This is a genomic window from Kordiimonas lipolytica (assembly GCF_001550065.1).
This window is the reverse complement of the sequence record NZ_LRUB01000027.1, coordinates 1-56,826: the sequence shown is the minus strand read 5'-3', so window position 1 is coordinate 56,826 and position 56,826 is coordinate 1. Positions and strand designations below refer to the sequence as shown.

Genomic DNA, 56,826 nt, shown 5'->3' with positions numbered 1-56,826 from the left:
CCAATGCGGGCCGCGGCATTGAGGCCGCGTTGGCGGTTGAAGACCATGCCCGCGTCAAGGAATTCGCGTCCCACATGGACAAGGCCTTCATCATGCAGAAGGAGGTCACCACGCTGGACCTTCGGGAGCTGGAAGCGGTCCTGGGTGAGGAGTTCGTCTCTCGCGACAAGGAATTTCACGCCATGGCCCGCGCGCTTGAGGCAGCAGCCAAGGCCGAAGACATCGTAGGCCAGCGCAAGATTTTTGATGACATGCTGCGCGCCTGTGCGGCCTGCCACCAGGATTACGCACCTGAAGCACCAGTGCTTGAGTAGACTTTCATGGATTTCACCGACGACCAGCTGGAGCGCTATTCGCGCCATATCATCCTCAAGGAAGTAGGCGGCGCGGGGCAGGTGGCTCTCCTGAATGCCAAGGTCCTTGTGGTGGGCGCGGGCGGCCTTGGGTCACCGCTCCTTCTCTATCTGGCGGCGGCGGGTGTTGGCACCATCGGCATCGTGGACGATGACGCGGTCGAGCTTTCGAACCTGCAGCGGCAGGTGATCCACACCACGCCCGATGTTGGCCGGTCCAAGGTCGAAAGCGCGGCCGAAAAAATTCGGGTGCTCAACCCCGATGTGACGGTGAATGTGCATCCCGAGCGCCTGACGCAGGCCAACGCGATCAGCATTATGGCCGACTATGACATCGTGGCCGACGGCACGGACAATTTCGGGACTCGGCACCTGATCAGCGACATGTGCGTGGCAATGGAAACCACGCTCGTCTCCGGCGCGCTGTCGTCCTACACGGGGCAGCTTGCCACCTTCAAACCGCATGCGGGGGAAGGCTTGCCGTGCTATCGCTGTTTCCTGCCGCACACGCCGCCGCCGAACAGCACCGGCACCTGTGCCGACCACGGCATTTTGGGTGCGGTCGCGGGTATGGTGGGCACCATGCAGGCGCTGGAGGTTTTGAAGGAGATCACCGGCGTGGGCGAAAGCCTTGCGGGCAAGATGCTGATCATGGATGCGCGCGATATGAGCATGCGCAAGGTTAACCTGCCGCAGGACCCCAATTGCAAGGCCTGCGCGAAGGGGAAAAGCTGATGGCGAAATCATCTGATCTAAAGCGGCCCATGACCCTGATGGTGATCAGCAACGACCCTGAGCGTATCCATATGGCGCTGATGATGGGCGCAACGGCATCCGCCATGGGCAGGCCCGTGACCTTCTTTTTCTCCAAATCCGCGACGCCGTTCCTGACGGCTGGCGGATGGGACAGCCTGAAGACACAGGCCGGTGCGACGGGACCTGAGATGGACGCGGCGCTGGAGGAAAAGGGCGTCGCCGACAGCAGCATCCTGATGGACGGCCTTGCAGCGCTTGATGCCCGCTTTCTGGTGTGCGAAGCCGCGCTCCGCGAACACGACATTGATGTCACGTCCTTGATCGCCCGCCCAGCGGTGGAGATCGCGGGCCTTGCCGAAATTATTGAAAAAGGCCAGGGCGGCGACTGGCTGACCTTCTGATTTAATCCCTGATTTTTGGCGATGCATGCCCAGGATTCTCTCGTATTGTATTTTTTATGTTACCATGGTACACGGGTAACAAAACAACATAAGGCGAAGGAATTGTCGATGAAAGTGGAACGCGTTCAAACTGGCGTACGCATGGAAAAGCGGCTGGTGAAGGTGCTCAAGGGTACGGCGGAATATCTGGATATATCGCTCGGCGACCTTCTCGAGGGCATCGTGCTGCATGCGTTTGATGGCAAGACCCCGCCTTTTTCCGATGAGACGCGCGCCAAGATTGCCGCGCTAAAAAAGGTCTATGACTGTGACCTTGACGCCAGCCACAGCCATAAGCTGACCGAACAATGAGGCAAAAGCCCGAGATCACGACGAAAGGATAGACGATGAATGACGAGGAATTTCTGAAAGCGTTTGAGGATGCAAGCCTTGACCCCAAACTGTTTGACCATAAGGCCCATATCCGCATGGGTTGGATCTATGTGATGCGCTACCCGCTCGCGGAGGCAATCGAGAAGTTCGGGCGTGCCCTTCGTGCCTATACGCGCGCCTTGGAGGCTGAAGCCAAATACCACGAGACCATCACCTGGTTTTATATGCTGCTGATCGCAGAGCGGCAGGCCGCCCATCCTGCGGCAACCTTTGCGGCCTTCCTTGGGAAGAACCGCGATCTGGTGGCGAAGCCGTCGATCCTGACTCGGTACTACCGCGCGGAAACGCTTGCGAGCGATCGGGCGCGGTACCATTATGTTTTGCCTGATGGGGCCATGGTGAAGGATGCCGCATGACCGACGATGAGCTGATTGAGGCCTTTGAAAGCCACCGTCTCACGCGAGAGGAATTCACCCACGAAGCCCACCTGCGGGTGGGCTGGATATATGCGACGCGGCTGCCGCTTGGCGAGGCGTGCGATACCATGGCGCGCGAACTGCTGGCATGGGATATCGCCTACGGCCTTGGGGACCGCTACCATGAAACGGTTACCTGGGCATTCATGTTCATTATCCATGAAAAGCAACTGGCGTGCGGGGCCAAGTCGTTTGATGAGTTTCTTGCCGCGAACCCTGACCTGATGCGGAAATCACCCCCGTTCCTTGCGGACTACTATAAGGACGAGACGCTGGGGAGCGATCTGGCGCGCAAGCATTTCCTGCTGCCGGACGCGGGGCATTAGGCGAGCGCGGCCTTTACTGCCGCCGCGCAGTGGATGGCAGTGGTATCCAGAAGTGGCACGTCTGTGTGGTCGTCCTTTATAAGCAGACCGATTTCGGTGCAGCCGAGGATGATGGCCTCGGCGCCTTGGCCGTGCAGGCTGTCGATGATCCGAAGATATGCCGCACGCGACGTATCCCTGATATCGCCCTGGCAGAGCTCGTCATAGATGATGTCATGCACAATCTGGCGGTCGGCAGCGTCTGGTGTGATCACCTCAATGCTGAACCTGTCGGCGATACGCCCGCGGTAGAAATCCTGCTCCATGGTGAAGCTGGTGCCCAGAAGCGCGAGCTTTTGGAATCCCTTTTCCCTCGCGGCCTCAGCTGTGGCGTCCGCGATATGCAGAAGCGGGATACCAGTGTGCGCCCGGATGGCTCCTTCCACCAGATGCATGGTGTTGGTGCAGATAAGCGTCATGTCCGCGCCCGCCGCCTCAAGCCCGGCGGCTGCCTTTCCAAGAAGGTCGCCAGCGGCGTCCCATGCGCCCTCGCGCTGCATGGTTGCGATCTCGTCAAAGTCGACACTGTGCAGCAGGACCTTTGCGCTATGCAGGCCACCAAGCGCGTCTTTGACGCCCTCATTCAACAGCCGGTAATAGGTGGCCGTGGATTCCCAGCTCATGCCGCCCAGAAGGCCGATGGTTTTCATGCTGATTGTTCCTTTATGGGGTGCTGGAGCGGCCAAATTTATGGATTGGCGGCCGCGCCCGTCGGCAGGGCATATTTGGTTTGCAGGCGTTCGAAGTGGGTGGCATGAACCATGGGGCTTGCTTGCCACAGCTGATCTGCCGCGCTTGGGTTCTTGTCAAAAAACTGGTGGCTGAAGGCAATGAAATAGTGATTGACCTTCAGGGGATCAGAGACCTTGATGATGCCGCCATAGTCGGATGCGTTCTGGCGCAAAAGGGTGTCTGCCGCAGCGCCGGGTGCGGCGACAGCCTGCAGGCGGTCATAGGCAAGCATATGCATAAGCCCTTCGGTAGTGCCTGCCTCAACAATGTTCAGGCCTTGGTCTTTCAACGCAGCGGTGATTGAATAACCAAGCGGTGCGCCGATCACGATATTTGGTTCCAGAATCTGGCGCCCGTCCCAATAGGGTGGTTTCCCGCGTTTCTGATAAAGATAATACCCGTTCAGCACGATCATGCGGCGGTTGTCCGGCTTGCCGTCCAGCATGGGATAAACCATGGATTCCTGCCGTTCCGGGCGGAAAGAGGCGATCACGCTATCGATCCTTCCAAGCTTCATCAGTGCCAGGCATCGCTTCCATGGGTATCGGGCAAAGGTGACATCAAGGCCTGCGTCTGCGGCGACCAGCTGCACCAGTTCCACAAGGATGCCCGGGTCTTTTTCAGGCACCGCTTCGGACGCGCCGGTGTAATTCGGGTACAGCTCAATGTCTTGATAGCAGAAGCTGAGAGGCTTTGCGCTGGCCTGGTCCTGCGCATGCGATATCGGTGATGCAATTCCTATCAGCACCAATAGGGCCACAACGGTCTGTAGAGACTTTATCCGCACGGTTCACCCAACCAATCTCAGCTCACGCCAAGCGTAATGGATAGTCGGTGCCGGGGCAAATGAAACTATGGAAACAGGATCAGGTCAGCCCGCGTCGGCGTTCCTGCTCATAGGTGCCAAGCACATTCACGCGCTTGGTGTGGAACCTGAGCTCCTCCATCGCGCGGTGGACATTTTCCATGCCTTCATGGCCTTCGATGTCTGCATAAAATTCGGTCGCAGTGAAGCTGTCCGATTCGTAATAGCTTTCCAGCTTGGTCATATTGACACTGTTGGTGGCGAAGCCGCCCAGTGCCTTATAAAGTGCCGCCGGGATGTTCCGCACTTCGAAGGTGAAGCTGGTCATCACCGGGCCGGACAGCTCTTCGGCCGAAAGCGGCTCACGCGAGAGCACCACAAACCGGGTGGTGTTGTGGCCTTCGTCCTGGAAGTTTTTCTGAATGATCTCAAGGCCGTAAACCTCGGCCGCCAGTTCGCTGGCGATGGCGCCGACGCTTTCGTCGCCCAGTTCCGCCACATGCTTTGCCGACCCGGCCGTGTCGGCAAAGGGCAGGCGCTCCAGCCCAAGCGCGCGGAGGTTCTTGCGGCATTGCCCAAGCGCCTGGACGTGGCTTTTCACGGTCTTCAGCATGGACGCATCCGTGCCTTTGACACCCAACAGACAGTGCCGGATGGTCTCGAAATGCTCGCCGATGATATAGAGGCCACTGCCAGGCAGCAGGATATGGATATCAGCCACCCGTCCGGCGGTAGAATTCTCAATCGGGATCATGGCAAGGCGCGCGCGCCCCTGCTGCACGGCGGCCAGGGCATCCTCGAAACTTGGTGTCGATAAGGGCTCCATGGTCGGAAATTTCGCCTGGCACGCCATATGGGAATAGGCCCCAAGTTCGCCCTGGAAGGCGATCAGGTTGTCTGTGTCCTGTGCTCTTTGGCTTGCCATAACGGAGATTTCTTTCTTGGCTGAATAAAAGTGTGCGGTTGAGATTAGTGCCAAGCTGGTTTGCGCGAGTCAATGCAGGAACGGCGCAAAGGCCTGATTCCTGCGGCTGATTCAGGTGGTGCGCCGCTTTGTCGCACGAAAAAGGTGCCAAAAAACGCGATTTTTTGGCCTAAGCTGGCAAAATCGTGCAAATGACGACTTGAATAAGATGCCCATCAGCGGCTATTGTCGCGCGCGAATTAGCCGGTCATCTATCTGTCAGGGGTAATGGACTGGCTGGGAGAGAATTTAAGCTTGCTCGCCTGCAAGGAGAAGAGCCTGTGTCATTAGAATCAAACAAAGTCTTTGCAGCTGTCCTTTCTGCGGCACTGCTGATCATGGTGATCACGACTGTTTCCGAAACCGTGTTCCACGAAGAAGAAACCAAACCAGCCTACACCATCGAAGTGGCGTCTGAGGAAGCAACCGACGCTGTTGTTGAAGAAGGTCCATCGCTGGCTGAGCTGCTGGCTGTTGCAGACGCTGGCAAAGGCGAGCGTCAGTTCGCTAAATGTAAAGCCTGCCACACGATTGGCAAAGGCGAAGGCGACCGCACTGGTCCGAACCTTTATGGTGTGATGGGCCGTCAGATCGGTGGTCATGCGGGCTTCGGCTATTCCAGCGCTCTTTCCGGTCAGGAAGGTACCTGGACTTGGGAACAGATGGATGCGTGGCTCATGAGCCCGAAAAACACTTTCGCAGGCACCAGCATGTCCTTCGCCGGTATCCGCAAGGAAGACCAGCGCGCTGACCTGATGGCGTACCTGAACAGCTTCTCTGACAGCCCACTGGAGCTGCCAGCTGTTGAAGCGGCTGAAGAAGCTGCGGGTGAAGCCATGGAAGCAGCAGAAACAGCTGGCGAATAAGCCAGCTTCAGCTGAACAGATTTCTAAGAGCGGCGATCCATCTGGGTCGCCGTTTTTGATTTTAAAGCCTTCTGAAGCCCAGGAAGGCGGGCCCGGTGCGGCCCTTGTCCGCCATTTCCTTTGCGACCCAGCCCTTCACGTCCTCAAGCGGATCGATGGTGACCATCATGTGGGTGGCGTTGGCATGCAGCAGATGCACGCCGTCGATCATGAAGCCCACGTGCCCGGGGAAGAAAGCCAGGTCCCCGCGCGCGGGTGTCTCTCCCACCTCAAGTGCGCGCCCGAGGCTTGCATATTGCGCGCCGCTGTCGCGGTGCACGCGGTATCCGGCGGCGGCAAGTGCTGTCTGCACCAGTCCGCTACAGTCGATACCCAGCTTGGACCGCCCACCCCACAGGTACGGCGAGCCGATGAAGCTTTCAGCGGTATCCACGGGGTCGGCCTTGCCGTGGCCCACAGGGGTGACGTGCTTATTGAAAATCCAGCCGCCCACATGCAGCTCCGAAAAACCGTTTTCCGATACCCCCGGCAGGCTGACGAATGCCCCCATGGGAAGCACAACCTCAGGCGCGGATTTCAGGTCCGGCTCGCGGTACACGTGCGACAGGGGCGCCGATATTCGGTGACTTGGCAGAACATCGAATTCGTCGACGGCACTATCTGGTACCCAGCCCATATAGCCGTCGATCAGGTTAACGATAAACCACCAGCCAGGCACTTCCGCCAGGATCTGCACTGGCTCGCTGTACAGTAGCTCATTTACGGTTTCAGCGCCTTGATCAGGCTCTGCCTTGACGGCCGCAATCGGTCGGGCGCCAAGTCCGTCGATAATGCTGCCCCCAAGGAGGCTCTTGCTGCTTTTCAGGAGGTCGTTGGGGTCATAGAGCGGCGGCAGGCCAAAGCCATGCAGCAGGTCACTCATAGCCGCCTTCTCCGTCGTCCACCTGTTTCTCGGCGGCGACAATGCGGTCGGATAGTTCGCTCAGATACACGGCGCCCTTGACGGTGCGCTGCACCAGCACATTGCGGCGGTCTTTTTCATCGCGCTTGCGTTTCAGGAACCCAAGCTGCCCTAATGTATCAAGCGCCCGGGTGATAACCGGCTTGGTCACATTCATTTTGGCAGCAAGCCCCCGGACGGTATGCGGGTCTTTGGTCATATAGACCGTCAACAGCAGCGTCATCTGCCTGAGCGTCAGGTCAGGGACGTCGGCGCGCACGACATCAAGATTGGCGGTGTGCCAAATTTTCAGCATCCGGGGATTTGTTTTTTCGGTCACAGGCTCGTTCCTCAGCCGGAATGATCAAAGGTGACACAGAACTTCAGCCCCTAAGGTGACCCGATTTTTGCTTATCCGTCAAGCGACAAGAAGTCTTTCATCGCTGTGTGCATGGCTCGGACGGCTTGTGCGTCGCCGCCTTTCGGGCGGCCAGGCTTGGGTTTTGGTACCCAGGCGAAAACATCCAGATGCACCCAGGGCGTGCCTTCTTCAACGAAGCGCTGCAGGTAGAGCGCCGCCGTGATGGAGCCCGCGAATCCGCCGCCGTCGGAGATATTGCTCATGTCGGCCACGTCGCTTCTCAGTGTTTCGTCATAGGGTGCCCAAAGGGGCATACGCCAGACAGGGTCGGTCAGTGTGCTTGCGGCGCGGTCGATGGCGGCCCAGAGGGTTTCATTGTTGGCATAGGTGGCCGGCAGGTCTGGCCCAAGCGCCACACGCGCCGCCCCGGTGAGAGTGGCGAAATCGACCAGAAGGTCGGGCTTGTCCTCGCACGCGAGTGCCAGCGCGTCACACAGCACCAGGCGGCCTTCAGCGTCAGTGTTGCCCACTTCAACCGAAATGCCCTTGCGGGTAGAAAGTACGTCGCCGGGACGGAAGGCATTGCCGTCCACGGCGTTTTCAACCGCCGGAATGAGCACGCGTAGCTGCACTTTTGTGTCCATGGACATGATCAGCCGCGCGAGCGCCAGCACATGGGCAGCCCCGCCCATGTCTTTCTTCATGAGGAGCATGCCGGCCGCGGGCTTCAGGTCGAGCCCGCCGGTGTCGAAGCACACGCCCTTGCCCACAAGGGTGACCTTCGGGCCTTTATCGCCCCACTGGAGGTCAATCAGGCGCGGCTCACGGCCCATGCCCGCTGCACGCCCGACGGCGTGAATGGCTGGGAAGTTCTCATCCAGCAGGTCTTCGCCCACGATGGTAGAGCAGGTGCCGCCAAATTCTTCCGCCAGCGCCTCTGCCACATCCTGCAGGTGGGCAGGCCCCATGTCTTCCGTTGGGGTGTTCACCAGATCGCGCGCCAGGCACACGGCTTCGGCCTCTTTGGCCACAGTCGCTGCATCGGTGCCTTCAGGCAGCACAAGCACGCGCCCACCTTCGGGTTTTTCGGTCAGGTAGCGATCGAACCGATACTGCGCCAGCGTCCAGCCCAGCGCCACTGTTTGGGCGTCTGCCGCGCCCAGGTCTTCAAGCCGGTATGCCCCTTTCGGAAGGGTTATAGCAGCGGTTGCAAGCGACCATACAGTCACGGCGCCGTCTGCCACACCCGCAAGCGCCAAACCGCCGCCTTCACCGGGTAACAACACACAGGTGTTGGCCTCGCCTTCAAACTCAACCTTTTCAGCCCAGGCCAACTGGTCTTTTGAAAGGCCGGATTGCCAGTCATCCGCGCGCACAAGGCGGAGCGGCGTGGCAGGCTTGGACGTGTCGGTCGTCAGGAATGCGGTGGTCATGGCAGTGTGTTTCCTTTGGGGCGCTTAAGCTTCTTTATCTTAAGCTTCTGAAACTTAGGCTTCTGGGGCGATGGTGACTTTCAGGCCGTCCATCGAGCCATCAACTTCAATCTGGCAGGACAGGCGGGACGCGCCTTCTTTATAATGCTCGCTGTCTTCCAGAAGATAATGCTCGTCATCTTCCATGGCAGGCAGTTGGCCGAAGTTCTCGCCGTCCACATAGACGTGGCAGGTGCAGCAGCTGCAGCAGCCGCCGCAGATAGCGGCCAGATCGTCGAAATCATTGTTGCGGATGTTTTCCATCAGCGACAGGCCTTCTTCGGCCTCGATATCGCGGGTTTGGCCGGCCAGGTTGGTCACAGAAACTTTTACCATCAGATCTTCCTATATTGTTCCGGTTTTTCCCGGGGCTGCGCGTGGAGCCTAGGGAAAGCGTTCGCTTTCATATAGCATTTTCCCGCCCGGATAAAAGCCATGATCTCAAGCTGGTGATCTGCACATACGCAGGACACGTAAATTTGATGCGTATCATCCCGGGAAGCCGGTGCTGCGACAATCCTTTCGCTTGACGGCTTGGCGTGCTTGGTGTGGTATCCCACAATTGATGGACGGGGGCGTCTAATAATTCGATTCCGATGCGGCATATTTGTGCCGGGCACGTCAGAGAGGTTTTTATGAAGCGGGTAGTTGAGGCTTTCCATGTTGCCAAGGGCAGCGAAAAGGCGGCTGGCCTTATCCAGGTCGCCCTGGTTGTCGCCGTTGTGGTGGGCACGGTTGCCATCACAAAGATTATCCGCATCACAGGTGATAATGGCCCCGGATATTCGGCAAGCCAGTCTGCCCTGGTGGTGGATGTGTTCCAGCCGCGGCCTACCGCTCATACGCCAAAGCTGGAGATCACGGGTGAAGTCTCAGCGCGTGCAGGTGTGGCGATCAGCCCCCAGGTGAGCGGCCGCGTGGTCAGCGTGAATAAGCAACTGGAACCCGGCGCGCTTGTTGGTGCGGGTGAGGTGCTGTTTGAAATTGAACGGCGCGATTATGAACTGGCGCTTGAGCAAGCCGAGGCCGAAGTCGCAGCCGCTGAGTCTGATCTGTTGCAGGCTCGCGCGAACGCGGAAAACTTCATCCGCGACTGGAAGCGCGTGTTCCCTGACAAGCCGGCGCCAGCACTGGTGGCCAAGGAACCCCAGGTGCGGGCGCTTGAAGCGCGTCTGAAGGCTGCGAAAGCGGCAGCCGCGAGAGCGGAGCTGAACTTGGCGCGCACGCGCTTCAGCGTTGGTTACCCGGCGCGGATTGTGGCCAGCAGCGTCGAGCGTGGCCAACTGGTGAACACTGGTATCAGCTATGGCAGCCTTTATGCCACAGACAGTCTGCGCATCACGGCAGGGATCGCGCCAAAGGACCTTTCGCGACTGGCGCTTGAAGTGGGTGACGTGGCGCATATCCGGGACGAGTTTGGTGCCGGCGCGGTTATCCCTGCGCCCGTTACCCAACTTGGCGGGGTGCTGGACAGCCGCACCCGCCTTCAGGACGTGATCATCGCGCTGCCCGCGAGCAGCAGCCTGGTACCCGGTACCTTCGCAACCGTTGAGCTTTCAGGCCATGAGCAGGCCAATATCTACACCTTGCCGATCAGCGCGCTGGCGACAGCGAACAGCGTTTGGCGCGTGAAGGATGGGAAGCTTGAGGACACGCCGGTCGATATCGTCGATATGGACAATGATCATGTGTATGTCCGTGCCTTCGATGTCGCCGATGGTGTCGTAATTTCTGAAGTGCCCACCAGCTTCGTGTCGCGCGCTGTGACCATCCGCAAGTCTATCCGTGCCGAGGCGACTGCAGGGGATGCGTCATGAGCGAAAAGCGCATCGAGGCTTCAGGTATTCTTGGGCTTGTCGCCCGGTTCCTTGAAAACCCGGTGATGACCAACCTTTTGATGGTGTTCCTTATCATCGGCGGATTGATGACGGCTGTGACCATGCGGTCCGAGGTGTTCCCGACCGTTGATGTTGGCACCATTTCCGTGGCTGTGCAGTATCCCGGTGCGACGCCTCTGGAAGTGGAAGACAGCATCACCCGGCGGATCGAAGAAGCGGTTCTGGGCGTGAACGGCGTGGAACGTGTGCGCTCCTATGCTTACGAGAACCGCGGCGCGCTGACGCTGGAACTTGAAGATTTTGTCGATGCCTACCGGGTGAAGGATGAGGTTGAGGCGGCGATCGACAGCCTTGTGGATTTCCCGCCCGGCAATGCCGAACAACCCATTGTTACCGTGACCCAGTCGCTGTCGAACGTGCTGACGCTGGTGCTGGTGGGCCAGGTTGGTGAAAGAGAGATGCGCGCGACAGCTGAGCTTCTGGAACGGGACCTGCTGGCGCTTGATGCCGTTTCCGCCATCACGATCCGGGGTGCGCGCGCCAAGGAAATCTCTATCGAGCTTTCGGAAGATACGCTCAGGAAATATGACCTCACCTTCAAGGAAGTGGCAGACGCGATCCGCAATTCCTCGATTGAACTCTCTGGCGGAGCCATCAAATCGGGTGATGGGGAAGTCCTCTTGCGCACGGATGCCAAGGCGCGGGTGGGCGACGAATTCGAACGCATCATGATCCGCTCATCCAGTTCCGGTGACATTGTGCGCCTGAGCGACATCGCCACCGTGACCGACGGCTTCGCCGATGAGCCGCTGATCAATGAATATAACGGTTCACCCGCGATCTTTCTTGATGTCCTGAGAAACGAAAGCGCTGATATCCTGGATGTGAAGGAAAAGGTGGTCTCCTATGTGGATACCGTTCCGCTTGAGGAAGGCCTTGAGGTGCTGGTGTTCCGGGATCAGACGGAAATCCTCGCGGACCGGATCAGCTTGCTGACGAGCAACGCGCTTCTTGGCTTTGCGCTTGTTTTCCTGCTTCTTGTGGCCACCCTTGATTTCAAGCTGGCTTTCTGGGTGGCGATGGGCATCCCCATCAGCTTCCTTGGCGGCTTCCTGATTTTCGGCAGTATCGGTATCACGCTCAATATGGTGACGCTGTTCGCGCTTATCGTCGTGATCGGTATCGTGGTGGATGACGCCATCGTGGTGGGCGAAAATATCTATGCCGAACAACAGCACGGTTTCCATGAAAGCCGCGCCGCCTTTGAGGGTGTGAAAAATATCTATGCGCCGGTACTTGTGGGCGTGCTCACCACCATGGCGGCCTTCGCGCCGCTTTTGTTCCAGACAGGGACCTTCGCCAAGATTACGCGGCCCATACCCGTGGCGGTGATCGCGATCCTGGCAGTGTCTTTGATTGAAGCCTTCTTCATTCTGCCGATGCACCTCCGGCACGAGAACCGCTGGTCTAAGGGCCTTCTTCGCACCATCCAGCAGAAGGTGGCGCGGGGGCTTGATGCCTTCGCCATCGGCCCCTTGCAGCGCTTGATCGTGCGCGCAAGCCAGTACCGCTACGTAACCGTTGCGGCGACCATCTCGCTGATGATGGTCGGATTTTCACTGGTGGGCGCGGGCATTGTGCGGGTTGTCTTCTTCCCCAACATCGAGGGTACGGAAATCTCTGCCAGACTGGCGCTGCCGAACGGCGCACCGTTTGAAGCCACCGTGGGCGCGATGGATCAGCTGCAGGCGGCACTTGATAAAGTGGCGGCAGAGATCAAAGCCGAATCGGGCGAGACGGTGATCAACGCCACGTCCGTGACCATAGGCGCGCGCTATAACCAGGCCACGGGGCCTGGCAGCTTTTCAAGCGCGCTGACAGCCAGCCATTTGGGGCAGATGTCTGTTGAACTGGTGCCGACCGATGCCCGTAGCTATAGCGCTCGCGAAATTGGGCGACGCTGGGAACAGGCGGTGGGCCAAATTCCCGGTGCCGAAACGCTTTCTTTTGCTTCCACCATCGGGCCGCAAAGCGTCGATGTGGGCTATGAGCTCGCGCACGACGACCAACACGAACTTGAAGCCGCGGCTGGTGACCTTGCAGACCAGCTGGCGCTCATTGGCGGTGTCAGCCAGATTGACGCCGGGCTTGATCTTGGCAAGCGCCAGTTCGAATTTACCCTGACGGACCTTGGGCTCGCGTCCGGTGTCAAACCGACAGACCTCGCGCGCCAGCTCAGGCAGGCCTATTTCGGTGAGGAAGTACAGCGCATCCAGCGCGGGCGCGAGGAAGTGAAGGTTTATGTGCGGTACCCGGCAGAAATGCGCCACAGCCTTGAGAATTTGCAGGATGTCCGTATCCGGTTGCCGGACGGAAGCGGTGTGCCGCTGGCGCTTGTGGCGGATATTGGTGAAGGCCGCAGCCCCACCTCGATTGAGCGGGTGAACGGCCGCCGGGTGCTCACGGTAACAGCCGATGTGGATGAAGCCATCACAACGCCCAATGTGGTCAATGATATGATTCAGGCTGAAATCCTGCCTGGGCTGATGGAAAAGCACCCGGGCCTTCGCTGGCAGCTTGAAGGCGGCTCGCGCGAACAGAGCGAAGACTTCGCGTCGCTCTTCCGGGGCTTCATGCTGGCAGTGATCATCATCTATGCGCTGGTGGCTACCCAGCTCAAAAGCTATATCCAGCCGGCGATCATTCTGGTGTCTATCCCGCTTGGGATTGCCGGAGCCATTTATGGCCACATGACACTGGGGTTTGACCTTTCGTTCGTGTCGCTTTTTGGTGTCGTGGCGCTTGCGGGCGTGGTGGTGAACGCTTCTGTCGTGCTGATTGACCGCTATAATCTTGAACTGCAGGAGCCGGGTGCGACCGCGCTTGATGCTGCTGTGCGTGCCACGCTCAGGCGTTTCCGCCCGATCGCGCTGACAACCATCACAACGGCGCTCGGGCTTTTGCCGATTATTTCGGAAACAAGCCCACAGGCGCGGTTCCTGATTCCGATGGCGGTCAGCCTGGCGACAGGGCTTGTTTTCTCAAGCTTCGTGATGCTGTTCGCTCTGCCTGCGCTCATTCTGGTGATTGAGGATATCCGCGGCTTCTTCTCGCACGAGCACCGTATGATGGCGAAAGGGCTGGACCCCTCTGGCGAGGCTCCTGAACAGGCCAAGTGATGCCTCGGTAAGGGCGCGGCAAAGTGTCCACTTGGATTGAAATGACTTGAATAGTCGGCGGCCATGGGGTACCGGACGGCCAATTGGAAACGTCCGGGAACGCCTTTGATGCTGCGTAAATTCAGGAAAGACGGTGCTGCATGGGATATCGCGCTTGTCGCGGTGCTTCTGAACGTCTTCCTGCAGCTTGGCTGTTGCATGGCGCCGGCCTCTGCCGCAGACGGCCTTTCCCTTTCCGATCCTTTAAGCTGGTGCAGCATCGACAAAACCGATGCCTCGGCGTCAAGTCAGGCGGATAGCGGCGAAAGCCATACTGCTGACTGCAGCGACTGTCGCCAGTGTACCGGCCAGCCTGCCGTCATGGCGGCTGATCTGGACCGTGTCGTCCTTGTGGCTGTGCCGAACGATCCCGTTACCATTACCCCTGTCATTGCCCCCACGCGCAGCCTTGTGGTGGTGCCTTATGAAGGCAGGGGACCGCCAACCACACTCCGCACTTAAACCATTTTTTGTTTTTGTTGTGCCGGATTGATTTTCACCGGCCATTCGGAGTGATATTCATGATTTTCAATCATTCACGCCTCGCGCTTGTAGCGTTGGCGTCTTCCACCATGCTGTCCATGCCTGCTGCCGCTGAATCCGCAAATGCAGACAGCGACACCCTGACAGAAATCCTGGTTGTTGGTGCTCGCCGCGACCAGACAACCCTGACCACCAGCGAGGTGAAGCCGGTGCGCGTAGCCAAGGCCGACGCAGCCGCGCTCGCCACAGCCGTTCCCGGTGGGGCCCTGATCAATAACGGTGCGCTTTCTGGCCAGGTGCAGTTCCGTGGCCTGATGGGCGCACGTGTCGGCGTTTCCATCGATGGTCAGCGTTTCGGCTCAGGTGGCCCGAACCTGATGGACCCGCCGCTTCAGTATGCGCCCCTGCCGCTTGTGGAAAGCCTTGAGGTTTCCCGCAGTGTGGGGTCCGTGTCCAAAGGGCCGGGTCTTGCCGGGAATGTAAACGCCACGCTGAAGAAAGTGGATTTTTCCGGTAGCAGCAGCGCTGACCTGAGCGGCAGCCTTTCCGCCACGGTGCGCAGCGCCGATGAAAGCATGGCCCTGGGCGGCGTGGTTGGCGCATCCACAGACACATGGCGCATACATGTGCTGGCGTCCTATGAGGAAGGCGATGATCTGAGGTCCGGACGCGGCGATATCACAAACACTTTCCATGAGCGGTCGGTCGCAGGTGTCGGCATGGGTTGGCGCAGCCAGGACGGCAAGCACGAACTGGGCCTTGATTACCGCCACCAGAAGGTGGACGACACGGGCAACCCGCCGTTCGCCATGGACATCGAATTCTTCAACGGTGACTTCGTTCAGGCCAAATATCGCGGCAAGTATGACGGGATGAATGTTGAGGCCAACGTGGGGTATGCCGATATCTCGCACGCCATGACCAACTATCTCTCGCGCCCGGCGCCAATGCCGATGATGCAGCGCCGCAGCCTCGCCTGGGCCGAAACCTGGACGGCTGACCTGATGGCCACCACGGATTTCGCGGGCGGCAAGCTGAAGGTGGGGGGTGACTATGAAAGCAGCACCCATGACCTGAAGATTACCAACCCGAATAATGCGGATTTCTTCCTCCAAAGCTTCAAGGGTATCGAGATGGAGCGCATTGGCGGCTTTGGTGAATGGCGCATGGAAGAGGGCGGTAGCGGCTATGAGATCGGCGTGCGCTATGACCATTATTCAAGTACAACAGAGGGCGCGAGCGTCGGCAGCGCCGTGCCAATGGGGCCGGCTATGCTGGCGATGGCCTTCACCAATGCAGACACGGATGTGACGCATGATCTGGTGGATATCGTGTTCCAGGGCTGGTATGCGCTGAGCGAACAGGCAACCCTGCGCGCCACGCTTGCCCGCAAGAACCGGGCGCCGGGTTATGTTGAACAATATGCCTGGCTGCCGACACCCGCGAGCGGGGGGCTGGCTGACGGCAACACCTATGTGGGTGATGTGGCGCTTAAGGCCGAAACAGCCCTGATCGCGGAACTGGGCGTGGACTATGCCGGTGATCGCTTCTATGCGCGCCCGACAGTCTTTTACCGCAAGGTGGACGATTTTATCCAGGGTGTGGCCTATGACGACACGCCGGGTGTTGTGAACACGCCGGTTGAGATGATTTCCGCCATGAACGGTGACCCGACGCCGCTTCGCTTCGGCAATGTGGACGCCACGCTTTACGGTATTGACCTTGATATGGGCGTGACAATCAGCGACCGGCTGCATCTGGACGGCAGCTTCAGCTATGTCCGCGCAAAGCGCGATGACATTAGCGATAACCTTTACCGCATCGCACCGGCACGCGGCACCATTGCCCTGACGTATGAGGGGGGTGACTGGTATGTGACCGCCGCGACCCGCCTTGTGGCTGCCCAGAACAAGGTGTCTGCCACCAACAGCGAAGTGGCGACAGACGGATATGCGCTTGCCGATATCTACGCGGGCTATTGGCTGAGCGACAGCGTCAGCTTGACTGCGGGCGTGGAGAACCTGTTCGACCGTTTCTATCAGGATCATCTGGCCGGCTATAACCGCATATCGGATTCAGATGTTCCCCTTGGTTCGCGCCTGCCGGGCGTGGGCACCAACGCTTTCCTCCGCCTGGATTATCGTTTCTAGGCACGTTCCCACCTCTGCGGGGTGCCTTTTGGCACCTCGCTCTTTTTGAAGTGGGTAAATTCAGGCGGTTTTCAGCCCGGCCAGCCGCTCTGGATGGTCAGGAAATCCATGAAGTCGACGCCGTTTCGATCAAGCCAGGCTTCCGATGGGCCCTGCCAGCGGCAGGTTTTCCAGTCCACAGCGCCGTTTTTCCTGAAGCTGATACCTTCTGCCACCAGCCGGTCGCGCTGCCGCGTCGCCCCGTCGCGCTCGCTTATCTTTCCGGCGCTGTTGATCACCCGCTGCCACGGGATGCCCTGTTCGGCTGGTGTGGCGGCCATGGCGAACCCCACGATCCGCGGCGTCACGCCAGGCAGCAAGCTTGCCACCATGCCGTAGCTCGCGACCTGGCCTTTCGGGATTTCGCGCACCAGATCATAGATTGCGGGGAAGCTTGCATAGGTGCGGGTCATAGGGCGGCAATCCGGAGAACAGGGGTTGAGGCGCGCAGCATACGCGCCATTCCCGAAAGTCTGCAACAGGCTATAGGTCGAATGTCACCGTATTGAGGTCTGCGAGTGCGAGGTCTGTGAGCAGGAGGCTGTCGCCGCCGCCCAAGTCGATCAACACGCCGTCCGCTGTTTCTGTGGCCGCAGCGATAACGTCGTCGACGCTGATGAAATCAGTTGAGGTTGCCTCGAGATTCAGTCTGTCTTCTGCCAGATCAAAGCCTTCGACCGTGTCTGACTCGCTTCCCGCCTGGAAGACCAGCACGTCTGCGCCCCCGCCAGGGCGAAGGATATCGGCCCCTGCACCGCCAACCAGTGTGTCGGCATCGGCGCCGCCATAGAGCGTGTCTGAACCGTCACCGCCGGTGAGAGAGTCGTCACCGGCCCCGCCATACAGTTCGTCGTTGCCCTCGCCGCCGTCGACCTGGTCGTTTTCCGATCCGGCGAACACGAGGTCGTTTCCTCCGCCGCCATACAGGATATCGTTACCCGCTTTGCCAGCGTATATCGTGTCGGCGCCGCCATTGCCGTGAATGGTATCGTCGCCCGTTCCGCCGCCCAGTTGGTCTGCAACGTCGGACCCATAAATCAGGTCATTGCCGCCGCCAGCCCAAAGCTGCTCGGCGTTTTTACCGGCGGTGACGGTTCCTTCGTTCCAATCGCCACCAACCAATGTATCCTGGCCATTGCCGCCAAAGAGCGCATCGGCTCCACTGCCGCCGACCAGCAGGTCATTCCCATTACCGCCGCCTATAATATCATTGCCGTCGCCACCAAAAAAATGGTCGCCGCCGATATCATCAGCGCCGGCCCATATCTGGTCATTGCCTGCACCGCCATGGATGGTGTCGGCACCCCCGTCGCCGCGCAAAATATCCGCCTCGCTACTACCTGTGATATGGTCATGGCCGCTGCCGCCAAATACATTGGCGCCACCGTTGGTCGCAATGAATGTGTCAGCGCCGTCGCCCAGGTAAACCCGGCCATCAATGGTGCCGGTGTTGGTCAGTGTATCGTCGCCCATCCCAAGCGAGATGTCGCCATCGATAAAGCCGGCATTGGTGATTGTGTCGGCAAACGAATGATTGTCTGGAACCTCGGTGACCAATTCTCCATTCAGGTGAAGGGCATACTGGCCGTTGACAAGCTCAAGCGTGAATGTGCCAAACTCGTTCTCATAGGATTGAAGCTCACCGGTAGAGCGATAGTATTCAGATTCACCCTTTTCATACTCATAGTGAAAATAGAAAGCGTAGTTGGAATCGGTGCCGTCGATCAGCCCCAGCCTAACGGCAAAGGCCTCCACCTGGGCGTTTGTAGCAAAGGACCAGAAATCATCAGGCAGCAAGGGTGAATAGCTGCTGGTATAAACTCGGCTTGCAATTGCGGCGAAGTCTTCCGCATCTGCCGTTTCAATAGCATAGCCGCTGTTGCCTGTGGCCGTGTTGGCAAGAATTCTGCCGCTGCCTGAAACCGTAATATCGGCCTGGCCGGCGTAGATGCCCGTTTCGCTGCTTGAAACGGTCCCTGTCAGCGTAAGGTTGAGGCTGCTTTCCTTATGAACCATTATGCCAAAGGCGCCCAGAACACTGAATGTGGCCGCTTCACTGCCGTCGGTTACAATGGTGCCGCTGTTGGTGAGGTCAAGCGAGAGATCGCTGCCCCTGACGATAATGCCTGCGGCACCACCTGAAATGGATCCGGCATTCGTTATACTTCCCCCGCCATTTTCAAGGTAAATACCTGTCGCCATGCCGCTAATGGTACCTGAGGCGGTATTGGTGATCGAAGTGTGCGCCGCCTGATAATCATTGCTGTCTTGGGTGCTCAGGTAACCGGAATAGATTCCGTTAGGCGCATAAAGGGGGTCGCCGCCAACCAACGATCCACCAACGGCCTCCAAGGTCCCGGAATTGGTGACAGTACCACCGTAGATCAAGATGGCGTGGGCGGCACTATGGATCAGGCCCTGGTTGGAAATGTCGGTATCGGAAGAGGCGGTCGTACCATCGCCAGCTACATAAACACCGTGTTTGCCACTTCTGATTTCACCAGACGCGAGGTTGGTGAGGGTCAGCGTGCCAGTCCCAACCTGTATGCCGTTCCCTTGGGTCCACTCGGGCTCGTCTTCTGGAGAAGGGTAGGTCAGAGTTGAAATAGTACCGGCATTTGTGACGTCCACCAGTGTAGCACCGCTGTAGAAGGCGGCGTTTTTGATGGCAGCATCGCTTTGATAGTCGATTATGCCGTTGTTGGTCAGCGTGTCACGCTCACCGCCGCCGGCATCAATATAATTCGACAGGGTCGCGTTAATTGTGATTGTGTCGGACTGATCGTCATTCAGATCAATGGCAGTCGACGAGTCTTCCGCAATGGTTATGTCGGTCATGCGCTTCCCCCCAAGAAGTCCAGTGTTATATCTGATGGCTACAGGACAACCTGCAGATCAATAAGATCGGCTGCGGTTATGCCGGTCAGCAGGATGCTGTTGCCACCGCCGGTATCAATCAGGACACCTTCATCGGTATCTGTGGCTGCGGCTTGTACGGCCGCAAGGTCAATGAATTCCGTACTGGTCGCAGAAAGATCAAGCTGGTCTTCATCAAGGCTGAACCCTGAAACGATATCGCTGCCGTGGCCCGCGGCGAAAATCAGCAGATCGTAATCAACTGCGCCGGACAAAGAGTTATTGCCGGGAAGAATGATGTCGTCGCCTTCGCCGCCCGTAAGGGTGTCATTGCCGGTTCCGCCATAGATGGAATCGTTGCCCGCGCCACCTTCCACAACATCATGCAGCCGACCGCCATAAAGTTCATCATCGCCATCGCCACCGCGGACAACATCATCGTCCCTGCCACCGAAAATGATGTCGTCGCCTGCGCCGCCATCCAGGGTGTCATCACCTGTTCGCCCGGCATAAATGATGTCATTGCCGCCCGCGCCTGCGATATAGTCGTCACCGTCACCGCCGCCCAGTTGGTCCGCGGCAGATGCCCCGTATACGACATCGTTGCCTTCACCCGCCCAGATGGAATTTGAGGAAGTATCGGCAAAGCCAGCGCTGCCGTCCCACTCTCCGCCGACCAGCGTGTCATATCCGGTTCCGCCAAACAACACGTCGGGGCCGGCTTCGCCTACGATCAGGTCGCTGCCTGCTCCGCCGCCAATGGTATCAGCGCCGTTTCCGCCCCAGAAGCGGTCATGCCCATTATCGCCGGCACCTGCCCAGATAACGTCATTGCCGTCTCCGCCATTGATGGTGTCGCCGCCAGCATTTCCGCGCAGGACATCAGCACCGTCGCCGCCCAGAATGGAATCTGCGCCAGCACCACCGCTGACGGTATCGTTACCACTGTCGGCTAGAATGACATCAGCCCCGGTTGTGCCGGTCAGGCGGTCGTCAGCGTCGGATCCGGACATTTGAACCGTTTGGAAAACAAAGTCATAGGCTTGAACATGGATGCCCTCATGGCTCCAGTTCGACAGGTATCTGCCATCGAAAATCGCCAGATTGTCGTTACTGCCAAGGATTTCCTCGCCCAGCTTGTTGCCCTCGGAATCGAAGCGCTGCCCTCTCCAGTAAAACCCAGACCAGCCGGCGATAAAGCCGCCGTCGCCTAAAGCATAAACGCTTGTATCTGACTGGTTATTGTTCAGTTCGGTATTCAGTACAAACGGATCGCTGACAAAGGACCCGTCCGAGCTGATTATTCTGCCCATGACGTCGGTGTTATTGTAGCCGAGTTCGCTTTGGTCCGTAGTCCAGGTAACGACGTATAACCCATCGTTCAGCAAGGCAATATCTGGATCAAATTGTTCGCCCTCTGTCACCGAATTGACGCGGATGCGGTTGTCCGACAGTTCGCTATCGATCTCGATAACATTCCCGTTTGAGTCAAAAAAGCGCAGGAAGACGTCCTTTTCGTCGGCGCCGCTTTCGTCGGCGGAATAGACAACGGCAAATCCCCCATCTGCACTAGGGGCTATTTCGGGGGCCGTGTGATAGCCATCAGTAAACGCACTGAGCTGAATCTCGTTCGATTGGACTTGTGCATATTGGTTGTAGATGCGGCCCATGCTGCCAAGCGTATTGCCCAGGCCAATATAATAGACGTTACTGGTCCAGCCGACGAGGAAGCCTCCGTCAGACAGGGCGTGAACCGTTGCAGCACTGGAGTGCGAGTGGTTGGTAACGGTTTCTATTGCACTTACCGCAGCCCCTTCATTGTCGAAGGTCTGGGTATAGATAGCGCCATCCTCCCCCCAGGCGATTACAAACCCACCGGAGCTGAGGGCGGCAATGCTTTCATGGGAAGGGAGTTCAAAATTGCTGCCAATCGGTTCCCCGTCGGCGGAAACAATTTGTCCGAAGCTGTCGCCGTCTATGGTCCAAATGACAACAGCGTTTCCGCTTTCCAAAGCTGTGATTTTTGATCCACCGTAAATGTTCCCGTCGGTTTCATTAACGGTGATGGGGTCTCCAGATTTTGTTGGCAGAAAACTCTCTTCTTCTGCTTCCTGTCGCACTTCTCTGTTTGAGGTCATCGCCTCAGGCTTTGTCCGTCCGGTTGCTTGGATCATCATGGCCCCCATTGCGTGAAAATTACACAAGCTCTGCAAATTGCATGGTAGGGTGGGTTAGTCAACTTACATGTCTCATAAATGCAGGTGGTTCATCGGCATAGTGCGGCCTTACCCTGCTTTACGCTGTCTCGATTTCCTTAAGGCCAAGCTCATCCATCATGGCTTCACGCATTTTAAATTTCTGGATCTTGCCGGTGACCGTCATGGGATAGTCGTCCACGAAGCGTATATGGCGTGGGATTTTATAGTGGGCGATCTGGTCTTTGCAGAAGGCTTTCAGGCTGTCTGCATCCAGTGCCGCCCCGTCCTTGAGTTGCACCCAGGCGCACAGTTCCTCGCCGAACTTCTCGTCCGGAATGCCGAACACCTGGGCGTCACGGATGTCCGGGTGGGTGTATAGGAATTCCTCTACCTCGCGGGGGTAGATGTTCTCCCCGCCCCGGATCACCATGTCTTTCACCCGGCCTGTGATTTTGCAGTAACCCTCTGCGTCGATCACCGCCAGATCGCCGGTGTGCATCCAGCCTTCCGCGTCGATCGCTTCCGCCGTGCGCTCCGGGTCGTCCCAATAGCCGCGCATCACCAGATAGCCACGGGTGCACAGTTCGCCCTGGGTGCCGCGGGGAACAGTGTTGCCGTCCTCGTCGATGATTTTCACCTCCGCGTGCGGATGGATCCGGCCGACGGTGGATGTGCGGCGCTCAAGGCTGTCGCCACGCCCTGTTTGGAAACTGACGGGGCTTGTTTCCGTCATGCCGTATGCGATGGTGCACTCACTCATATGCATGTCGCCAATGACCCGCTTCATCACTTCCACGGGGCAGGGTGATCCCGCCATGGTGCCGGTACGCAGGCTTGAAAGGTCGTAACTCGCGAAGTCAGGTTCATTGAGCTCACCGATGAACATGGTGGGCACACCCTGAAGCCCGGTGCAGCGCTCGTCCTGAACGGCCTTCAGCACGCTTTTGGGCTCAAACGCTTCGGCCGGGAACACCAGCGTGGCGCCGACAAGGGCGCAGGCCAGCACAGACATCACCATGCCGAAACAGTGATAAAGCGGGATGGGCACACACAACCGGTCCTCGCTTGAGAGATTCATCGCTGCGCCGACGAACTTTGCGTTGTTGAGGATATTATAGTGGCTCAGCGTGGCGCCCTTGGGGCTTCCCGTGGTGCCACTGGTGAACTGGATGTTGATATCATCATGGGGCCCAAGAGACCGCGCGATTTCATACATGCGCGCGTAATGGTCTTCTTCCGCCAGCTCGACGATATCGGCGAACTGGAAGAAGCCTGCGGGCGCCTCTTCGCCCATGGTGATGGCGGCGCGAAGGTGGGGCAGGCGCTCGGAGCTCAGCTTGCCGTGGGGGCTTGTGGCCAGTTCGGGCGCCAGTTCTATCAGCATGGCTTCATAGTCGGACGTTTTGAACCGGTCGGCCAGCACCAGTGCCTTGCAGCCGACCTTGTTAAGCGCAAATTCAAGCTCATGGGTCCGGTAGGCCGGGTTGATGTTCACCTGGATAAGCCCGACTTTCGCGGTGGCGAACTGGGTCAGCACCCATTCGACGCGGTTCGGCGCCCACACGCCCACCCGGTCGCCCGGCTCAAGCCCAAGCGCCAGGAAACCGGCGGCGAAGGCTTCCACGTCATGCAGGAATTCTTCGTAAGTCAGGCGGATACCGTCTTCCGCAAATACAACGAATTCATTGTCCGGGAAGCGGGCTGCAGTTTCCGCAAACATATCGCCGATGGTTTTTTCCAGCAGCGGCTCGTCTGTAGGCCCGATAACGTGACTTTCCATATGTCCTCCCCCAATACCGGGAGGCAGAGGCCCGCCCGGCTTAACAGTCTACCACGTTGGCGGCGATTGGTACTGTGACCGCCAGACCGCCTTCTGCAGTTTCCTTATATTTGGACTGCATGTCACGCCCTGTTATGCGCATGGTGCGAATTACTTTATCCAGCGTCACGAAATGGGTGCCGTCGCCGCGCATCGCCAGCCGTGCCGCGTTGATGGCCTTGATGGCTGCCATGGCGTTGCGCTCAATGCAGGGCACCTGCACCAGCCCGCCGATCGGGTCGCACGTCAGGCCCAGGTTGTGTTCCATGCCGATTTCCGCGGCATTCTCCACCTGGCTTGGCGTACCGCCCAGCACTTCGGTGAGGCCCGCTGCGGCCATGGAGCAGGCGCTGCCCACTTCACCCTGGCAGCCCACTTCCGCGCCCGAAATAGACGCATTCATTTTGAACAAAAGGCCCACGGCCCCGGCTGTCAGCAGGAATTTGATCACGCCCTCTTCGTTGGCATGTGGGATGAAGCGCATATAATAGTGCAGCACGGCAGGCACGATGCCGGCGGCGCCGTTTGTGGGCGCGGTCACCACTCGCCCGCCCACAGCGTTTTCCTCATTCACTGCGAGCGCATAAAGGTTCACCCAGTCCAGGATCGTCAGCGGGTCTGTCAGCGCGCTTTCGGGACGGGACTTGAGCTGGTCATAAAGCTTTTGGGCGCGGCGTTTGATCTTGAGGCCCGGCATGTCACCGCCCCTTGAGCAGCCACGCTCAACGCATTCCTGCATTACGGACCAGATTTCCAGCAGTTCCGCCCTGATTTGCTGGCTCGACCTGAGGACCTTCTCATTCGCCATCATGATGGCGCTGATGGGTTTGCCGGTGCGCTCGCAATGTGCCAGCAGTTCTTCCGCTGTCTTGAATGGGTAGGGCTGTTTGATCTTGTCCTCGACGAACTTGTCTTTTTCGGCTTCCTTTTCATGGACAATGAAGCCGCCACCGATGGAATAATAGATCGACCGGTTCAGCTCGTTGCTATCTTTGTCATAGGCCCAGAACTCCATGCCGTTGGGATGAAACTCCAGCTGTTCGCGTGGCAGCAACTGCAGGTCGTCGTCTTCATGGAAATCGATGGTGTGATGGCCCATCAGCTTGATCTTGCTATATTTGCGGACAGCCTCAACCATAGCCGGGATGGCTTCCACGTCCACGCCGCGCGGGCATTCGCCCATCAGTCCCAGCATCACTGCGGTGTCAGACCCGTGACCGCGCCCGGTGGCACCAAGGGAGCCATAAAGCTTTACGGCGAGGCGCGTGACGTCTTTCAGCTTGCCGGCGCTTTCCAGTTCCTCGACGAACTCTGTGGCGGCCTTCATCGGTCCAACCGTGTGGCTGGAGGAAGGGCCGATGCCGATATTGAAAAGATCAAGAACGCTGATGCTCATAACGCGGTGCTCACAGTTATCCGGTGGCGAAATTGTATAAAATCGGCCACACGCTACGCATAGTCGAAGCGGCTTGCAATGGGATTTTGCTAAAAAGCGACACGCGCAATAAAATTACACGCCTTGAAAAAGTCCAGCTTTTCCAAGGGTCGGTTGTTTGTAATTTTATTTCAACGCTTTGAAATAATCGTTCTGTCGGCAGGAAGTGCCTTCTACCACAGCAGGGTTTGCGGGTTATCGATGGGCTGGCCATCGTTGGCGGCCATCAGCCCCTTGATGCTCCTGACCAGCATCCAGACAAAGAGGCCTGCAAGGATCAGGAAGCCGACAAGAACAACAGTCAAAAGCACGCCAATCAGCCCGATCACAAGGCCCAGCCAGAAGGTGCGGATCTGAAAATCCAGATGGCTTCGATATATGCCGCCGACATGGTGGCTTTTGGTGTGGGCGATGATCACGCCCGCGACAGAGGCAAGACCACCGGTCGCAAGCCCAATCAGATACAGGATATAGACAAGGACGACAGAGCGCCGATCAGTGTCGTGGCGCAACCGGTGCGGGGAAGCAGTGTCTGTCATATCCGTCTCCATTCTGTCGGTCAGTCTTTATAATTGCATAATGCACCTATAGCGGCAAGCGCAATGCAGCATTAGGTCGCACTTTTTCCGCCAATTGACGTTACGGAATTATGACATTATGCCGGCTTTTCCATATTGCAAACCATCATGGCGGGAACCGCGCCCTCGTGCAGCTATAAAAACTTCAGGCGGGAAAAAGGGGAGAGCTCAGCGGGGCTAAGGGGCAGGCTCTGCATATCTTGGGTGCGCTCGATTTCGGCTCGCATGCCAGACGCCGCGTAATAGTCGAATGCCGAGCCAGAACTGGCAGGCATAAATGCCCCAGATCACAATCAGGTAATAGAAGAGGTTCTCGTCGCCAGCGTTGCGATCCATGTTGGGCCAAAGAATGCCTGCGTCGAATAGAAAGATATACAAGCTCCAAAACGACAGCATGGATATTGCCAGTATGCAGGTGCGCCGCAGGTTGCGCATATGGCTCCTCCAAGTCCCTGTTTCCGGCAAGGGCGGAATATAGGCGCTGGCGCACGCGCCAATCAGGATCAACAGGCCGACTTGTGGAACCATCAGGTTCAATCCCAGCCCCAAGGTGGCGCAGAAATACCGAACGAGAACAGTGTTGCGTTCTCTCAGCGCCTTGGGTGTTGGCGGAGCAGAGGGCAAAAACGGGCTTTCATCTTTGGGCCGGTGCATGCAGTTTCATATCGGCACTGGATGGTGGATTTCTACCTAGAAAAACTTCAGGTCACTCTTGGGCAAAGCGGTAGGCGGAGATGCCGCGGGAGCGTTCATCGAGCACCAGCGCTTTGGTCAGCGGCGGGTTTGCGCGCTGCGGGCAGGCGGGGCGTTCGCACAGGCGGCAGTTGGGGCCCACCGGCGTGGCGTCCAGGTTTTCCAAGTCGCGGCCCTTGGCGTAAATCAGCTCCCGCGCATAGGCGATATCGCAACCAAGGCCGATCGCGAGCTGCTGATCCACCTGGCCATAGATTGCACCCACGCGCCTAACCGTGCGCGCGACCGAAAAATAGGTGGTCTCATCCGGCATCTGGATGATTTGGGTGGCGATCCGACCGGGGTAGGCGAAAGTGTCATGTACGTTCCACAAGGGGCAAGTACCGCCAAAGCGCGAGAAGTGGAAGCGCCCGGCTGAGAAGCGCTTGGAGACATTCCCTGCCTTGTCCACCCGGATGAAGAAGAAGGGCACGCCCCGTTCGCCCGGTCGCTGCAGGGTTGTCAACCGGTGGCAGACCTGTTCGAAGCTGGTGTTGTAGCGGTGGCCCAGATGTTCAATATCATACTTGAGCGTCTTGGCGTCAGAAAGGAACCGCGTGTAGGGCATCAGGAGGGCGCCTGCGAAATAGTTGGCGAGCGATATGCGCACCAATCGCCGGGCCTCTTCCGTCTGCCATGTGTGGGTATCGCCGATCCGCTGGATCATCGGCTTGAACTCCAGCATCGCCAATTGGAACGCAAGTTGGAAGATGCGCGCGCTTTGGTCCAGCATTTCGGAAATCAGAAGCTGGCGGCGGTGGAAGTCAAAATGCCTCAGCGTTTCGGGCATCACCTCATGGGGCATGATGCGCACGCGAATGCCGTGCTCTTCGTCCAGCCGCCCGGTCAGCACCATGAAGGCGTCGTCGCGCTCCAGGCCCAGCTCTTCGTGCATGGTCTCGGCTGCCTCATCAAGCTCCGGGAAATAGTTCTTCCGGTCGTGGATAAAGTCGCGCACTTCATCAACAGGGAAGATGGATTCCGGCGTCGCGCCCTCGCGCTCCACCACCTGGCTTGAAAGCTCCGTCGCATTCTGTCGGGCCTGCTGGAATGATTTGTAAATTAGTGTAAAGGCCTCCACAGCTTTGGGGGCGGCGTCCGCCATGTCCTGCATTTCCCCGCGCGACAGGCCAATGCCCTTGAACATCGGGTCCGCGAGGATCTCGGAAAGGTCGGCGAAGGCGCGGGCTTCATCTGTGCCGGCGAAAGCTGTCAGCTCCACGTCATACACTTCTGCCAGGCGCAGCAAAAACTGCGCGGAAACAGGACGTTGATTGCGTTCCACCAGGTTAAGATAGCTGGTCGAAAAGCCCAGCTCAGCTGCCATCTGGCCCTGGCTCAGGCCGCGTTCCCGCCTCAGGCGGCGGATGCGGGGGCCAGCGAAAATCTTCTTGGTGGCGTTCTCTGCCATGGCGCATTCCACTGTTTACAAAATTTACAAATCAACATTTTGACATTTACATATACATACATTCGAACACTTTTTGTATCAATTGTTGTTTGAAATATTGAAATAAAATGAAATATGAAAGCTGCTGGACGCAAGAAAGTTGCCTAAAAGGGCGACCGACAACCGTTGAGAGGATTTGAAATGTCAGCAGCAGTTGAACGCACAGATGAGCCATCGCTCGATATCATCGCGCCCATGAAGGACCTGTATGCCCGCGTCCTCACTGGTGACGCGCTGGCGTTCGTCGCTGACTTGGAAGAACGCTTCGGCGAGCGCCGCAGGGAGCTTATTGAAGCGCGTGCGGAACGCCAGAAAAGGTTCGACGCTGGCGAGCTGCCGGATTTCTTGGCCGAGACAAAAGATATTCGCGAGAGCGACTGGAAGATCCTGGGCACGCCCGAGGAGCTTAAGGACCGCCGCGTGGAAATCACCGGCCCGGTTGACCGCAAGATGATGATCAACGCCTTCAATTCCGGCGCCAATGTTTTCATGACCGACTTTGAAGATGCATCCTCCCCAACTTGGGAGAATATGATCGATGGCCAGATCAACCTGATGGATTATGCTCAAAGCACGCTTGAATATACGGACCCGAAATCCGGTAAGCGATATCGCATGGATGAAAAAACGGCGACGCTGAAGGTTCGCCCGCGCGGCCTTCACATGACAGAGGCGCATGCCGAACTGCGTGGCCAGCCTATCTCCGCCAGTCTGTTCGATTTCGGTCTTTATATGTTCCACAACGCCAAGGCGCTTCTTGCGCGTGGCACCGGCCCCTATTTTTATCTGCCGAAGATGGAAAGCCACCTTGAGGCCAAGCTGTGGGATGACGTGTTCACCTATACTGAAGAAGTCCTGGGGCTTGAGCACGGCACGATCAAGGCGACCGTCCTTATTGAGACGCTGCCAGCCGCTTTTGAGATGGATGAAATCCTCTACGCCTTGAAGGATCATATTGTCGGCCTAAATTGTGGCCGCTGGGATTATATCTTCAGCTATATCAAGAGGATCGGCAAACATGCCGAATACCTCTTGCCGGACCGGTCGCAGGTGACGATGGGTGAGGCCTTCCTGAAAGCCTACTCGCTTTTACTTATCAAAACCTGCCACCGGCGAGGGGCTCACGCCATGGGTGGCATGGCCGCTCAAATCCCCGTCAAGGGGGATGAGGCTTTGAACGCTGCCGCATTCGAGAAAGTCCGCGCCGACAAAGACCGCGAGGCCAGCTTCGGTCATGACGGCACCTGGGTGGCGCACCCGGCGCTGGTGCCCGTGGCGAAGGATGTTTTCGACCGGCTTATGCCGCAGGCGAACCAGCTTCACCGCACCCGCCTTGATATCGAGATAGGCCGGGAACAGTTGCTCGCGCCACACAGCGGCACGATCACGGAAGAAGGCGTGCGCGAAAACATCCGCGTTGGCATCCAGTATCTGGGCGCGTGGCTTACCGGCCGCGGCGCGGTGCCCTTGTATAACCTGATGGAAGATGCCGCCACAGCCGAGATCAGCCGCACACAGATCTGGCAACAGCTGAAACTGAAGGCACAGCTGGATGACGGGCGCCCCGTTACCAAAGAATTGGTTCACGATCTCTATGCAGACGAGATGGTGAAGCTGAGAGAGACTTTAGGCCCTGCCAACTTCGAGGACGGACGACTTGCTGAGGCCGGTCGGCTGTTCCTCGACCTTGTTTTCAAGGAGGAGCTCGCAGAGTTCCTGACGGCCCCGGCCTATGAAATGATTACGCAACCAAGCGCCGAGACGATTGTGGTCAAGGCTGCTGAGTAAAGTTTGTCCCTCACATCTGCCTTATCCGCAGGTGTTTCTTGGCCGGTCCCGCTTGGGGCCGGCCCTTTTTATTGGGATTGGCCGACTATTGCGGCATTCAGAAACGCACTTATATAGATGTTAAACGTGCGGGAGGGATTATGTCAGAGCAAGAAAGCGAAATTGAAGATACTGGTAGTATCGTTGGTGGTCTGATTACGTGGGTGTTGGTCGCTATTGTGTTCGCCGTGATTACAGGCAGCGGCGTAAGCTGGGGTCCCTGGGCGCTCGCCGGTTGGGTTGCCTTGTTGGCTTTGGACTTCATCCAGGCTTGGCTGAGACAGACGAAATTGTACGTCCGGATCCTGTCTGAGGTCTGGAGCCTGCCGTTCTAAGCGCCTCGAGCCGGAGCGTTATTATTAGAAGATGGGTAACGCCTAATCGTCATTCGCCGACTTGATCGGCGAATCTATGTTTGGCGAAAGGGTGCTGTGGACTCGCCGATCAAGTCGGCGAGTGACGAATTAGAGAAAGCGGCAGACCGCTTACCAGAATTCCTTGATGTGGATGATCTTGTCGCCGCGCGTTTCAATGAGCGTCACCCGCTTGCTGCCGTCGCCGCCTGGCACGGTCCACTCAAGCATCACGCCGTTCTTGCCAACGATCATATTGGTGATCTTCTGCTGATAGCTGCCGTCAAAGTGGCCTGCTTTCACATATTTCACCGAATTATTGTAAAGATACTGGGTGTCATACACATCACCCTGGCCCGGGTGGTTATAGACGAAATCCTTGGCATAGAGCGCGAACAGGTTATCCACATCCGCAACCGTTGAGCCGGCGCTCAGCATCTTGTTCATGCGCTTGTTGTATTCAAGCGCCAGCGCCTTGGCTTGGTCCGGGCTGGCGTCGCCTTCGGCAAAGGCTGCGGGCGCGAGCAGGCAGATCATCAGGCATAGTTTTGCGAAAAGTGGCTTCATCATATCCCCCATCATTGAAGTCTTGTTGCTTATGGCACTGCCTGCATGCGGTGTCATGCGTTTAACGCCATGGCTAAACCAAAAGTCTAAACGCGGCGACTCGCTGAGTCTGTTCAGAGTCTGAAAAATCCTCAGGGCTGAAATTACAAAGAAACGGTCACATGGCTGCAACATGATTGTCATGCAGCCCCCGCATAAAGCGCCCATGAAAAAGACTGAACAGACACTTCTTTTTCCTCTGGTGTCCGGAGCTCTCGAAAAGCTTTCGGAGCCGAACCCCAAGCACGTTGAACCCTCCGGCGATGTCCCTTCCTCCCAACCCGATCCCTTCGCCGGGGGCGTTCAATCCCCAAGATCCAAGAAACCGCATTATCGCGCGGTCTTCGTATCCGACACGCATCTGGGCACGCGCGCCGCGCGGGCTGACCTATTGTTGGATTTCCTCAAGTCCATGACCTGCGACAAGCTTTTCCTTGTGGGTGACATCATCGACGGCTGGCAGCTCAAGTCCCGCTGGTACTGGGACACGACCCACAATGACGTGATCCGCCGGGTACTGAAAATGGCCAAGCACGGTACGGAAGTAATCTATATTCCCGGCAACCATGACGAGGGCCTGCGCGGCTTTGAAGGCTATAACATGGCGGGTGTGCAGATCGCGGAAGAAACCATTTACGAAGCGCTTTCGGGCAAACGCTACTGGGTGCTGCACGGCGACAAATTCGATGGCGTCGTGAAATACGCCAAGTGGCTCGCGCATCTGGGCGACCATGCCTATGTGATGCTGCTTCGCCTGAATACCATGGTCAATTGGGCGCGCCACAAGATGGGCTATCCCTACTGGTCGCTTTCGTCCTACCTGAAACACAAGGTCAAGAACGCGGTTGAATATATCGGCAAGTATGAAGAGGCCGTGGCGCTTGAGGCCGAGCGCATGGGCGTGGACGGCGTGATCTGCGGCCATATCCACCATGCGGAACGGCGTTTCTTCGGCAAAACCGAATATATGAACGACGGCGACTGGGTTGAAAGCTGCACAGCGCTTGTGGAGCGTATGGACGGCGCGTTTGAGATTTTGCATTGGGCCGATGAAGTTCGGGCCCGTCATGAAAAATCAGACAAGCCGAGCACAGGCCGCAAGGGCCGCCGCAAGCCCGGTGCCCCGGTTCCAGTGGCGGCGGAATAGCGGGTCGTGGCTGAGTTCGGGCGCAAGATTTGCATTGTCTCTGACGCCTGGGCGCCCCAGGTCAATGGCGTAGTGCGCACGCTTGAAACACTCCGGTCAAAGCTGAAAGCACGGGGGTACAGGGTTTATATGGTGACGCCCAAGTGGTTTCGTACCATGCCGTGCCCGACCTATCCTGAAATCCCGCTTGCGCTTGACGCACGCTGGAAACTCCCCAAGCTGATGTCGCGCATCGACGCCGATGCAGTGCATATCGCCACCGAGGGGCCGCTCGGCTGGGCGGCGCGGCGCTGGTGCGTGCACAACGGCGTGCCTTTCACCACGGCCTACCACACAGCTTTCCCCGAATATGTAGAGGCGCGCACACCCTTGAGCGCAGATCTTCTGTATCCTATTTTCCGGCGCTTCCACGCTGCAGGCAGTGGGGTTCTGGTCGCGACTGCCACAGTGCGTGACCTGCTTCGGGCCAAAGGCTTCACCAATATCGTGGACTGGACGCGCGGGGTTGATACGGCCCAGTTCCATGCGGATGTCGGCGATGCCGAGTGGGGTTTCGAAGGCCCTGTCCAGCTGTATGTCGGCCGCGTGGCGGTGGAGAAAAACATTGAGGCTTTCCTGGAGGCCGACACGCCCGGCACCAAGGTGGTAGTGGGGGACGGTCCGGCCATGGCAAAACTGCAGGCGGCTTACCCGGATGTGAAATTCCTCGGCCCCCTGTTTGGCGAGGCACTCGCGAAGGCCTATGCGTCAGCCGATGTGTTCGTGTTCCCCAGCAAGACGGACACGTTCGGCCTGGTGATGATTGAAGCGCTCGCCTGCGGTACACCGGTCGCGGCTTATCCGGTGCAGGGCCCGCTGGATGTGCTGGGGCCAGACGGCACCGGCCCGTTCACAGACTGGCATGAACCCATTGCGGCCCTCTCTGAGGACCTGACAGCAGCGATCAACACGGCACTCACGCGTGACCGCAAGGCCTGCGCGGAATTTGCTAAAAAATATGACTGGGATGAAGTCGCGCGCCAGTTTGAGGCCGCGCTACAGTGGCAGGATGAGGGTGCTGAAGCGCCTGAAGTGCAGGCCGAAACCTACACCCCATAAAAGTTGCGGTACCAGTCGACGAAATTCTTTACGCCTTCTTCAACCGGCGTGTCCGGCTTGTAGCCTGTCGCGGCAACGAGGGTTTCGACCGACGCACTGGTCTCCGGCACATCGCCCGGCTGCATTGGCAGGAAGTTCTTTTCGGCCTTTTTGCCCAGGCATTCCTCGATCACCTCAATATAGCGCATCAGCTCAACCGGCTGGCCGCCGCCGATATTATGGATGCGCCACGGTACGTTCGACGACTGGGGCGATGGGTTCGCGCTGTTCCAATCGGGGTCGGGTGCGGCAGGAGTATCCAGCGTGCCCACAACGCCGCGTACAATATCGTCGATATAGGTGAAATCCCGCTTGTGGTGGCCGCCATTGAAGACATCGATCGGCTTGCCTTCAAGGATGGCCTTGGTGAAGAGGAACAGCGCCATGTCCGGGCGGCCCCATGGGCCATAAACCGTGAAGAACCTGAGCCCCGTGGTTGGAATGCCAAACAGGTGGCTATAGCTGTGGGCCATCAGCTCGTTGGCGCGCTTGGTTGCGCCATAAAGCGCAACCTGGTGATCCGCCGGGTTCTTCACGGAAAAGGGCATGTTGGTGTTGGCGCCGTAAACCGAGCTTGTCGACGCATAGACCAGATGCTTCACCGCGTTGTGGCGGCAGCCCTCAAGAACCGTCAGGAAGCCGGTGATGTTGCTGTCGATATAGTCGAACGGCGCATCAAGCGAATGGCGCACGCCGGCCTGGGCCGCCAGGTTGATCACGCCGTCGAACTTTTCCGCCTCAAACAGCGCAGCCATACCCTCGCGGTCTTCCAAATTCATCCTGACGAAGCGGAAGGCGTCGCCGCCCGCTTCGGTCACCCGCGCCAGCCGCGCTTCCTTGAGCGCCACATCATAATAATCATTGAGGTTATCAAGCCCAACGACCTCATCGCCCCGCGCCAAAAGAGCTTTTGAAACATGGCTTCCGATGAACCCGGCGGCACCGGTGACGAGAACTTTCATGGCGACATCAATCCTTCAGGCAACAATAAGGCGCTATCGTTAGCATCCTATTGTGTATGGAATTTGACAGGCCTTACAAGCCTTTACTTGGCCCTCACATAGTGTCGCCGCGCTGGCCGCAGCTTCAGCGCTGTCTCCAGCGCCTTGTCATTCTCTTTTTCCGCTTCGCGCAGCATCTGCCCGACACCAGTTGAATATTGGATCGGCCAATGCGGGTCGGTCACACCGTAATGCGCAGCCGCCATGCGCGTGAAGGCCGGGTCATTCAGGTGCGGGCGCGCAAGTGCCACAAGGTCCGCGCGGCCTGCGCCCAAAATCATATTGATCTGTTCCGGCAGGGTGATGGCGCCAACCGTCATGGTGGGGATACCTACTTCATGCCGGATAAATTCGGAGAAGGGCACCTGATACATGCGGCCATACACCGGTTTCTGCCCAGGCACCGTCTGGCCGGTTGAGGCGTTGATCAGGTCCACGCCTGCGTCCTTGAATGCCTGCGAGATTACGCGCAGGTCATCCCAGCTGATGCCGCCCTCAGCCCAGTCCCACGCGGAAAGGCGCACGGACATGGGGCGGTCCGAAGGCCAGGCGGCACGCATGGCTTCAAATACCTCGACCGGATAGCGAGCGCGATTTTCAGCCGAGCCGCCGTATTCGTCCGTACGCGTGTTCGTCAGCGGCGACAGGAAGCTTGCGATCAGATAGCCGTGGGCACCGTGAAGCTCAACCATGTCGAAGCCCGCGCGCGCGGCACGTTCGGTCGCCTCAACAAACTCGGCCTTGACCCGGTCCATGCCCACCCGGTCCAGCGCTTCAGGCACTGCGCTCACGCCTTCCTTGAACGGAATGGCAGAGGCGCTCACAAGCGGCCAGTTGTCATTGTCTTTCGGCAGGTCGGAGCCGTGTTTGGGGTGCTTTGTGGAGCCTTTCCGGCCCGCATGGCCGATCTGCATACATACCTTGGCGCCCGAATTTTCATGGATGAAATCCACGATGTCCTTCCAGGCCGCTTCCTGGGCGTCATTCCAGATGCCGGGACAATGGTCTGTGATGCGGGCGTCGGGCGCGGGGCAGGTCATTTCCGTGAACACAAGGCCAGCGCCGCCCACGCCGCGCGCGCCATAATGCATCATGTGCCAGTCGGTGGGCATGCCGTCCGCCGCGGAATATTGCGCCATCGGCGCCACCACCACCCGGTTCGAAAGCGTCATCCCGCGAAGGGTGAAGGGCGTGAACATGGGCGTTGGGCGCTTGCCCGCGTTTGGCTGCGCGCCTTCAGGCAGGCTGGCGTAATATTCGTCTTCAACGCGCGCCAGGAACTCAGGGTCCCGCAGGCCCACATTGTCCCACGTAATGCTTTTTGACCGGCTCATCAGCGAGAAGGCGAATTCATAGCGCCTGAGTTTCCAGTGGCGCGGCATATTTTCAAACCACCTGAGGCTCACATCCGCTGCATGCTGGATAATCTCCACCGGCGTGCGGCGCTTGTCCTCGTAAGCCGCCATCACCGCAGGCACATCGCCCGCGTTCTCCAGCACGGCTTCACTGAGCCCGATGGCGCATTCCATCGCCAGCTTGGTGCCTGAGCCAATAGACCAATGCGCGCTGGCCTTGGCGTCGCCCAGGATGGCGATCTTGCCCACATTCCACTTGCCGCAGCGCACGCGCGGGAACTGCCGCCAGATGGAGCGGTTGATGATCAGGCCGTGGCCCGCGAGCTCATCCCCAAACACACCTTCAAGGTACCGGGCGCTCTCTTCTTCGCTCATGCCCTCGAAGCCGCAGTTCTCGAATGCTTCCGGCGTGCATTCGATCACCCAGGTGGAGCGGCCTTCTTCATACTGGTAGGTGTGGGCGCAGAAATGCCCCTCGGGCGTTTCCTTGAAGAAGAAGGTGAAGGCGTCCAAAGGCTTTGTGCTGCCCATCCAGGTAAAGTGGTTGCGGCGGTTCTCAATCGAGCGTTCGAACCCGTCGGCGTATTTTTCGCGGATGCGGCTGCCGATGCCGTCTGCGGCGATGATCATGTCGCTGTCTGCGAATTGCGTTTCGAGATTGTCGATATCGACTGCCGTCTCAAAGTTCAGCTTCACGCCCACCTGGGTGCAGCGTTTCTGCAGGATTTCCAAAAGCGTGAAGCGCGAACAACCGGCGAAGCCGTTGCCGCCGATGATGGTGCGCTCACCGCCTTTTTCCACCACGATGTCCTGCCAGTAGGCGAACTGGTCGCGGATCAGGTCATAGCTTTCCGGGTCTGCGGCAAAAAACTCGTCCAGCGTTTCGTCGGAGAACACCACGCCGAAGCCGAAGGTGTCGTTCGCCTTGTTCTGCTCAAAAATTTCAATGTCGAAATCCGGCCGCGCCTTTTTGGTCAGAAGCGCGAAATAAAGCCCACCCGGGCCGCCGCCGATTACTGTGATTTTCATGGCTTATCCCTCACTTGCCGGCAGCACCGCCGTGGTCTCAATTTCGATCTTGGCTTTTTCTTCCATCAGGCCGGAAACCTCTACGCACGCCATGGCGGGATAGTTCTTGCCCATGCATTCGCGCCACACCTGGCCCATGCCGCGCAGGTTCGCCAGATATTCATCGCGGCTGGTGACATACCATGTCATGCGCGCGATATGCTCCGGCCCCGCGCCGGCTTCCGCTAGCACCGCCAGCGTGTTCTCCAGCACTTGCCGGTATTGGCCCAGGAAGTCTTCGGCTTCCCATTTCATGTCGGGTGTCCAGCCCACCTGGCCCGCCACAAACACCATGCGGCCTTCCGCCATCACGCCGTTTGAATAGCCGCTTGGGCGCGGCCAGCCCTCGGGCAACAGTGCCTTCATGAATTCTCTCCCTCTGGTGCTAGCCATTTTTCCATGGCGGCGCGCATGTCATCAGGCCACGGCAGGCTTTTGCCTGTTTCCATGGCCATATGGGCGATCACAAATGTCATGCGGAAGCGGTCTTCCCCGCCTGATGTTGCCCGGATGCGCAGGTGCACGCTGCTGCGGCCAATCTTTGTGACGGTCAGCGCGAACGTCAGCTCGTCATGCATGCGCCCCGCGCCGATGAAATCGGCCTCTATATGCACGGTGGGCACAGCGCGCTTCTCATCGATGTGCAGGTGCTTGAAATCAAAGCCCAGCCCGTCACCGAACCAGTCTTCGATAAAGTCATTCATCATGCCGAAATAGCGCGGGTAAAAGGCAATGCCTGCCGCATCCGTGTGGGCGAAGCGTATTTTCCGCGTGCGGCTGAAGGTCGCCATGAAAAGTCCCCGACAAAAAGTTACCAACTGGGCCATTTGATAAATTTATTTTAGCACTAAATTAAATTCCCGACAAGGGCACTTTCGGGGCGGTGGGTGAGTCGGCTCCAGGCATGTCTAAATACGTGATCGGGGGCGGCTATTTGTCTCGCCTTGGGACAAGGTCGTTACATATAGGCAACATATTACACCTATTGGGGGTTTTTCGTTTTTCCTCGTTTGACCCGGGCCTCAAAAGGATGTAACAATTCTCCTAATTATTTAATTCGATTCAGTTTTTGCTGAACGATCTTGCCTAAAGGAGCGGATTATGCGTCTGGCAATTGTTATCGCGGCTTTCGGTCTGGTGCTTGGTGCACCGGTTGTTGCGCCGACTGCATTTATGAACAAGGCGGAAGCGCAGTCGACTGCTACGCTGCCTGCGGCTGAGCAAGCCAGCGTTGACGCGGCCATTGATGCGGTGCTGGCAAACACCGCCCTGACCGCAGATCAAGTTACGCAGCAGATCGCAACCATTGTGCAGAATTCGTCCAACCCTGCCGCCGCAGCCAAGCGCGTTTCAGCCAAAGTGAGCAGTACGCCTGGGTTGTCAACGGCGATCATACAAGCAACTGGCGCCGGTTTGATGCAGGTTGTTACCAACCTTCAAAGCACGGATCCATCTACGGCATCTAACATTCAGGTGACGGTTGCCATGAGCTCGTCAGCAGACTTCCAGATCGGCTATGTCAACGGGCCAACGACACGGTCGACATTTGGCAGCAATAACCAGCAGACGGGCAATACGCAGACCCCTGTCGTGCGCCGCACGGTGACACGCCGGACAGTTGTTCCACCACGCCCCCGCATTCCGACCACGCCAGTTGTGCCGATCGTGCCAGAGCCGAACCCACAGCAGGCGGGCAGCCCAACCTAAGGCGGGCGATACATTCAGAATTCCAGAAGGCCGGGCATGTCCCGGCCTTTTTGCATTCTTGTCATGCCGGGCGAGCGGGCCTTGGCGCGCGAGGGAACGGCATCCATAGGCCTTTACCCGGCTCGACCTGCAATACATTTCTGGGGCAAGCTGTCGCTCGCCAGCTCCCTCCGAATAGCTATCAAGCCATTGGACTGTTTCACTAAAATTGACTCTGACATTTGTATTTGTTTAAGAATTGTGAGATAGTGTTTCCGATCACGTCGATTGCGACAAAGAATTTATTGGAGTGGGATCATGCGTTTTGCGATGATATTTCTGGCCCTTGCGCTGGTGATGGGGGCGCCCATTGCGCCGTCAAGTGTGATGAACAAGGCGGAAGCGCAGGCCACTACAACGGACCCAACTTCGACGCTGCAGGCTGAGCTTATTGCAGCTGCTGGTAATCCTACGCTGCTCCAGCAGATCGTCTCGCGCGAACAGGCGGCTGGTAATTCAGCGAACCTGGCAACAGCGCTTGCGAATGCGTCGGTGGCTCTTGCTGCAACTGACCTTGCCGGCGCCGGTGAACTGGTGAAGAAGGCAGTTGACGTTGCGCAAGGTGTTAATGACACCAATGTGGCGAACATTGTTGGCGGTGCGGCAAGCACCATTGCGACAACAGCCATCAACCGTGGCGACGCGCGCCTTTCGGCTGATATTACCACGAAGGTTGCCATTGGGCGCTCCACGGATGTTGCCCTTGGTTTCGTGAACGCGGGCGGCAGCGCGGGTCGTAACATTCCGCAAACCGGCGGTGGCACCGGCGGTGATACAGGTGGTGGCCAGCAGCAGCAAGGCGGTCAGCAGCAGACTGGTTCCACGACCACCACGCCTGTCGTGCGCCGCACCACGCGGACGCGGACTGTCATTCCGCCACGGCCTCGCATTCCGACGACTCCGATCGTACCGGTCATTGTTGAGCCGAACCCACAGCAGGCGGGCAGCCCAACCTAAGGCGGGCGACACATTCAGAATTCCAGAAGGCCGGGTTTTCCCCGGCCTTTTTGCATTCTTGTCATGCCGGGCGAGCGGGCCTTGCTGCGCGAGGGAACGGCATCCATAGGCCTTTACCCAGCTCGACCTGCAATACATTTCTGGGGTAAGCTGTCGCTCGCCAACTCCCCCCCCGAATAGCTATCAAGCCATTGGACTGTTTCACTAAAATTGACTCTGATATTTGTATTTGTTTAAGAATAGTGAGATAGAGTTTCTGAATAAGTCGGTTACGACTAGGAATTTATTGGAGTGGGATCATGCGTTTTGCAATGATGGTAGTAGCCGTAGGGCTGGTGATGGGGGCGCCAATTGTTGCGCCGACAAGCGTGATGAACAAGGCTGAAGCGCAGTCCGACACGACGGCATTAGCCGAAGAACGAACCCTGCAGGCGCAACTGGTTGCGCTCGCCCAGGCTGGTAATACCGCGGGCATCCAGCAGCTGATCCAAATCAAGATTGCCCAGGGCAAAGGCGCAATGGTTGCCAAGGTTGCCAAAGCCGTTGCCAATATGGGTGCCCAACTCGCAGGTACTGACCCGAACAATGCCGCAGCCTTGGTGAATGCAGCGATTATGATCGCAGGCGATCCGGCAGTGACTGCGGCGGACAGCACGGTTACCAATGCAGTGGCTTTAGCAGCGGGTGCTGCAGTGTCAAGGATGTGGGACGATTCTGGGGCCACTGTGAGGTCTACTCAGAATGGTACAGAAGTTATGTCCGGCAACCCGGCAACGCTTGCGGCCATGAATTCAATCGTGAGAGCCGTCAATTCGTCCAGCAACAGGAGTTTCCGGAATACAGTCTATACAAATGCGCCAGCTGGCGGGAAGAAAGCATTAGATAGCAATAGGCCAGGGAACAACCAACAGTTTGGCGGCACCACGACGACAACGCCGACCGTACGCCACACCACGCGGAACCGGGTTAGTGCCCCACCACGCCCCCGCATCCCGCGCAACACTGTTGTGCCGATCATTATCGAGCCAAACCCACAGCAGGCGGGCAGCCCAACCTAGGGCGGGCGTGACATTTCAGAATTCTCAGGAAGGCCGGGTTTTCCCCGGCCTTTTTCGTTTATACCGGCGCAAGCCGGTATTCCTATGTCGGTGAAAACCGGTATCTGTTTCAGGTAAGGACTCTATTCTGACAAAGATCCCGGATCACGCTTCGCTTGTCCGGGATGACAACTGAACATCAATCGTCATTCCGGCCCCTCGCGTCATACCGGCGCAGGCCGGTATCTCTATCAGAAAGAGCCTCACCAGTTAAGTCGCCCATAAAGGTCGTCCCACTCGGGATTATGCTCTTCGATCAACCTGACCTTCCAGGCCCGTTGCCATTCTTTCATGGCCTTTTCGCGGGCAATTGCCTCCTCCACCGTATCGTACGGTTCAACATACACCAGCCGACGCAGGTTATATTTGTGGGCAAAGCGTGATCCCTTACCGTCGCGGTGTTCTGTTATCCGCCGTGCATTATTGTTGGTAACGCCGATATATAGTGTGCCGTGCGGCCTGTTGGTCAGGATATAAACATAGTAGGTCAGCGCAGCATTCCCCCAACTGCGCATTGTGTGCCAGGCCTATCAGGCGGGAGACGGGGTCAAAAAGGTTTTACTCGTGCGCTATGATAACAAAGGTCCCGGCCTTCGCCGGGACGACGGGTCAGTTTTTCGTCCTACCGGCGCAGGCCGGTATCTGGAGCCAACTATCCCTGGCGCAACTTGAACCGCTGGACCTTGCCGGTCTGTGTTTTGGGAAGCTCATCGATGAACTCGACAGCGCGTGGGTATTTATAAGGCGCGATGGTGTTTTTCACATGCGCCTGAAGTTCCTTCACCAGCTCGCCTGACGCTTGCGTGCCTTCCGCCAGCACGACGAAGGCCTTCACGATCTGGCCCCTGTCCGCGTCCGGCACGCCGATCACCGCGCATTCCGCCACCGCTTCGTGCAGCAGCAGCGCCGCCTCAACTTCCGGCCCGCCGATATTGTAGCCGGATGAGATGATCATATCGTCAGACCGCGCGATGAAGGTGAAATAGCCGTCCTCACTTTGGGCATAAGTGTCGCCCGTGACGTTCCAGCCGTTCTGTACATAGGTCTTCTGCCGGTCATCCGCCATATAGCGGCAGCCGGTCGGCCCCTTCACAGCCAGCCGCCCTTCTGCGGGTGGGGCCAGGATATTGCCGCTCTCGTCCAGAACGCAGGCCTGATAGCCGGGCACCACCTTGCCGGTGCATCCGGGCCGGATGTCTTCCTCGCGGGCGGAGATGAAAATATGGATCATTTCCGTGGCGCCAATGCCGTCCATCAGCTTGAGGCCTGTGGCCTTGAACCAGTCATCCCACGTGGCCTTTGGCAGGCTTTCCCCGGCGGAAACGCACGCTCGCAGGCTGGAGATGTCGAACTTCTCAAGTTCGCCAAGCATGGCGCGGTATGCCGTGGGGGCGGTGAACATCATGGTCACCTTGTGCCTCTCGACGCAGTCCAGCATGGCTGTTGGCGTGGGCGCATCCGGCAGGGCCACAGCCGCGCCGAAGCGCGCCGGGAATACCACCAGCCCGCCCAGCCCGAAGGTGAAGGCGATCGGCGGCGAGCCGCAGAAAACATCGTCCGATGTGGGCGACAGGATATGCCGGGCATAGGCGTCCGCCATGGCCAGCACATCCCGGTGGAAATGCATGCAGGCCTTGGGCTTGCCGGTGGTGCCGGAGGTGAAGGCCAGAAGCGCCACATCATCCTGCGCGGTGTCCACTGCGGTGAACTGGTCGCTGGCGTGGGCCATCAGGGCCTCAAGCTCCGCGCTTTCCTCGCCGAAGCCAACAGTGCGCAGGGGCGTTTGGGTGCTTTTCTGTGCGGCCTTCATCTCGTCCATCAGGCCGTTTTCGCTGAGCGCTAAGGTGATGCGCGCCATGTCGCAGATGGTGACAAGCTCGGGCGCGCGCAGGAGCGGCATGGTGGAAACCGCGACACCACCCGCCAGGAGCACGCCGTACCAGGCGGCGATCATCATCGGTGTGTTGCGCCCGCGCAAGAGCACCCGGTTTCCGGGTACCAGGCCAAGGTCGTGTGTCAGCGCATTGGCGATGCGGCTGGCGGTCAATCGCAGGTCGGCGTATGTCCAGGCACCACCCGACCACAGCACAGCCGGGGCATCAGGCGCGCCGCCTGCCAGAAGCGCCTCGGCCGCGTTCAGCCGTTCGGGGTACTTGAGATCCGGCAGGTCAAACGCCAGCTCCGGCCAGTCTGCCTCTTTGGGCAGGTTGTCCCGGGTAAAATGGTCACTATGGGCACTATCAAACATCATTTTGGGCCTCCCCAGTCCCAATAGTGTGAATTTTTTACTGTGACAGCAGTTGCCGGGCGATCACCAGTTTCTGAACTTCGGATGCGCCTTCATAGATCCTGAGCGCCCTTATTTCCCGGTAAAGCTCTTCTACTTTCACGCCTTTTGTCACGCCCATGCCGCCGAACATCTGCACCGCCTTGTCGATCACAAGCTGCGCCTGGTCCGTGGCGTACAACTTGGCCATGGCCGCTTCGCGCGTTACACGGGGCGCGCCGCTATCTTTGGTCCAGGCGGCTCTATATATAAGGAGCGCGCTTGCGTCGATATCTAGCGCCATCTCGGCCAAGCGTTCTTGTGTGATAGGCAGGTCAGCAAGCGGGGCACCGAAAAGCTCGCGCTCGCGGGTGCGCTTGAGCGCTTCCTCAAGGGCACGTCTTGCAAAGCCAAGCGCGGCGGCGCCGACGGTAGAGCGGAAAATATCCAGTGTCGCCATCGCCAGCTTGAAGCCCGCACCGCGTGCGCCCAACAGGTTTTCCTTCGGCACATGACAGCCTTGGAAGAAAAGCTTCGCCAACGGGTGCGGTGCGATCACCTCGATTCGCTCAGCGATTTCAAGGCCAGGCGTGTCGGCGTCTATCACCACTGCAGACAGGCCACGCGCACCCGGTGCCTCGCCCGTTCGTGCGAATACACAGTAAAAGTCGGCGATACCGCCGTTCGAGATGTATGTTTTCTCGCCCGACAGGCTGAGCTCACCGCCCGCATCCTTAAGCGTGCTGGCGATAGACGCCACATCCGAGCCCGCTTCCGGTTCCGTCAGCGCGAAGGCCGCAATTTTTTCACCCGCCGCCACGGCTGGAAGGTACGCCGATTTGATGGCGTCAGAGCCCGCCAGCGTGATGGCGCCAGAACCCAAGCCCTGCATGGCAAAGGCGAAGTCCGCAAGGCCAGAATGGCGGGCCAGCGTCTCGCGAATGATGCACAGGGATCGCACATCAAGCGTGTCGAACATGCCGCCGTAAGCCTTTGGCACCGCATAGCGAAGCCAGCCCCCGTCCCCAAGCGCTTTCACCAGAGCGCGGCAGGTGGTGTCTACGTCTTCGTGCGCGCCTGGTGCATCGACAATGTCGGGGAGGGTGGCCGCGGCCCAGGCATCAAGCCTATCTGCAAGCGTACGGTGATGGTCGTCAAAAAACGGCCAGGAAAGGAATGTGCGATCAGATGTCGAATCTGTCATCAGTCGCCCTCGAATACCGGTTTCTGTTTGGCCACGAACGCGTGGTAGGCGCGCTCGAAGTCTTTGGTTTGCATGCAGATGGCCTGCGCCTGGGCTTCGGCTTCAATCGCGGTGTCCAGGCTCATGTCCCATTCCATGTTCAGCTGGTTCTTTGTCATGCCGTTCGCAAAGGTTGGGCCGCCCGCAAGTCTGTTTGCCATGTCCTGCGCGTCCTTCATCAGGTCCGCCCGGGTGCTCAGTTTGTTGAAAAAGCCCCAACGCTCGCCTTCTTCGGCGCTCATGGTGCGGCCGGTGAACAGAAGTTCCGACGCCCGGCCCTGGCCGATGATGCGCGGCAGGATCGCACAAGCCCCCATGTCGCACCCCGCAAGGCCTACCCGGTTAAACAGGAAGGCTGTTTTTGCTTCCTTGGTGGCGATGCGAAGGTCAGACGCCATCGACATGATGGCACCAGCCCCAACGCAGATGCCGTCCACCGCCGCGATGATTGGCTGCGGACAACCGCGCATGGCTTTCACAAGATCGCCAGTCATACGGGTGAATTTGAGGAGCCCCGGCATGTCCATTTCCACAAGCGGGCCGATGATTTCATGCACATCACCACCAGAGGAGAAATTGCCTTCGGCGCCAGTGACGATAATAGCTTTCACTTCCGGCACATAAACCAGTTCGCGAAACATGTCCCGCATTTCAGCGTAGCTTTCGAACGTCAGTGGGTTCATACGCTCAGGCCGGTTCAGCGTTACGGTGCCGACGCCATTCTCGAATTGCCAAAGGAAATGCTTGGGTTTGAAAGTATTGGGGTTCATGTCGGATCCTCTCAGTCCTGGCTCAGCTTGGTTTGGTCCAGCTTGTCCAGTAGATTTGCGATCTGCTTGTGTTCGTCAGATGAAAGATTGGCAAAAATCTCGCCTACCCATTTGGCGTGGTCGGTGGCCATGTCTTCGAAAAGCGCTTTGCCCTTGTCGGTTAGCCGTGCAGTGGCCGCGCGAGCATCCTGCGCGCAGGGATTTCGCTCAACCAGCCCTTCTTTTACAAGCGGCGTCATCACCTGGGTGACATTTCCGTTCGAGACCATCAACTGTTTGGAAAGTTCGGAGAGGCGAATACCGCCTTCAGGCGCACGGTAAAGGTTAGCGAGCACATCAAAGCGCGACAGCGAGACGCCGTAGCCCGCATGCAGGCGAGACTGCAAAGTTTTACGCACCAGGTTGCTGGTGCCCAAAAGCTTCAGCCAGGTGCGCAGGGCGTCCTGCTCCTTGGGTGAAATGGCGGGGCGATTGGTCATTTACATAATCTCCCCGCAGGCAACGGCAATGGCTTGGCCGTTGATGGCACTCGCGCCGTCACTTACCAGCCAGAGGACGGCATCGGCGACTTCTTCGGGGGTCACCAGTCGGTTTTCCGGATTATGCTTGGTCAGTGCCTTCAGGGCTTCTTCTTCGCTGCGGCCGGTTTTCTCGACGATATTCCTGACAGAGGCTTGTACGATCTCGGTATCCGTGAAACCGGGACATACTGTATTGGCGGTGACGCCCGTGCCGGCAAGCTCAAGCGCAAGGGACCGGGTCATGCCGATAACGCCGTGTTTTGCGGCAGTATAAGCTGCGGTGTAGGCATAGCCCTTTAGCCCCGCGGTGCTTGCGACGGTAATGATTCGTCCAAACCCTTGCTCTTTCATCATGGGCAAGGCGGAGCGAGTGCATAGAAAGGCGCCGGTTAAGTTAACGTCCAGCATGGCCTGCCAGGTGCCAGTGTCAGTTTTTTCCAAAGGGGCGGTTGCGGCAGAGCCTGCGTTGTTCACCAGGATGTTAGGCTCATAGCCGGCGGTTTTCAGCTGCTTGAAGGCTTTTTCGACACTGTCTTCATCCGTGACATCCATGGGGACAAAGGCTGTGCCCTCCATTCGGGCTGCAGCGTCCTCCAGCCGTGCTTTGCTGCGTCCTGCCAGTACTGGGGTGATGCCAGCCTGGGAAAACGCATGGGCGATGGCAAGGCCGATGCCGCTGCCGCCGCCGGTTATCAAGGCTATTCGTCTCGTCACGTCAGGCTCCCCCGCCTCGTTTTTCGAACTGATTTATTTTAGCACTAAATTAAATAAGCATCAAGTTTGCTTCTCTGTGTAGCCTGATCGACATATTTCTACTTCAGGTTAGAATCAGCCATGTTTGCGTGAGTGTTTCTGGGTGGGAATGTTGCTAATTGGCAACATGTCGATCTATTAATTTTAAGATTGGCCTATTTTACACTTTGTCTCGCCATACCAAAAGGTTAGATGTGTATATTAAACCGCGTATTAAGTGGATTTTTTAGTCGGCCATAGATGTGCTGGCGATCTACCAACTGGGGTAAGTTAGATGAAAAAACAGATTTCCTTTTATGTAGCCACCGGCCTGCTTGCATCAACGGCGCTGGCACCGGCTGCTTTTGCACAGGATGAGGCCGCCGAGGCTGATGAAGTGACGTCCGTATACGAGCGGTATCGCCCGGATTATGATGCCCCAGGAATTCGTTCCGGCAGCTTCCTTTTCTATCCAACAATTGCAGCCGAAGGTAAGTACGATTCGAACATTTATGCGCAGGAAAGTGGCGTGACCGATGATTTCATCGCGCTCATCAAGCCTTCCTTTGCGCTGGTATCTGACTGGAATACAGACTTCCTGCAGGTGTTTGCTGATGCGAATATTGCCCGCTATACGGACAACAGCAGTGAAGACTGGGAAGACTTCAACATCGGCGCGTCTGGCCGGAAAGATATTTCCCATGGTACGGACATCCACGCTGACATCATGTACCAAGATGGCCATGAAGACCGTGGTTCTGCCGATGCGGTTGGCAATCAGGTGGCGCCTGCACAGACATCCACATTCCGGGCGTCGCTCGGTTTCAAGCGTGATGTTTCTATTCTCTCCGTTGCCCTTGATGGCCGCTACGTGAAGCAGAATTTTGACGATGTGGCCCTGCAGGGCGGCGGCACGCTCAACAACGACGACCGTGACCGTGATCGGGTAACCGTAGAAGGTCGTGTGGGTTACGAGCTCGCTGATGGCCGTGAAGCCTTCATTCGGGGTAGCATTGACCGGGTGGAGTACGACAATTCCAAAGAAGACGGCGGTCCACAGCGTAATTCCGACGGTATGGAAATCGTTGGTGGGGCGGCCTTCGATCTGACGGGTAAAGCCCGTGGCGAGGTCTACGGCGGTTACATGAAGCGCACGTTTGACTCTGAAACCATGGGTGAGATTGATGGCTTCAAGTTTGGTGCTGAACTCCTCTGGAATGTGAGCGGACTGACTTCCTTTACCGGTTCGATCAAGCGTTCCATTGATGAGACGTCAGTCTTTGGTGAGAACGAAAACGGCGTTGCCATTCCGGCATCTGGTATTATTTCCACCCTGGTCTTCGGTCGTGTTGAACACGAACTTCGCCGGAATGTACTGCTGAATGCACAAGGAAGCTTCACCAAGCAGAGCTTCGCACTTACCACTCGTGAGGACGACCTGATCAACTTTGGTGTCGGCGCGAAGTATCTGTTGAACCCGAATGTGAACGTGAATGTCGGCTATGACTATAGCTACCGTGACACGAACGTGCAGGGTCAGGACTATTCCCGTCATGCCCTCATGGTAAATGTGAAGGCACAGTGGTAGCGCTTGCTAAGCTGATTTGCTAGTATTACATCTTGTTTTGTAGGTAGCAGATCAGGCTTTTATGTATGCGTAATGTCATGAAAATAATGTTTCTTATAGCGAGCCTCGTGGGGCTCGCTTTTTCTGCGTCAGCCCAGGACGCTTCGCGTGCTGATGGCCTGGATGTTACTGTCCGGTATCAGTTGGGCTCAGGTGATCAGATTCGGGTCACCGTTTATGGCGAAGAAGATTTGTCTGGCGAGTTCGAGCTCGACGGCACTGGCGTTATATCAATGCCGCTTATTGGCGCCACCAAAGTGGGCGGCATGGACCTCGATAAAGCGGAGCAGCTGATTGCTGAAAAGCTTGCAGACGGTTATCTGATCAACCCGCGGGTCAGCGTAGAGGTCATGAATTATCGACCGCTCTACATTCTTGGCGAAGTGAAAAAGCCGGGAAGCTATCCGTTTGTGAATGGTATGACAATTTTGAATGCCGTGGCTCTTGCTTCAGGCTTCACCTACCGCGCAGCCAAAAAGAAGATTACAATCACACGCAAAGTCGATGGCATTGAACAAGACATCGAAGTAACTGACGCAACCCTGGTTTTGCCGGGGGATATTATCACAGTTCCCGAACGCTTCTTCTAAGTTAGCCGTTCCAGCAGGTTACAGACAATGTATGACAATCAGTATGTGAAGCAGCACGAAGTTAACGCGCCGGGAAGTGCGCCACATGGCCAGCAGGACGAGGAGATCGATATCCGCGCGTTGGCTCTGGTCTTATGGCGCCGAAAATGGGTGATTTTGAACACTGCCGTTTTCCTGGTTGTGCTGGCTACGATTGTCGTGTTCCAGTTGACGCCACGCTATACTGCAAATGCCATGTTGGCGATTGAAAGCCGACAGAACAGTGTCGTTGATCTTGAGGCAGTGATGTCCGGGCTGGGCACTGATCAGGCGGCAATCAAGACAGAGATTGATGTTCTGAAGTCCAGACGGCTTGTCGGCAAACTGGTGGATAGTTTGCGGCTGACCAACGATCCTGAGTTCAACAGTGACCTGAAGACGGACCGTTCACTGCTGTCGTACCTCAACCCGCTCAGCTATATGTCGGACAGCTGGAAGGCTGCCATTTTGGGAAGTAAACCTGACAGCCGGACGGAAGAGGAAATCGCGGAAGCGACAAGGGCCAAAGTCATTGATGTTGTTTCAGCGCGTCTTTCTGTTTCCAACCCGCCTCGTTCCTACACCCTCAATATTTCGTTTGAATCCGGGAACGCCAAAAAAGCAGCACAGATCGTTAACCGCTTGTCTGACCTCTACCTCACTGATCAGTTGGAAGTGAAGTTTGAAGCAACTCAGCGTGCCAACGAATGGCTGAATGAACGGGTTGCACAACTGCGCGACAAGGTTCGCCAATCTGAACAGGAAGCCCAGCGTTTTCGTGAGCGCCACCAGTTGGTTCAGACTCAGTCTGCTGGTTTGGTGAACGAACAACAGTTGGCACAAATCAATACGCAATTGGTAACAGCAAAGACCGAATTGGCCCGCATTGAGGCGCGCCAGCGCCAGATCGAGCAAAATGTTGCCGATGGTAAGATTGAGGAATCTGGCCTGATTGAAGTACTGCAGTCCCCGCTTATCCAGCGACTAAAGGAGCAGGAGTCGGAAGTTCAGCGGGAGCGGGCGGAACTTGCCACCCGCTACGGTCCAAAGCACCCCAGGATGTTGAATGTTGAAGCTGAGCTCGCCGACATCAGCTCAAAAATTTCCTATGAAATAGATAAGATCGTGGCGGGCATACGGGGTGAAGCCGAAGTGGCGGCCATCCGCGTGCAGACACTGCAGCAGAACCTGGACAATCTGAAGGCGGAGAGCTTTCAGGTTAGTCGGGCGCAGGTACAGATGCGTGAGTTGGATCGCGAAGCGGAAGCCAACCGTCTTCTGCTCCAAACATTCCTGACACGCTTCAAGGAAACGTCTAGTCAGGACGGCATGCAGCAGGCTGATGCCCGTATCATCGCAAAGGCAGACACGCCTATCGACCCGTCTTTCCCCAAGAAGAAGATGATTCTGGCACTTGTCGCTTTTGTGGGGCTAGCGCTAGGGGTAGGTCTGGCCTTCCTTCTTGAGGCCCTTGATAACGGTTATCGCAGCTTTGATCAGCTCCGTCAGGACCTTCAGCTCAGGGCTCTAGGCATGATTCCGCTGGTGGATAAATCTGCTCTAAAGGACATGAAGCCAGAAGAATATATCGCCCAGAAGCCGAATTCCTCGTTTGCTGAAGCTCACCGGAATGTGCATGCCTCCCTGATGTTCAGCGGGCAGGATGGTAGCACGCCAAAAGTGCTGGCGGTGACATCGTCTGTACCTGGAGAGGGCAAGACGACAGCGACACTCTGTCTCGCGCAGATTTTGGGCCGAACCGGTCTGAAGGTGCTTGTGGTAGAAGGCGATTTGCGCCGACCTGTATTCCGTGAGCGGATGGGTGTTTCCAAGGACAAACACTTGAGCGTGAACGACATTCTGACCGGTACGGCGCAGGAATCGGGCAAGGATATTTTCAAGGACGATGTAACGGGGATTCACCTTCTTTGGGCGGAGCGCGTTGATGACCCACAGGAGCGCTTTACGTCCGCAGAGTTCCGCCACTTCCTGTCAGAGGCACGTAAGCGCTATGACCTGGTACTGCTGGACACCCCTCCAATCATGGCTGTTGCGGATGCCATGATCATTGCTCGCCATGCCGAGAGCGTGATGTTTGTGATCCAGTGGGAAAACACGCCGAAGGGTATTGTAAAAACTGCCGTAAAACAGCTGGCACAAACACAGATTCCTCTTGCTGGTGCAGTGCTGACCCAGGTCAATATCAAACGCCATCGCGGGTATGGCTATGGTGACCAAGGCTATTACTATGGTGGCAAGAGCGCCTATTATACCAACTGATCGTCCTTGAGGGACTAAGAGGGGCGCTGTTGGCGCCCTTTTTTGTGCCTATGCCTCGCGGCCAGAGTTGCCAGATGGCTGAGAGCGGTTGGCGCAGGGCGCTAGCGAGCTTCGAGACAGTTGTTCTGCTTCGGTAACATCTTCTATATGGTATTAAAGATAATGGCGGAGTCGGAGGGATTCGAACCCTCGAGGGCGTTGCCACCCAACACGCTTTCCAGGCGTGCGCCTTAAACCGCTCGGCCACGACTCCGTTTTCCAGGCAGGCTGGAAGAGAAAGCACCCCATAAGATGGGGTGTGCGGGCGCACTATAGCCATATGAAACATAAAGGCAAGGGGAAATCCGTAGCTTTATTTCACCTCTACACGCAACTAATCGGTTCCAGGAATTCTTATGCTGAGACTCTTTATGTGCCGCGCGATCCAACTCGCAGAAACGCTAAGATTGAAGTCTTAACCTTAACGCGTTATTAACCATAAATCTTATCTTTGTTTTTACCTGCTTTCGCTTATGGTAGGAGAAAGCAACAGAGTTGAAGGAGGATCGGGATGGTATTTGGGGTGCTTGTTGGGGGCGTGGAAAAGCATGTGAAGATGATTCTTGCGCTTTTGTGTGCGGGGGCCTTTATGGCAATGGCAACGCCTGCATATGCGGATGAGCTTCAGGACTGGCAACGGGAGATTGTCAAGAAGATCGTGAAGTCCCACATCTATCCACGTTCTGCCATCGCACGGGAAATTGAAGGTCGCGCGAAGGTCAGCGTGACGATTGACCGCAGCGGTAAGATCACAGGTTTTGAGGTGCTGGAGCCAACTGGCGAGAGCCAGCTTGATAACGTGATTCCAAAGATGATGGAAAAGATGGACCCTCTGCCCGCGCCGCCAGACAGCCTGCCGGATGGAAACCTGACATTCACCATTCCGATTGCATGGCGTTTGCAATAAGCGCTTGAGTATATCGAGCAGACAAGGGGCCTTTGGGCCCCTTTTTTGTTGGCTATTGAAAATCGGCTCATGGGTAGAGGCTCATGTGTTCCTCACTATATATGTTACACACTATGCCTTTCTCAGCCCGGTTGCCGCACGTCTTTGTTCCCTATGTTGTATGGGTCTTTCGAGGGCCACTATCTGCGCTTGTGGGCCATATAACACTGTCTTGAGCCTGAGGGAGCCAGCTGGGCCCCGCCTATGCTAAAAAGTCTTGTCCGACTGCCTATGACGAGGGGCAGGCTGCAGCCAAAAAGAAAAGAGCTCCCGAAGGAGCTCTTTGAATAGGATCACTTGGGCGCGGCCGACGTGCCGACCGCAGCCAATTCTTATTCGGCGCGAATGGTTGCCAGGAAAGATTCCACCTGGCCGCGCAGCTCGTCGGACTGCTGCGTCAGCAACTGGGCCGCTGAAAGCACCTCTGTTGCGGCGCTGCCTGTGGATGTAGCGCCCTGATTCACGGCATGAATGTTTGAGGTCACTTCTTCGGTACCGGTAGACACCTCGCCCACGTTGCGGGCGATTTCCTGCGTGGAGGCGTCTTGCTGTTCCACAGCGCTGGCGATGGAAACGGATGTGGTCTCGATCTCGCCAATGATGCCTTTGATCTCGTCCATTGCCCGCACGGCAAGGTTGGTGGCCTGTTGCATGCCTTCCACTTGCTCGCTGATCTCCTGGGTTGCTTTGGCGGTCTGGTTGGCAAGCGATTTCACTTCGCTTGCCACAACCGCGAAGCCTTTGCCTGCATCGCCGGCACGGGCCGCCTCGATCGTCGCGTTGAGTGCCAGAAGGTTGGTCTGTTCGGCGATGTCGTTAATCAGCTTCACAACGTCGCCAATCTTCTGTGCGGCATCCACCAGCTCGGCGACATCCTTGCCAGCGTTTTCCGTGCGAGACACCGCATCGCGCGCTGCAGCGGATGACTGGTTGGTCTGGCCGGTGATTTCACGAACCGACGCTGACAGTTCTTCTGCCGCACTGGCCACCATCTGGGCGTTGGAGCTTGCCTGTTGGGCGGCGTTGGATACGACTTCAGATTTCTTAGAAGTATCATCAGCGGTTTCAGCCATGCCGCGTGCTGCATTTTCCATCTCAGTTGCCGAGTTGGACACACCTTGCACCACGGCCATAACAGACGCTTCGAACTTGTCCGCCAGGTCAAGCATGGCCTGGCGGCGTTCCTTACGGGCATTTTCTTCGCGTTCCTGCTCGCGTTTGCGATTGGCTTCTTCTTCCTCGCGCTTGCGGCGCTCTTCTTCTTCAGCCCGGGCACGCTCTTGCTCTTCGCGTTCCCGCTGTTCAATTTCAAGGCGCTGACGCTCAATGGCGTTTTCCTTAAAGATCTGTACCGAGCGGGCCATGTCGCCAACTTCGTCCTGCGCATCTGCGCTCGGCACTTCAACTTCAAGCTTGCCTTGGGCCAGCACCATCATGGTGTCGGAAAGGGCGTTTACAGGGCGAACTACGCGGAACATCACAACCCAGAAGGCCAGTGCGCCGATACCGGCAACGATGGCAAGTACGATCCAGGAAAGCGTCATGTTACCTGTGGCGGTGGAAACTGCGTCTTCATTCAGGCTCCGGGACAGATCACTGGCATATTGGCTCATGGCGCTTACAGGGCCAATGGCGTCTTGGGCCAGGTTGATCCAATCGCTTGGTGAAATACCGTAATCAGCGATTACGTTGCCTTCAAGGTCCATTTCTGCTGCGTCTGATGCGTCATAGATAGCGAAACGTGTTTCCTCAAACTCTGCAAAGAAGACATCCTCGATCTTTTTCAGCATCGCTTCGATTTCAGCTTCCTTGGTGCCTTCTTCGGCGACGGCAAGGCTGTTAACGATGCCTTGAACCTGCTCCCATGCTTCCTTGCCCTGGCCCACATATTGGGCATTCAGTGTTTGCATGGCTGCGCGGATTTGGGAGCCGGAGACGATGCTGCCGCCAAGGGCTGCGGATTCGCGGGTGGCATACTCGATCATCGACCAGAGATTATGCTTCAGCTGAATAACTTTCGAAATCCGGTCGTCGCCAAAGTCATAGTTATTTTCAAGGATCGCGCGCAGATCGGCTGCCGTCTCAATAACATCGTTGATGGCATTGGTGACATCGCGCCCCCGAAGTTCTCGGTCAGAGGAAATCCTGTCCAAATCCGCATCCAGCTGAGGACGCATTGCCATGTAGCTTTCATGCGCTTTGAAAAAGGCCGTCTTCGCCGCACCAAAACGCTGGTTGACGGAGGCGAAGATCGTCTCGTTGCCTGATGGGTTGTCAAATTCAGGAACATCCGGCAGGCGTGTCTGGATTTCGCTGAACGCACTGTCGATATCTTTACGTTGTTCAGCAATCTGAGTCGGGAAGAAGTCATCGGCTTCGGTTCTGAAGCCATAGGCCGTATTTGCAAGGCTGCGTTCATCCGCAAGGGCAAGCTTCAGTGTCGATATGCTGTCGATCAACTGGTTCACTTCCATCGCGTTTTTTGCGCGAGCGCTGTTGTCCGAGGCATCAAAAATCCGCCCAACCGTCAGCCAGATGATCATCGCCATCAATATAGCGGTCACAAACAACAGAAGGTTGCGAATGCTGAAAACTTTGCCTTGGGTAAGGCTTTGAAGCACGTTGCTGGAATCTTGCGCGGCCATTTTTAAACTGCCCCTCTACAAATCAGAGAACCCGACTATGAAAATTTAAGCTAAACCAATCCGATTCATTGCATATCACAGTTAATGAACCTTAAAGGCTTTGCCTGTTTTGGATGAAAAATGAATTCACCCTTCCCCCGTATGCGGATAGTAACGCCAATATTCTTGTTATCAATAGCTGCGTTCGATAAAAAGGCGGAGATTTTAAGGATTTAAGCGCTTCTTATGCCCAAAGGCGGACGTGAATGACCGGATTCGATGCCATAATCATTGGTGGTGGTGCCGCGGGCCTGATGTGCGCGCGTGAGGCTGCGTCCCGTGAACGCAGGGTTGTGTTGCTGGAACACAACAAGGCGCTTGGCGCAAAAATTCTGATTTCAGGTGGCGGGCGCTGTAATTTTACCAATGAGGATGCGGGTCCGAACGCCTACATCAGTCACAATCCACATTTCGCCAAATCGGCGCTCAGCCGGTATACCCAATGGGATTTTATCAGCATGATCGCCACTCATGGTGTGACCTGGCATGAAAAGACGCTGGGACAGCTTTTTTGCGACCAGGGCGCGGGCCGTATCCTGAAGGTGCTGACAGATGAATGCCACCAGAACGGCGCAAAGATACTCACCGGAACAAAAGTTGAGAAAGTTTCATTGGATGCCGGAACGTACCGCGTGGCCACAACAGCGGGAGAGTTTGAGGCTCCAAGCCTTGTGGTCGCGACAGGCGGGCTGTCCATCCCCAAAATGGGCGCAACAGGTTTCGCCTATGATATTGCCAAGCAGTTCGGGCTGGAAGTAGAGGCCCCAGAAGCGGCGCTTGTGCCTTTCACCTTTTCGGATGCAGACCTCGATTTCATGAAGCCGCTCGCAGGTGTGGCCGCAGACGCTGTCGTGTCGTGCGGGCGGACGAGCTTTCGCGAAGCCCTTCTTTTTACTCACAGGGGCCTGTCAGGCCCTGCCATCCTGCAGATTTCCAGCTATTGGCATCCGGGTGAGGCTGTCACCATCAACCTGCTGCCCGACCTTGGAGATAGCTTTGACTGGCTGCGTGCAGCGCGGGACAGTCGGCCGAAGACGGCGCTCAAGACGCTTTTGGCGGAGAAGTTACCGTCGCGGCTCGCTGAGGCCATCGCTTTAGACTGGCCAGGCCCGCTTGGCAGCCTGTCGAACAAACAGTTGCAGGCCATCAGTGACCGCTGCAGTCGATGGCACGTGGTGCCCAGCGGCACTGAAGGCTTCAAGAAAGCCGAGGTCACACGTGGCGGCATCAGCACCAGCGAGCTCAGCTCCAAAACCATGGAAGCCAAAAAGCAACCGGGGCTCTATTTCATAGGCGAATGCGTGGATGTGACCGGTTGGCTGGGCGGCTATAATTTCCAGTGGGCCTGGTCCAGCGGCTGGGCGGCGGCCCAGTATCTTTGAGAATAGCGCGGTTCACCGCTGTCAAACTGTCCGAAAACGAACACAAACTGTGTTCGAATACGGACAGGCTTTGGTCTCTGGATTGGCGTAAAAAGTATAACCCTTTTGTTTAAGAACAATAAAGTTTGAAAATTATTAATATAGTTTGAAAATAAATTCATATATTTAGAATAAAGAATGAAAATTAATGTCGCTTCTGATACTCTTCCAAGCGGAGGAGGCAGGTATCATGGGGCGCTACCGACAACTCAAGTCACTGTTCCCCGTCAGGGCTTATGGGGCCAAAGAAGGCAATTGCATAAGAGAGGATTTTGATTTCATTTGAAGTGACGTAAGGAACGAAGAATGAAAGCTAAATCCTCTAGTTCAAAAAGTGGCAAGTCAGCCGCAGATCAAACAGTTAAGAACATCCGCCGCGCGACGCGGAAGATTTATTCGGCCGAGGAGAAGATCCGGATTGTCCTTGAGGGGCTGAGCCGCGAGACATCGGTTGCCGAACTGTGTCGCCGGGAAGGCATCGCGCAGAGCATGTATTACAAATGGTCGAAGGAATTTTTGGAGGCCGGCAAGCAGCGCCTGGCAGGCGATACAGTGCGTGCAGCCACCAGTGACGAGGTAAACGACCTAAGGCGGGAAGCCAGGGACCTGAAGGAAGTGGTGGCGGAGCAAACCCTGGAGATACGGCTACTTAAAAAAAGCGTGGTCGGGGATGGGGGGTACGAAGAATGAGATACTCTGCATCTGAGAAGCTTGAGATCATCCGCACTGTCGAACAGTCACATCTGTCGGCACGTCAGACACTGGACAGGATAGGCATTCCACGCACGACTTTCTACCGCTGGTATGACCGGTATCTGGCCAGTGGCTTTGATGGTCTCAATGACCGGCAGCCGCACCCTGGCGAAGCCTGGAACCGCATCCCGGATCATATCCGTAAACAGGTGCATGATATGGCACTGGACGAGCCAGAACTGAGCCCGAGGGAACTGGCCGTAAAGTTCACGGACAGCAAGGGCTACTTTGTGTCGGAAGCCAGCGTTTACCGCATGCTGAAAGCCGCAAACATGATCACCAGCCCGGCCTATGTGGTGATCAAGGCTGCGGACGAGTTCAAAGACAAGCCGGCGCGCATTAACGAGCAATGGCAGACCGACTTTACCTACTTCAAGATCAAAGGCTGGGGCTGGTATTATCTATCCACGATCCTGGATGATTACAGCCGTTATGTGATCAGTTGGAAGCTTTGCAGCACCATGAAAGCCAAGGATGTGACAGACACAATTGATCAGGCGCTGAATGCTTCTGGCTGTCATGACAAAGCTGCCATGCCCCGCCTGTTATCAGATAATGGTTCGTCCTATGTGGCAGAGGAACTGGCGGACTTCCTGAAGGCCAAGGGCATGGGGCATGTTCGCGGCAGGCCATATCACCCGCAAACACAGGGCAAGATTGAACGCTGGCACCAAACACTGAAGAACCGCATTCTCCTGGATAACTATTATCTACCCGGTCATCTGGAACATGAGATCGGCCAGTTTATCCACTACTATAATCACGAGCGATATCATGAAAGCCTGAACAATCTGACGCCTGCAGATGTCTACTTCGGGCGGGGCCCAACCATTCTGGACAGAAGGAGAAAAATCAAACAACAAACCTTAAGACAACGAGCCTTGCGACATCACGCAAAGGCTGCTTAACTTAAAACAAGATATGAGATCAAAACCTCTCTTATTTTAAGCGCCTACTGGTAACAATTTATCTGACGACGGACA

Annotated in this window: 51 protein-coding genes and 1 tRNA gene (1 of these 52 only partly in view); 24 read left to right on the top strand and 28 right to left on the bottom strand. The window is 57.2% G+C overall.

Features of this window, described 5'->3' with window-relative positions; genetic code table 11:
- The 6 genes from KORM41_RS13320 to KORM41_RS13295 all read left to right on the top strand — a co-directional run.
- Positions 1–314 carry the 3' portion of a cytochrome c gene (locus KORM41_RS13320; protein WP_068148873.1) on the top strand. 154 nt of this gene lie to the left of the window's left edge, so the window shows 314 of its 468 coding nt (coding positions 155–468); the start codon falls outside the window, past its left edge; its stop codon occupies positions 312–314.
- A 6-nt stretch (positions 315–320) separates the two neighbouring features.
- Positions 321–1,088: a HesA/MoeB/ThiF family protein gene (locus KORM41_RS13315; protein WP_068148870.1), complete on the top strand. Its 768-nt coding sequence runs from the start codon at positions 321–323 to the stop codon at positions 1,086–1,088.
- Positions 1,088–1,510, top strand: coding sequence for a DsrE family protein (locus tag KORM41_RS13310; protein ID WP_068148867.1), 423 nt, complete (start codon positions 1,088–1,090; stop codon positions 1,508–1,510). Before KORM41_RS13315 ends, KORM41_RS13310 begins: the two co-directional genes overlap by 1 nt.
- Positions 1,511–1,618: 108 nt before the next feature.
- Positions 1,619–1,861, top strand: coding sequence for a hypothetical protein (locus KORM41_RS13305; protein ID WP_068148865.1), 243 nt, complete (start codon positions 1,619–1,621; stop codon positions 1,859–1,861).
- Positions 1,862–1,896: 35 nt separating this feature from the next.
- On the top strand, positions 1,897–2,298 hold the full coding sequence (locus tag KORM41_RS13300) for a hypothetical protein (protein WP_068148862.1): 402 nt from the start codon (positions 1,897–1,899) through the stop codon (positions 2,296–2,298).
- Positions 2,295–2,684: a hypothetical protein gene (locus KORM41_RS13295; protein ID WP_068148860.1), complete on the top strand. Its 390-nt coding sequence runs from the start codon at positions 2,295–2,297 to the stop codon at positions 2,682–2,684. The genes KORM41_RS13300 and KORM41_RS13295 overlap by 4 nt, the downstream gene beginning before the upstream one ends.
- Here the strand turns inward: KORM41_RS13295 and KORM41_RS13290 are convergent.
- The 3 genes from KORM41_RS13290 to KORM41_RS13280 form a co-directional block, all read right to left on the bottom strand.
- Complete coding sequence (locus KORM41_RS13290) at positions 2,681–3,373, bottom strand: aspartate/glutamate racemase family protein (protein WP_068148857.1); 693 nt, start codon at positions 3,371–3,373, stop codon at positions 2,681–2,683. The two genes, KORM41_RS13295 and KORM41_RS13290, sit on opposite strands and share 4 nt — an antisense overlap.
- Before the next feature lie 38 nt (positions 3,374–3,411).
- Positions 3,412–4,242, bottom strand: coding sequence for a substrate-binding periplasmic protein (locus KORM41_RS13285; RefSeq protein ID WP_082719925.1), 831 nt, complete (start codon positions 4,240–4,242; stop codon positions 3,412–3,414).
- Positions 4,243–4,321: 79 nt separating this feature from the next.
- On the bottom strand, positions 4,322–5,185 hold the full coding sequence (locus KORM41_RS13280; RefSeq protein WP_068148851.1) for a prephenate dehydratase: 864 nt from the start codon (positions 5,183–5,185) through the stop codon (positions 4,322–4,324).
- A gap of 320 nt (positions 5,186–5,505) precedes the next feature.
- Between KORM41_RS13280 and KORM41_RS13275 the strand changes: the two genes are divergently transcribed.
- Positions 5,506–6,090, top strand: a complete 585-nt coding sequence (locus KORM41_RS13275; RefSeq protein ID WP_068148847.1) for a c-type cytochrome — start codon at positions 5,506–5,508, stop codon at positions 6,088–6,090.
- A gap of 61 nt (positions 6,091–6,151) precedes the next feature.
- Here KORM41_RS13275 and KORM41_RS13270 read toward each other — a convergent pair whose 3' ends face one another.
- The 4 genes from KORM41_RS13270 to KORM41_RS13255 all read right to left on the bottom strand — a co-directional run bounded on the left by KORM41_RS13270 (position 6,152) and on the right by KORM41_RS13255 (position 9,199).
- Entirely contained in the window at positions 6,152–7,012 is an 861-nt protein-coding gene (locus tag KORM41_RS13270) for a C40 family peptidase (RefSeq protein ID WP_068148844.1), read from the bottom strand.
- Complete coding sequence (locus KORM41_RS13265) at positions 7,005–7,346, bottom strand: MarR family transcriptional regulator (RefSeq protein ID WP_068149142.1); 342 nt, start codon at positions 7,344–7,346, stop codon at positions 7,005–7,007. The genes KORM41_RS13270 and KORM41_RS13265 overlap by 8 nt, the downstream gene beginning before the upstream one ends.
- A 95-nt stretch (positions 7,347–7,441) precedes the next feature.
- Positions 7,442–8,824 (bottom strand): leucyl aminopeptidase family protein, encoded by a 1,383-nt coding sequence (locus KORM41_RS13260; RefSeq protein WP_068148838.1) that lies wholly within the window; start codon positions 8,822–8,824, stop codon positions 7,442–7,444.
- Positions 8,825–8,878: 54 nt separating this feature from the next.
- The gene (locus KORM41_RS13255) at positions 8,879–9,199 is read right to left on the bottom strand and encodes a 2Fe-2S iron-sulfur cluster-binding protein (RefSeq protein WP_068148834.1); all 321 of its coding nucleotides are present in this window, start codon (positions 9,197–9,199) and stop codon (positions 8,879–8,881) included.
- A gap of 299 nt (positions 9,200–9,498) precedes the next feature.
- Here KORM41_RS13255 and KORM41_RS13250 point away from each other — a divergent pair, with 299 nt between their 5' ends.
- The 4 genes from KORM41_RS13250 to KORM41_RS13235 all read left to right on the top strand — a co-directional run bounded on the left by KORM41_RS13250 (position 9,499) and on the right by KORM41_RS13235 (position 16,552).
- Entirely contained in the window at positions 9,499–10,680 is a 1,182-nt protein-coding gene (locus KORM41_RS13250; protein ID WP_068148830.1) for an efflux RND transporter periplasmic adaptor subunit, read from the top strand.
- A complete protein-coding gene (locus tag KORM41_RS13245) occupies positions 10,677–13,880 on the top strand; it encodes an efflux RND transporter permease subunit (protein ID WP_082719923.1) in 3,204 nt (1,067 codons plus the stop codon). The genes KORM41_RS13250 and KORM41_RS13245 overlap by 4 nt, the downstream gene beginning before the upstream one ends.
- 108 nt (positions 13,881–13,988) lie before the next feature.
- Entirely contained in the window at positions 13,989–14,381 is a 393-nt protein-coding gene (locus KORM41_RS13240; RefSeq protein ID WP_068148827.1) for a DUF2946 family protein, read from the top strand.
- Between the two features lie 59 nt (positions 14,382–14,440).
- The gene (locus tag KORM41_RS13235) at positions 14,441–16,552 is read left to right on the top strand and encodes a TonB-dependent receptor (RefSeq protein WP_068148824.1); all 2,112 of its coding nucleotides are present in this window, start codon (positions 14,441–14,443) and stop codon (positions 16,550–16,552) included.
- Between the two features lie 71 nt (positions 16,553–16,623).
- Here the strand turns inward: KORM41_RS13235 and KORM41_RS13230 are convergent, their stop codons facing one another.
- The 8 genes from KORM41_RS13230 to KORM41_RS13195 all read right to left on the bottom strand — a co-directional run bounded on the left by KORM41_RS13230 (position 16,624) and on the right by KORM41_RS13195 (position 27,620).
- Complete coding sequence (locus KORM41_RS13230; protein WP_082719922.1) at positions 16,624–17,004, bottom strand: MGMT family protein; 381 nt, start codon at positions 17,002–17,004, stop codon at positions 16,624–16,626.
- Positions 17,005–17,074: 70 nt separating this feature from the next.
- Positions 17,075–19,429, bottom strand: a complete 2,355-nt coding sequence (locus KORM41_RS13225; protein WP_068148821.1) for a calcium-binding protein — start codon at positions 19,427–19,429, stop codon at positions 17,075–17,077.
- A 38-nt stretch (positions 19,430–19,467) separates the two neighbouring features.
- Positions 19,468–21,621 (bottom strand): calcium-binding protein, encoded by a 2,154-nt coding sequence (locus tag KORM41_RS13220; RefSeq protein WP_068148818.1) that lies wholly within the window; start codon positions 21,619–21,621, stop codon positions 19,468–19,470.
- 121 nt (positions 21,622–21,742) lie between these two features.
- A complete protein-coding gene (locus KORM41_RS13215; RefSeq protein WP_068148815.1) occupies positions 21,743–23,425 on the bottom strand; it encodes an AMP-binding protein in 1,683 nt (560 codons plus the stop codon).
- A gap of 40 nt (positions 23,426–23,465) precedes the next feature.
- Entirely contained in the window at positions 23,466–24,860 is a 1,395-nt protein-coding gene (locus KORM41_RS13210; RefSeq protein ID WP_068148811.1) for an L-serine ammonia-lyase, read from the bottom strand.
- 212 nt (positions 24,861–25,072) lie between these two features.
- Complete coding sequence (locus KORM41_RS13205) at positions 25,073–25,438, bottom strand: DUF4870 family protein (RefSeq protein ID WP_068148808.1); 366 nt, start codon at positions 25,436–25,438, stop codon at positions 25,073–25,075.
- Positions 25,439–25,654: 216 nt separating this feature from the next.
- The gene (locus KORM41_RS13200; protein ID WP_156431983.1) at positions 25,655–26,131 is read right to left on the bottom strand and encodes a hypothetical protein; all 477 of its coding nucleotides are present in this window, start codon (positions 26,129–26,131) and stop codon (positions 25,655–25,657) included.
- A 52-nt stretch (positions 26,132–26,183) separates the two neighbouring features.
- Complete coding sequence (locus KORM41_RS13195; RefSeq protein ID WP_068148802.1) at positions 26,184–27,620, bottom strand: helix-turn-helix domain-containing protein; 1,437 nt, start codon at positions 27,618–27,620, stop codon at positions 26,184–26,186.
- A gap of 180 nt (positions 27,621–27,800) precedes the next feature.
- Here KORM41_RS13195 and aceB point away from each other — a divergent pair, with 180 nt between their 5' ends.
- Together aceB and KORM41_RS13185 are read left to right on the top strand one after the other, a co-directional pair.
- Positions 27,801–29,447, top strand: coding sequence for a malate synthase A (gene aceB, locus KORM41_RS13190; protein WP_068148799.1), 1,647 nt, complete (start codon positions 27,801–27,803; stop codon positions 29,445–29,447).
- Between the two features lie 140 nt (positions 29,448–29,587).
- Positions 29,588–29,821 (top strand): hypothetical protein, encoded by a 234-nt coding sequence (locus KORM41_RS13185; RefSeq protein WP_068148795.1) that lies wholly within the window; start codon positions 29,588–29,590, stop codon positions 29,819–29,821.
- A 150-nt stretch (positions 29,822–29,971) separates the two neighbouring features.
- On the opposite strand, the gene KORM41_RS13180 is transcribed toward KORM41_RS13185, so the two are convergent.
- Positions 29,972–30,409 carry a hypothetical protein gene (locus tag KORM41_RS13180; protein WP_156431982.1) on the bottom strand — a complete coding sequence of 146 codons (438 nt, stop codon included), beginning with the start codon at positions 30,407–30,409 and terminating at the stop codon, positions 29,972–29,974.
- 202 nt (positions 30,410–30,611) lie between these two features.
- Here KORM41_RS13180 and KORM41_RS13175 point away from each other — a divergent pair, with 202 nt between their 5' ends.
- Together KORM41_RS13175 and KORM41_RS13170 are read left to right on the top strand one after the other, a co-directional pair.
- The gene (locus KORM41_RS13175) at positions 30,612–31,592 is read left to right on the top strand and encodes a UDP-2,3-diacylglucosamine diphosphatase (protein WP_082719935.1); all 981 of its coding nucleotides are present in this window, start codon (positions 30,612–30,614) and stop codon (positions 31,590–31,592) included.
- A 6-nt stretch (positions 31,593–31,598) separates the two neighbouring features.
- Positions 31,599–32,690, top strand: a complete 1,092-nt coding sequence (locus KORM41_RS13170) for a glycosyltransferase family 4 protein (protein ID WP_068148788.1) — start codon at positions 31,599–31,601, stop codon at positions 32,688–32,690.
- Here KORM41_RS13170 and KORM41_RS13165 read toward each other — a convergent pair.
- From KORM41_RS13165 to KORM41_RS13150, 4 genes are all read right to left on the bottom strand, one after another.
- On the bottom strand, positions 32,678–33,691 hold the full coding sequence (locus tag KORM41_RS13165) for an NAD-dependent epimerase (protein ID WP_068148786.1): 1,014 nt from the start codon (positions 33,689–33,691) through the stop codon (positions 32,678–32,680). The two genes, KORM41_RS13170 and KORM41_RS13165, sit on opposite strands and share 13 nt — an antisense overlap.
- Before the next feature lie 83 nt (positions 33,692–33,774).
- Positions 33,775–36,114, bottom strand: a complete 2,340-nt coding sequence (locus tag KORM41_RS13160; RefSeq protein ID WP_068148782.1) for an oxidoreductase — start codon at positions 36,112–36,114, stop codon at positions 33,775–33,777.
- Positions 36,115–36,117: 3 nt separating this feature from the next.
- Positions 36,118–36,519: a RidA family protein gene (locus tag KORM41_RS13155; RefSeq protein WP_068148779.1), complete on the bottom strand. Its 402-nt coding sequence runs from the start codon at positions 36,517–36,519 to the stop codon at positions 36,118–36,120.
- Positions 36,516–36,944, bottom strand: a complete 429-nt coding sequence (locus KORM41_RS13150; RefSeq protein ID WP_068148775.1) for an acyl-CoA thioesterase — start codon at positions 36,942–36,944, stop codon at positions 36,516–36,518. The genes KORM41_RS13155 and KORM41_RS13150 overlap by 4 nt, the downstream gene beginning before the upstream one ends.
- A 310-nt stretch (positions 36,945–37,254) precedes the next feature.
- On the opposite strand from KORM41_RS13150, the gene KORM41_RS13145 reads away from it, so the two are divergent.
- The 3 genes from KORM41_RS13145 (at position 37,255) to KORM41_RS13135 (ending at position 39,914) form a co-directional block, all read left to right on the top strand.
- Positions 37,255–37,860 (top strand): hypothetical protein, encoded by a 606-nt coding sequence (locus KORM41_RS13145; protein ID WP_068148772.1) that lies wholly within the window; start codon positions 37,255–37,257, stop codon positions 37,858–37,860.
- A gap of 297 nt (positions 37,861–38,157) precedes the next feature.
- Positions 38,158–38,856, top strand: a complete 699-nt coding sequence (locus KORM41_RS13140) for a hypothetical protein (RefSeq protein WP_068148769.1) — start codon at positions 38,158–38,160, stop codon at positions 38,854–38,856.
- Positions 38,857–39,155: 299 nt separating this feature from the next.
- The gene (locus KORM41_RS13135; RefSeq protein ID WP_068148766.1) at positions 39,156–39,914 is read left to right on the top strand and encodes a hypothetical protein; all 759 of its coding nucleotides are present in this window, start codon (positions 39,156–39,158) and stop codon (positions 39,912–39,914) included.
- A gap of 242 nt (positions 39,915–40,156) precedes the next feature.
- On the opposite strand, the gene KORM41_RS13130 is transcribed toward KORM41_RS13135, so the two are convergent.
- The 6 genes from KORM41_RS13130 to KORM41_RS13105 all read right to left on the bottom strand — a co-directional run bounded on the left by KORM41_RS13130 (position 40,157) and on the right by KORM41_RS13105 (position 45,467).
- Positions 40,157–40,468 carry a GIY-YIG nuclease family protein gene (locus KORM41_RS13130; protein ID WP_068148764.1) on the bottom strand — a complete coding sequence of 104 codons (312 nt, stop codon included), beginning with the start codon at positions 40,466–40,468 and terminating at the stop codon, positions 40,157–40,159.
- Between the two features lie 137 nt (positions 40,469–40,605).
- Positions 40,606–42,201: an AMP-binding protein gene (locus KORM41_RS13125; RefSeq protein ID WP_068149135.1), complete on the bottom strand. Its 1,596-nt coding sequence runs from the start codon at positions 42,199–42,201 to the stop codon at positions 40,606–40,608.
- Positions 42,202–42,238: 37 nt separating this feature from the next.
- Positions 42,239–43,423 carry an acyl-CoA dehydrogenase family protein gene (locus tag KORM41_RS13120; protein ID WP_068148761.1) on the bottom strand — a complete coding sequence of 395 codons (1,185 nt, stop codon included), beginning with the start codon at positions 43,421–43,423 and terminating at the stop codon, positions 42,239–42,241.
- Complete coding sequence (locus KORM41_RS13115; protein WP_068148759.1) at positions 43,423–44,232, bottom strand: enoyl-CoA hydratase family protein; 810 nt, start codon at positions 44,230–44,232, stop codon at positions 43,423–43,425. Before KORM41_RS13115 ends, KORM41_RS13120 begins: the two co-directional genes overlap by 1 nt.
- 11 nt (positions 44,233–44,243) lie before the next feature.
- On the bottom strand, positions 44,244–44,711 hold the full coding sequence (locus tag KORM41_RS13110) for a MarR family winged helix-turn-helix transcriptional regulator (protein WP_068148756.1): 468 nt from the start codon (positions 44,709–44,711) through the stop codon (positions 44,244–44,246).
- Positions 44,712–45,467, bottom strand: coding sequence for an SDR family NAD(P)-dependent oxidoreductase (locus KORM41_RS13105; RefSeq protein ID WP_068148753.1), 756 nt, complete (start codon positions 45,465–45,467; stop codon positions 44,712–44,714).
- A gap of 313 nt (positions 45,468–45,780) precedes the next feature.
- On the opposite strand from KORM41_RS13105, the gene KORM41_RS13100 reads away from it, so the two are divergent.
- From KORM41_RS13100 to KORM41_RS13090, 3 genes are all read left to right on the top strand, one after another.
- The gene (locus tag KORM41_RS13100) at positions 45,781–47,073 is read left to right on the top strand and encodes an outer membrane beta-barrel protein (RefSeq protein WP_068148750.1); all 1,293 of its coding nucleotides are present in this window, start codon (positions 45,781–45,783) and stop codon (positions 47,071–47,073) included.
- Between the two features lie 77 nt (positions 47,074–47,150).
- Positions 47,151–47,702 carry a polysaccharide biosynthesis/export family protein gene (locus KORM41_RS13095; RefSeq protein ID WP_231727268.1) on the top strand — a complete coding sequence of 184 codons (552 nt, stop codon included), beginning with the start codon at positions 47,151–47,153 and terminating at the stop codon, positions 47,700–47,702.
- A gap of 27 nt (positions 47,703–47,729) precedes the next feature.
- Positions 47,730–50,000 carry a GumC family protein gene (locus tag KORM41_RS13090; RefSeq protein ID WP_068148744.1) on the top strand — a complete coding sequence of 757 codons (2,271 nt, stop codon included), beginning with the start codon at positions 47,730–47,732 and terminating at the stop codon, positions 49,998–50,000.
- Positions 50,001–50,163: 163 nt separating this feature from the next.
- On the opposite strand, the gene KORM41_RS13085 is transcribed toward KORM41_RS13090, so the two are convergent.
- A tRNA-Ser gene (locus KORM41_RS13085) sits at positions 50,164–50,253 on the bottom strand.
- Between the two features lie 297 nt (positions 50,254–50,550).
- Here KORM41_RS13085 and KORM41_RS13080 point away from each other — a divergent pair.
- Positions 50,551–50,946: an energy transducer TonB family protein gene (locus KORM41_RS13080; protein ID WP_068148741.1), complete on the top strand. Its 396-nt coding sequence runs from the start codon at positions 50,551–50,553 to the stop codon at positions 50,944–50,946.
- 371 nt (positions 50,947–51,317) lie between these two features.
- On the opposite strand, the gene KORM41_RS13075 is transcribed toward KORM41_RS13080, so the two are convergent.
- Positions 51,318–53,630: a methyl-accepting chemotaxis protein gene (locus KORM41_RS13075; protein ID WP_068148738.1), complete on the bottom strand. Its 2,313-nt coding sequence runs from the start codon at positions 53,628–53,630 to the stop codon at positions 51,318–51,320.
- Positions 53,631–53,875: 245 nt separating this feature from the next.
- On the opposite strand from KORM41_RS13075, the gene KORM41_RS13070 reads away from it, so the two are divergent.
- The gene (locus KORM41_RS13070; RefSeq protein WP_068148734.1) at positions 53,876–55,051 is read left to right on the top strand and encodes a BaiN/RdsA family NAD(P)/FAD-dependent oxidoreductase; all 1,176 of its coding nucleotides are present in this window, start codon (positions 53,876–53,878) and stop codon (positions 55,049–55,051) included.
- 345 nt (positions 55,052–55,396) lie between these two features.
- A protein-coding gene (locus KORM41_RS13060) for an IS3 family transposase (RefSeq protein WP_156431865.1) occupies positions 55,397–56,751 on the top strand; the annotation gives its coding sequence in 2 pieces (ribosomal slippage) (positions 55,397–55,741 and positions 55,744–56,751; 1,353 coding nt in all).
- The last annotated feature ends 75 nt before the right edge of the window (positions 56,752–56,826 follow it).

Bases quoted from the DNA above. Each gene is read 5' to 3' on its own strand.
- KORM41_RS13280 (WP_068148851.1), bottom strand. From the start codon at position 5,185: ATGGCAAGCCAAAGAGCACAGGACACAGACAACCTGATCGCCTTCCAG.
- KORM41_RS13180 (WP_156431982.1), bottom strand. From the start codon at position 30,409: ATGATGAAGCCACTTTTCGCAAAACTATGCCTGATGATCTGCCTGCTC.
- KORM41_RS13140 (WP_068148769.1), top strand. From the start codon at position 38,158: ATGCGTTTTGCGATGATATTTCTGGCCCTTGCGCTGGTGATGGGGGCG.
- KORM41_RS13310 (WP_068148867.1), top strand. From the start codon at position 1,088: ATGGCGAAATCATCTGATCTAAAGCGGCCCATGACCCTGATGGTGATC.
- KORM41_RS13200 (WP_156431983.1), bottom strand. From the start codon at position 26,131: ATGCACCGGCCCAAAGATGAAAGCCCGTTTTTGCCCTCTGCTCCGCCA.
- KORM41_RS13100 (WP_068148750.1), top strand. From the start codon at position 45,781: ATGAAAAAACAGATTTCCTTTTATGTAGCCACCGGCCTGCTTGCATCA.
- KORM41_RS13135 (WP_068148766.1), top strand. From the start codon at position 39,156: ATGCGTTTTGCAATGATGGTAGTAGCCGTAGGGCTGGTGATGGGGGCG.
- KORM41_RS13210 (WP_068148811.1), bottom strand. From the start codon at position 24,860: ATGAGCATCAGCGTTCTTGATCTTTTCAATATCGGCATCGGCCCTTCC.
- KORM41_RS13265 (WP_068149142.1), bottom strand. From the start codon at position 7,346: ATGCTGAAAATTTGGCACACCGCCAATCTTGATGTCGTGCGCGCCGAC.
- KORM41_RS13260 (WP_068148838.1), bottom strand. From the start codon at position 8,824: ATGACCACCGCATTCCTGACGACCGACACGTCCAAGCCTGCCACGCCG.
- KORM41_RS13315 (WP_068148870.1), top strand. From the start codon at position 321: ATGGATTTCACCGACGACCAGCTGGAGCGCTATTCGCGCCATATCATC.
- KORM41_RS13090 (WP_068148744.1), top strand. From the start codon at position 47,730: ATGTATGACAATCAGTATGTGAAGCAGCACGAAGTTAACGCGCCGGGA.
- KORM41_RS13220 (WP_068148818.1), bottom strand. From the start codon at position 21,621: ATGATCCAAGCAACCGGACGGACAAAGCCTGAGGCGATGACCTCAAAC.
- KORM41_RS13185 (WP_068148795.1), top strand. From the start codon at position 29,588: ATGTCAGAGCAAGAAAGCGAAATTGAAGATACTGGTAGTATCGTTGGT.
- KORM41_RS13150 (WP_068148775.1), bottom strand. From the start codon at position 36,944: ATGGCGACCTTCAGCCGCACGCGGAAAATACGCTTCGCCCACACGGAT.
- KORM41_RS13230 (WP_082719922.1), bottom strand. From the start codon at position 17,004: ATGACCCGCACCTATGCAAGCTTCCCCGCAATCTATGATCTGGTGCGC.
- KORM41_RS13300 (WP_068148862.1), top strand. From the start codon at position 1,897: ATGAATGACGAGGAATTTCTGAAAGCGTTTGAGGATGCAAGCCTTGAC.
- KORM41_RS13070 (WP_068148734.1), top strand. From the start codon at position 53,876: ATGACCGGATTCGATGCCATAATCATTGGTGGTGGTGCCGCGGGCCTG.
- KORM41_RS13145 (WP_068148772.1), top strand. From the start codon at position 37,255: ATGCGTCTGGCAATTGTTATCGCGGCTTTCGGTCTGGTGCTTGGTGCA.
- KORM41_RS13235 (WP_068148824.1), top strand. From the start codon at position 14,441: ATGATTTTCAATCATTCACGCCTCGCGCTTGTAGCGTTGGCGTCTTCC.
- KORM41_RS13175 (WP_082719935.1), top strand. From the start codon at position 30,612: ATGAAAAAGACTGAACAGACACTTCTTTTTCCTCTGGTGTCCGGAGCT.
- KORM41_RS13195 (WP_068148802.1), bottom strand. From the start codon at position 27,620: ATGGCAGAGAACGCCACCAAGAAGATTTTCGCTGGCCCCCGCATCCGC.
- aceB (WP_068148799.1), top strand. From the start codon at position 27,801: ATGTCAGCAGCAGTTGAACGCACAGATGAGCCATCGCTCGATATCATC.
- KORM41_RS13080 (WP_068148741.1), top strand. From the start codon at position 50,551: ATGGTATTTGGGGTGCTTGTTGGGGGCGTGGAAAAGCATGTGAAGATG.
- KORM41_RS13115 (WP_068148759.1), bottom strand. From the start codon at position 44,232: ATGAACCCCAATACTTTCAAACCCAAGCATTTCCTTTGGCAATTCGAG.
- KORM41_RS13160 (WP_068148782.1), bottom strand. From the start codon at position 36,114: ATGAAAATCACAGTAATCGGCGGCGGCCCGGGTGGGCTTTATTTCGCG.
- KORM41_RS13120 (WP_068148761.1), bottom strand. From the start codon at position 43,423: ATGACAGATTCGACATCTGATCGCACATTCCTTTCCTGGCCGTTTTTT.
- KORM41_RS13290 (WP_068148857.1), bottom strand. From the start codon at position 3,373: ATGAAAACCATCGGCCTTCTGGGCGGCATGAGCTGGGAATCCACGGCC.
- KORM41_RS13165 (WP_068148786.1), bottom strand. From the start codon at position 33,691: ATGAAAGTTCTCGTCACCGGTGCCGCCGGGTTCATCGGAAGCCATGTT.
- KORM41_RS13075 (WP_068148738.1), bottom strand. From the start codon at position 53,630: ATGGCCGCGCAAGATTCCAGCAACGTGCTTCAAAGCCTTACCCAAGGC.
- KORM41_RS13225 (WP_068148821.1), bottom strand. From the start codon at position 19,429: ATGACCGACATAACCATTGCGGAAGACTCGTCGACTGCCATTGATCTG.
- KORM41_RS13215 (WP_068148815.1), bottom strand. From the start codon at position 23,425: ATGGAAAGTCACGTTATCGGGCCTACAGACGAGCCGCTGCTGGAAAAA.
- KORM41_RS13155 (WP_068148779.1), bottom strand. From the start codon at position 36,519: ATGAAGGCACTGTTGCCCGAGGGCTGGCCGCGCCCAAGCGGCTATTCA.
- KORM41_RS13240 (WP_068148827.1), top strand. From the start codon at position 13,989: ATGCTGCGTAAATTCAGGAAAGACGGTGCTGCATGGGATATCGCGCTT.
- KORM41_RS13255 (WP_068148834.1), bottom strand. From the start codon at position 9,199: ATGGTAAAAGTTTCTGTGACCAACCTGGCCGGCCAAACCCGCGATATC.
- KORM41_RS13245 (WP_082719923.1), top strand. From the start codon at position 10,677: ATGAGCGAAAAGCGCATCGAGGCTTCAGGTATTCTTGGGCTTGTCGCC.
- KORM41_RS13130 (WP_068148764.1), bottom strand. From the start codon at position 40,468: ATGCGCAGTTGGGGGAATGCTGCGCTGACCTACTATGTTTATATCCTG.
- KORM41_RS13110 (WP_068148756.1), bottom strand. From the start codon at position 44,711: ATGACCAATCGCCCCGCCATTTCACCCAAGGAGCAGGACGCCCTGCGC.
- KORM41_RS13305 (WP_068148865.1), top strand. From the start codon at position 1,619: ATGAAAGTGGAACGCGTTCAAACTGGCGTACGCATGGAAAAGCGGCTG.
- KORM41_RS13095 (WP_231727268.1), top strand. From the start codon at position 47,151: ATGAAAATAATGTTTCTTATAGCGAGCCTCGTGGGGCTCGCTTTTTCT.
- KORM41_RS13270 (WP_068148844.1), bottom strand. From the start codon at position 7,012: ATGAGTGACCTGCTGCATGGCTTTGGCCTGCCGCCGCTCTATGACCCC.
- KORM41_RS13295 (WP_068148860.1), top strand. From the start codon at position 2,295: ATGACCGACGATGAGCTGATTGAGGCCTTTGAAAGCCACCGTCTCACG.
- KORM41_RS13205 (WP_068148808.1), bottom strand. From the start codon at position 25,438: ATGACAGACACTGCTTCCCCGCACCGGTTGCGCCACGACACTGATCGG.
- KORM41_RS13125 (WP_068149135.1), bottom strand. From the start codon at position 42,201: ATGTTTGATAGTGCCCATAGTGACCATTTTACCCGGGACAACCTGCCC.
- KORM41_RS13250 (WP_068148830.1), top strand. From the start codon at position 9,499: ATGAAGCGGGTAGTTGAGGCTTTCCATGTTGCCAAGGGCAGCGAAAAG.